The 56,341-nt window shown below is 71.9% G+C and carries 47 protein-coding genes (2 of these 47 only partly in view); 22 read left to right on the top strand and 25 right to left on the bottom strand.

Going from position 1 to position 56,341, the window contains the following annotated elements; all coding sequences use genetic code 11:
* Positions 1–990, top strand: the 3' portion of a protein-coding gene (locus ACIBVL_RS31175) for an alpha-N-acetylglucosaminidase TIM-barrel domain-containing protein (RefSeq protein WP_399102251.1). It extends 2,109 nt beyond the left edge of the window; the window shows 990 of its 3,099 coding nt (coding positions 2,110–3,099); the start codon falls outside the window, past its left edge; it ends in the stop codon at positions 988–990.
* Between the two features lie 109 nt (positions 991–1,099).
* Here the strand turns inward: ACIBVL_RS31175 and ACIBVL_RS31170 are convergent, their stop codons facing one another.
* Positions 1,100–1,963 carry a pirin family protein gene (locus ACIBVL_RS31170; RefSeq protein ID WP_399102390.1) on the bottom strand — a complete coding sequence of 288 codons (864 nt, stop codon included), beginning with the start codon at positions 1,961–1,963 and terminating at the stop codon, positions 1,100–1,102.
* Positions 1,964–2,091: 128 nt separating this feature from the next.
* Here ACIBVL_RS31170 and ACIBVL_RS31165 point away from each other — a divergent pair, with 128 nt between their 5' ends.
* Positions 2,092–2,541 (top strand): carboxymuconolactone decarboxylase family protein, encoded by a 450-nt coding sequence (locus tag ACIBVL_RS31165; protein WP_399102249.1) that lies wholly within the window; start codon positions 2,092–2,094, stop codon positions 2,539–2,541.
* Positions 2,542–2,554: 13 nt separating this feature from the next.
* Here ACIBVL_RS31165 and ACIBVL_RS31160 read toward each other — a convergent pair whose 3' ends face one another.
* Positions 2,555–3,916 carry a dihydrolipoyl dehydrogenase family protein gene (locus ACIBVL_RS31160; protein WP_399102247.1) on the bottom strand — a complete coding sequence of 454 codons (1,362 nt, stop codon included), beginning with the start codon at positions 3,914–3,916 and terminating at the stop codon, positions 2,555–2,557.
* Positions 3,917–3,961: 45 nt separating this feature from the next.
* On the opposite strand from ACIBVL_RS31160, the gene ACIBVL_RS31155 reads away from it, so the two are divergent.
* On the top strand, positions 3,962–4,369 hold the full coding sequence (locus tag ACIBVL_RS31155; protein WP_399102245.1) for a ferritin-like domain-containing protein: 408 nt from the start codon (positions 3,962–3,964) through the stop codon (positions 4,367–4,369).
* Here ACIBVL_RS31155 and ACIBVL_RS31150 read toward each other — a convergent pair.
* Positions 4,332–4,832, bottom strand: a complete 501-nt coding sequence (locus ACIBVL_RS31150; RefSeq protein WP_399102243.1) for a hypothetical protein — start codon at positions 4,830–4,832, stop codon at positions 4,332–4,334. The genes ACIBVL_RS31155 and ACIBVL_RS31150 overlap by 38 nt on opposite strands.
* Positions 4,771–7,227, bottom strand: a complete 2,457-nt coding sequence (locus ACIBVL_RS31145) for a molybdopterin oxidoreductase family protein (RefSeq protein WP_399102240.1) — start codon at positions 7,225–7,227, stop codon at positions 4,771–4,773. Before ACIBVL_RS31145 ends, ACIBVL_RS31150 begins: the two co-directional genes overlap by 62 nt.
* A 149-nt stretch (positions 7,228–7,376) precedes the next feature.
* On the opposite strand from ACIBVL_RS31145, the gene ACIBVL_RS31140 reads away from it, so the two are divergent.
* Both ACIBVL_RS31140 and ACIBVL_RS31135 read left to right on the top strand, forming a co-directional pair.
* Entirely contained in the window at positions 7,377–8,567 is a 1,191-nt protein-coding gene (locus ACIBVL_RS31140; RefSeq protein WP_399102238.1) for a bifunctional class I SAM-dependent methyltransferase/NUDIX hydrolase, read from the top strand.
* A gap of 112 nt (positions 8,568–8,679) precedes the next feature.
* On the top strand, positions 8,680–9,909 hold the full coding sequence (locus ACIBVL_RS31135; protein ID WP_399102236.1) for a phosphodiester glycosidase family protein: 1,230 nt from the start codon (positions 8,680–8,682) through the stop codon (positions 9,907–9,909).
* 33 nt (positions 9,910–9,942) lie between these two features.
* Here the strand turns inward: ACIBVL_RS31135 and ACIBVL_RS31130 are convergent, their stop codons facing one another.
* The 6 genes from ACIBVL_RS31130 to ACIBVL_RS31105 all read right to left on the bottom strand — a co-directional run bounded on the left by ACIBVL_RS31130 (position 9,943) and on the right by ACIBVL_RS31105 (position 15,184).
* Positions 9,943–10,137, bottom strand: a complete 195-nt coding sequence (locus ACIBVL_RS31130) for a hypothetical protein (RefSeq protein ID WP_399102234.1) — start codon at positions 10,135–10,137, stop codon at positions 9,943–9,945.
* 119 nt (positions 10,138–10,256) lie between these two features.
* The gene (locus ACIBVL_RS31125; protein WP_399102232.1) at positions 10,257–11,111 is read right to left on the bottom strand and encodes a phosphatidylinositol-specific phospholipase C/glycerophosphodiester phosphodiesterase family protein; all 855 of its coding nucleotides are present in this window, start codon (positions 11,109–11,111) and stop codon (positions 10,257–10,259) included.
* Positions 11,112–11,283: 172 nt separating this feature from the next.
* Positions 11,284–12,357, bottom strand: coding sequence for an acyl-CoA dehydrogenase family protein (locus ACIBVL_RS31120; RefSeq protein ID WP_399102230.1), 1,074 nt, complete (start codon positions 12,355–12,357; stop codon positions 11,284–11,286).
* The gene (locus tag ACIBVL_RS31115; protein WP_399102228.1) at positions 12,354–13,538 is read right to left on the bottom strand and encodes an acyl-CoA dehydrogenase family protein; all 1,185 of its coding nucleotides are present in this window, start codon (positions 13,536–13,538) and stop codon (positions 12,354–12,356) included. The genes ACIBVL_RS31120 and ACIBVL_RS31115 overlap by 4 nt, the downstream gene beginning before the upstream one ends.
* Entirely contained in the window at positions 13,535–14,512 is a 978-nt protein-coding gene (locus tag ACIBVL_RS31110; RefSeq protein WP_399102226.1) for an NADPH:quinone oxidoreductase family protein, read from the bottom strand. Before ACIBVL_RS31110 ends, ACIBVL_RS31115 begins: the two co-directional genes overlap by 4 nt.
* 99 nt (positions 14,513–14,611) lie before the next feature.
* Entirely contained in the window at positions 14,612–15,184 is a 573-nt protein-coding gene (locus ACIBVL_RS31105) for a helix-turn-helix domain-containing protein (RefSeq protein ID WP_399102224.1), read from the bottom strand.
* 78 nt (positions 15,185–15,262) lie between these two features.
* On the opposite strand from ACIBVL_RS31105, the gene ACIBVL_RS31100 reads away from it, so the two are divergent.
* The 5 genes from ACIBVL_RS31100 (at position 15,263) to ACIBVL_RS31080 (ending at position 19,965) form a co-directional block, all read left to right on the top strand.
* On the top strand, positions 15,263–16,219 hold the full coding sequence (locus ACIBVL_RS31100) for an NAD(P)/FAD-dependent oxidoreductase (protein WP_399102222.1): 957 nt from the start codon (positions 15,263–15,265) through the stop codon (positions 16,217–16,219).
* Between the two features lie 29 nt (positions 16,220–16,248).
* Positions 16,249–17,787, top strand: a complete 1,539-nt coding sequence (locus ACIBVL_RS31095; protein ID WP_399102220.1) for an ATP-dependent DNA ligase — start codon at positions 16,249–16,251, stop codon at positions 17,785–17,787.
* Positions 17,784–18,248, top strand: coding sequence for an NUDIX domain-containing protein (locus tag ACIBVL_RS31090; RefSeq protein WP_399102218.1), 465 nt, complete (start codon positions 17,784–17,786; stop codon positions 18,246–18,248). Before ACIBVL_RS31095 ends, ACIBVL_RS31090 begins: the two co-directional genes overlap by 4 nt.
* A gap of 69 nt (positions 18,249–18,317) precedes the next feature.
* Entirely contained in the window at positions 18,318–19,703 is a 1,386-nt protein-coding gene (locus ACIBVL_RS31085) for an NADP-dependent succinic semialdehyde dehydrogenase (protein WP_399102216.1), read from the top strand.
* 25 nt (positions 19,704–19,728) lie between these two features.
* Positions 19,729–19,965 (top strand): DUF6213 family protein, encoded by a 237-nt coding sequence (locus tag ACIBVL_RS31080; RefSeq protein ID WP_399102214.1) that lies wholly within the window; start codon positions 19,729–19,731, stop codon positions 19,963–19,965.
* A gap of 22 nt (positions 19,966–19,987) precedes the next feature.
* On the opposite strand, the gene ACIBVL_RS31075 is transcribed toward ACIBVL_RS31080, so the two are convergent.
* Positions 19,988–21,214 carry an acyl-CoA dehydrogenase family protein gene (locus tag ACIBVL_RS31075; protein WP_399102212.1) on the bottom strand — a complete coding sequence of 409 codons (1,227 nt, stop codon included), beginning with the start codon at positions 21,212–21,214 and terminating at the stop codon, positions 19,988–19,990.
* Positions 21,215–21,388: 174 nt separating this feature from the next.
* Between ACIBVL_RS31075 and ACIBVL_RS31070 the strand changes: the two genes are divergently transcribed.
* Positions 21,389–22,033 carry a TetR family transcriptional regulator gene (locus ACIBVL_RS31070; protein WP_399102210.1) on the top strand — a complete coding sequence of 215 codons (645 nt, stop codon included), beginning with the start codon at positions 21,389–21,391 and terminating at the stop codon, positions 22,031–22,033.
* An 80-nt stretch (positions 22,034–22,113) separates the two neighbouring features.
* Here ACIBVL_RS31070 and def read toward each other — a convergent pair whose 3' ends face one another.
* Entirely contained in the window at positions 22,114–22,668 is a 555-nt protein-coding gene (def, locus tag ACIBVL_RS31065; RefSeq protein ID WP_399102208.1) for a peptide deformylase, read from the bottom strand.
* Positions 22,669–22,827: 159 nt separating this feature from the next.
* Here def and ACIBVL_RS31060 point away from each other — a divergent pair, with 159 nt between their 5' ends.
* From ACIBVL_RS31060 to ACIBVL_RS31040, 5 genes are all read left to right on the top strand, one after another.
* Positions 22,828–24,066 (top strand): MurT ligase domain-containing protein, encoded by a 1,239-nt coding sequence (locus ACIBVL_RS31060; RefSeq protein ID WP_399102206.1) that lies wholly within the window; start codon positions 22,828–22,830, stop codon positions 24,064–24,066.
* 20 nt (positions 24,067–24,086) lie between these two features.
* Positions 24,087–24,815 carry a type 1 glutamine amidotransferase gene (locus ACIBVL_RS31055; RefSeq protein ID WP_399102204.1) on the top strand — a complete coding sequence of 243 codons (729 nt, stop codon included), beginning with the start codon at positions 24,087–24,089 and terminating at the stop codon, positions 24,813–24,815.
* Positions 24,816–25,006: 191 nt separating this feature from the next.
* Positions 25,007–26,032: a 6-phosphofructokinase gene (locus ACIBVL_RS31050; RefSeq protein ID WP_399102202.1), complete on the top strand. Its 1,026-nt coding sequence runs from the start codon at positions 25,007–25,009 to the stop codon at positions 26,030–26,032.
* Positions 26,033–26,134: 102 nt separating this feature from the next.
* Positions 26,135–27,085 carry a cytochrome c oxidase assembly protein gene (locus ACIBVL_RS31045; RefSeq protein WP_399102200.1) on the top strand — a complete coding sequence of 317 codons (951 nt, stop codon included), beginning with the start codon at positions 26,135–26,137 and terminating at the stop codon, positions 27,083–27,085.
* An 81-nt stretch (positions 27,086–27,166) separates the two neighbouring features.
* Positions 27,167–27,337, top strand: coding sequence for a hypothetical protein (locus tag ACIBVL_RS31040; protein WP_399102198.1), 171 nt, complete (start codon positions 27,167–27,169; stop codon positions 27,335–27,337).
* Here ACIBVL_RS31040 and ACIBVL_RS31035 read toward each other — a convergent pair whose 3' ends face one another.
* From ACIBVL_RS31035 to ACIBVL_RS31020, 4 genes are read right to left on the bottom strand one after another with little or no spacing between them, the layout of a single operon-like run.
* Complete coding sequence (locus ACIBVL_RS31035) at positions 27,338–28,543, bottom strand: sensor histidine kinase (protein ID WP_399102196.1); 1,206 nt, start codon at positions 28,541–28,543, stop codon at positions 27,338–27,340. It abuts the gene before it with no gap.
* On the bottom strand, positions 28,540–30,270 hold the full coding sequence (locus tag ACIBVL_RS31030) for a cation acetate symporter (RefSeq protein WP_399102193.1): 1,731 nt from the start codon (positions 30,268–30,270) through the stop codon (positions 28,540–28,542). The genes ACIBVL_RS31035 and ACIBVL_RS31030 overlap by 4 nt, the downstream gene beginning before the upstream one ends.
* A complete protein-coding gene (locus tag ACIBVL_RS31025) occupies positions 30,267–30,665 on the bottom strand; it encodes a hypothetical protein (RefSeq protein WP_399102191.1) in 399 nt (132 codons plus the stop codon). The genes ACIBVL_RS31030 and ACIBVL_RS31025 overlap by 4 nt, the downstream gene beginning before the upstream one ends.
* Positions 30,666–30,667: 2 nt before the next feature.
* Positions 30,668–31,417: a LytR/AlgR family response regulator transcription factor gene (locus ACIBVL_RS31020; protein ID WP_399102189.1), complete on the bottom strand. Its 750-nt coding sequence runs from the start codon at positions 31,415–31,417 to the stop codon at positions 30,668–30,670.
* A 78-nt stretch (positions 31,418–31,495) separates the two neighbouring features.
* On the opposite strand from ACIBVL_RS31020, the gene ACIBVL_RS31015 reads away from it, so the two are divergent.
* The 5 genes from ACIBVL_RS31015 to ACIBVL_RS30995 all read left to right on the top strand — a co-directional run bounded on the left by ACIBVL_RS31015 (position 31,496) and on the right by ACIBVL_RS30995 (position 38,088).
* A complete protein-coding gene (locus tag ACIBVL_RS31015) occupies positions 31,496–32,008 on the top strand; it encodes an Lrp/AsnC family transcriptional regulator (protein WP_399102187.1) in 513 nt (170 codons plus the stop codon).
* 75 nt (positions 32,009–32,083) lie between these two features.
* On the top strand, positions 32,084–32,908 hold the full coding sequence (gene ddaH / locus ACIBVL_RS31010) for a dimethylargininase (RefSeq protein ID WP_399102185.1): 825 nt from the start codon (positions 32,084–32,086) through the stop codon (positions 32,906–32,908).
* Positions 32,905–34,131 carry an ornithine--oxo-acid transaminase gene (rocD, locus tag ACIBVL_RS31005; protein WP_399102183.1) on the top strand — a complete coding sequence of 409 codons (1,227 nt, stop codon included), beginning with the start codon at positions 32,905–32,907 and terminating at the stop codon, positions 34,129–34,131. The genes ddaH and rocD overlap by 4 nt, the downstream gene beginning before the upstream one ends.
* Positions 34,132–34,233: 102 nt before the next feature.
* A complete protein-coding gene (locus ACIBVL_RS31000; protein WP_399102181.1) occupies positions 34,234–36,759 on the top strand; it encodes a SpoIIE family protein phosphatase in 2,526 nt (841 codons plus the stop codon).
* A gap of 87 nt (positions 36,760–36,846) precedes the next feature.
* Complete coding sequence (locus ACIBVL_RS30995; RefSeq protein WP_399102179.1) at positions 36,847–38,088, top strand: PP2C family protein-serine/threonine phosphatase; 1,242 nt, start codon at positions 36,847–36,849, stop codon at positions 38,086–38,088.
* Positions 38,089–38,091: 3 nt separating this feature from the next.
* Here the strand turns inward: ACIBVL_RS30995 and ACIBVL_RS30990 are convergent, their stop codons facing one another.
* From ACIBVL_RS30990 to ACIBVL_RS30980, 3 genes are all read right to left on the bottom strand, one after another.
* Positions 38,092–38,517: a hypothetical protein gene (locus tag ACIBVL_RS30990; RefSeq protein WP_399102177.1), complete on the bottom strand. Its 426-nt coding sequence runs from the start codon at positions 38,515–38,517 to the stop codon at positions 38,092–38,094.
* A 77-nt stretch (positions 38,518–38,594) separates the two neighbouring features.
* Positions 38,595–45,005 (bottom strand): RHS repeat-associated core domain-containing protein, encoded by a 6,411-nt coding sequence (locus ACIBVL_RS30985; RefSeq protein WP_399102175.1) that lies wholly within the window; start codon positions 45,003–45,005, stop codon positions 38,595–38,597.
* A 128-nt stretch (positions 45,006–45,133) separates the two neighbouring features.
* Complete coding sequence (locus ACIBVL_RS30980) at positions 45,134–49,423, bottom strand: LamG-like jellyroll fold domain-containing protein (protein ID WP_399102387.1); 4,290 nt, start codon at positions 49,421–49,423, stop codon at positions 45,134–45,136.
* A 378-nt stretch (positions 49,424–49,801) separates the two neighbouring features.
* Here ACIBVL_RS30980 and ACIBVL_RS30975 point away from each other — a divergent pair, with 378 nt between their 5' ends.
* Positions 49,802–50,527, top strand: coding sequence for a lysophospholipid acyltransferase family protein (locus tag ACIBVL_RS30975; protein WP_399102173.1), 726 nt, complete (start codon positions 49,802–49,804; stop codon positions 50,525–50,527).
* A 73-nt stretch (positions 50,528–50,600) separates the two neighbouring features.
* Here the strand turns inward: ACIBVL_RS30975 and ACIBVL_RS30970 are convergent, their stop codons facing one another.
* The 6 genes from ACIBVL_RS30970 to ACIBVL_RS30945 all read right to left on the bottom strand — a co-directional run.
* Complete coding sequence (locus ACIBVL_RS30970) at positions 50,601–52,199, bottom strand: alpha/beta hydrolase (protein ID WP_399102171.1); 1,599 nt, start codon at positions 52,197–52,199, stop codon at positions 50,601–50,603.
* Positions 52,200–52,334: 135 nt separating this feature from the next.
* Positions 52,335–53,093, bottom strand: coding sequence for an urease accessory protein UreD (locus ACIBVL_RS30965; protein WP_399102169.1), 759 nt, complete (start codon positions 53,091–53,093; stop codon positions 52,335–52,337).
* Position 53,094: 1 nt separating this feature from the next.
* Entirely contained in the window at positions 53,095–53,772 is a 678-nt protein-coding gene (gene ureG, locus ACIBVL_RS30960) for an urease accessory protein UreG (RefSeq protein WP_399102167.1), read from the bottom strand.
* Positions 53,773–53,821: 49 nt separating this feature from the next.
* Positions 53,822–54,496, bottom strand: a complete 675-nt coding sequence (locus ACIBVL_RS30955; RefSeq protein ID WP_399102165.1) for an urease accessory protein UreF — start codon at positions 54,494–54,496, stop codon at positions 53,822–53,824.
* Between the two features lie 13 nt (positions 54,497–54,509).
* Positions 54,510–56,231, bottom strand: a complete 1,722-nt coding sequence (locus tag ACIBVL_RS30950) for an urease subunit alpha (protein WP_399102163.1) — start codon at positions 56,229–56,231, stop codon at positions 54,510–54,512.
* Positions 56,224–56,341: the final stretch of an urease subunit beta gene (locus tag ACIBVL_RS30945; RefSeq protein ID WP_399102161.1), read on the bottom strand. The gene runs 194 nt beyond the window's last position; 118 of the gene's 312 nt are visible here — the last part of the coding sequence; its start codon lies off the right edge, out of view; it ends in the stop codon at positions 56,224–56,226. Before ACIBVL_RS30945 ends, ACIBVL_RS30950 begins: the two co-directional genes overlap by 8 nt.

Here is a 56,341-nt window from a genome sequence, read left to right as displayed (position 1 = left end):
CTGGAGGACCGCTGGGCGCACGCCCACGAGTCGCATCCGACCGAGCCCCACGGCTCCCCGTACGCCCTGGCCCGCCGCGTACGCGACCTGCTCGCCGCCACCCCCCATCAGGCGTCCCTCACCGCGGGGGCCGACCGGGGAGCGGTGGCCGAGGGCACCCCCGCGACGGTGACGGTCACCTTCACCAACAAGAACGGGTTCACGGCGGCACGCGGTGTGACCCTCTCCGTCACCACCCCCGAGGGCATGGCGGTGAAGCCGCTCGATCCGGTGCGCACGGCGTCGGTGGCGTCCGGCGAGACCTTCGCCGCTCGCTTCGAGGTCTCCCTGGCGGGTGAGCCGAGGGAACTGGTCGGCCAGGTCGTCGCGGCGGCGGCGTACGCGGGCGGTGGGAAGGCGGTCGCGCCGCTGCGGCTGGTGGCCGCGGCCGGGGTCGGCGACCCGTACCGCACGGTCTCCTACAACGACGCCGTGTTCGGCAGGGCCGGCGACGAGATCGCGATCGAGGGCGCCGGGGCCGACCTGTGGGGTGCCACCAACGAGTTCGGCGCGGTGTACCGGGCGGGCGCGTACGGCGACGCGACGGTGGCCGAGGTCACGGTCACCTCCCAGGACGCGACCGGGGGCTGGGCCCGGGCGGGCCTCGTCGTCCGCGACGACCTGGGCGCTCCGGGGAGCGCGGGCTATGTGAACCTGGCGGTCACGCCGTCCAACGGCTGCGCGCTGAGCTGGGACGCCGACGGCGACGGCCGTTTCGACTCGATCGAACTGTCGGGCTCCTTCACCGCGCCGGTGCGGCTGCGGCTGACCAGGTCCGGCGCCTCGTACACCGGGGAGGCCAGCACGGACGGCGTCACCTGGACGACGGTGGGCACGGCCACGCCGGGAGGCGCGGCCGCCACGCAGGACGTCGGCGTCTTCATGACGGCGGCCAACGGCTGGACCGGCACACGGGGCATCGCCACCTTCAGGGGATTCACGGTGGCCTGATCCGCCGGCACGGCACCACCGTGCCGGCATGGGGCGCGGGGTCTTGTGACCGCTGGTGGCAGGACCCCGTGCCGTCGCCGCTCAGGCGCGCGGCGACGGAGCACACGGATCAGCGCCCTCGGCCGCGCGGCTTCAGCGGCACCGACGGCAGCTCTGGAGCCGGCAGCGGATCACCGTCGTACCCCTCCACCTCACCGAAACGAGGTCCGCCGAGCCCCTCCATCCACTCCTGCCGAGCCCGCACGATGTCCCCGTGCGACCGCCCGATGAAGTTCCACCACATCACGATCTCCTCCCCGAACGGCGGTCCGCCCAGGAGGATCGTGCGGGCGGGGGCGGTGTTCGACTCGTTGGTGAGGGCCAGGTGGGTGCGGCCGGGTTCCGTGTAGGCCAGCTCGGCGGGTTTGAGGGGGGTGTCGGCGAAGCGGACCGTCCCGGTGTCGACGAGCAGGCCGTGTTCGAAGGCCGGGTCGACGGGGAGGGAGAGGTCGGCGCCCGGGTCGAGGAGGATCTCCGCCCCGAGCAGAGGGGTGAACGTGCGGACCGGGGAGGTGGAGCCGGCGAGGGCGCCGAGGAAGACCCGCAGGGATGCGCCCGGGAGGTGGACCGGCCGGGGTTCGTGGTGCTGGAAGTCCCTGGGCGCGTCGCGGTGTGCGTCGGGCAGGGCCACCCAGAGCTGGACACCGTGCAGGACCGTGGCGCTCGGGGTGGAGACCTCCGAGTGGGCGATGCCGTGGCCGCCGGTCATGAGGTTGAGCTCACCGGGGCGTACGAAGGCGTGGCTGCCCAGGCTGTCACGGTGTTCGATCTCGCCGCTGAACAGCCAGCTCACCGTCTGCAGGCCGGTGTGCGGATGCGGGGCGACGTCCATGCCGCCGCTCTCCGCGACGTCGTCGGGGCCGTAGTGGTCGGCGAAGCACCATGCCCCGATCAGGCTGCGCGTCCGCTGTGGCAGCGTACGGCGTACGGTCATGGCCCGGGGGCCGCCCAGCGGCACGTCTCGCGGGGTGAGTACCTCCACCTTGCCCGGCTCGCTCACGTTGCGGCCCTCTCGTTCCTGTCGCCCCCACTCGACTCAATCGAATGGTTTGATATTCAACTATGACTCGACGGATCTACATCGACAAGCAGAGCCCCAAGGCCTACCACGCGCTGGTGCAGACGTCCGAGGCCGTGCGGGCGACCGCCGCCGACGCCGGTCTCCAGCGCACCCTCGTGGAACTGGTCAACCTGCGCGTCTCCCAGCTCAACGGCTGCGCCTCCTGCCTCGATGTGCACACCAAGGCCGCCCTGCGGGCCGGGGAGGACACCCGGCGGCTCGGTGTCCTCGCCGCCTGGCGGGACACCGAGCTCTTCACTCCGCCGGAGCGTGCGGCCCTGGCGCTGGCGGAGGCGACCACCAGGCCGACCGACGCCGCCGCGCAGGAGGCCGCGTACGCCGACGCCCGGCAGGTCCTCACCGAGGACCAGATCTCGGCGGTGATCTGGGTGGCGGTCACCATCAACGCCTTCAACCGGGTGTCGATCCTCAGCAGGCATCCCGTGCGCTGAGGACCACGAAGGGTCAGCTCAGCGCCGCCAGCGCCGGCTCCACCGCGCGATGGAACGTCGGGTACGTGTAGATCATGTGCTGGAGCTTCGCCACCGGGACCTCCGCGTGGACGGCGACGTTCAGGCCGTACAACAGCTCGCCGCCCGCCGGGCCCGCCGAGGTCGCACCGACCAGGACGCCCCGGTCCGCGTCCTCGACCAGCTTGAGGAAGCCCTCGCCGCCCGGCCCGTGGATCCAGCCGCGGGTCGAGGCGGAGAGCGGCACCACCGACGTACGGATCCGCAGGCCCCGCTCCCGCGCCTGGCGCTCGGTGAGACCCACGGCCGCGATCTCCGGGTCGGTGAAGGTGACGCGGGGCAGGGCCCGGTAGTCGGCCTCGGGGCCCGGCCGGCCGAGGATGTCGCGGACGACGATCTGCGCCTGGTACATCGAGACATGCGTGAACGCCCCGCGTCCGGTGATGTCGCCGACCGCCCAGAGGCCGTCCGCCGCCCGCATCCACCCGTCCGTCGCGACGGCCGGGGCAGACGGGTCCAGTCCGACCGTGTCCACGCCCAGGGCGCCGAGGTCGGCGTACCGGCCGGCCGCCACCAGCAGGCGCTCCGCGCGCAACACCTCGCCGTCGACGGACACGCTGAACTCCTGTCCGTCGTAGGACACCTGCCGTGCCCGCACGCCTGTCAGCACGGTCACGCCGTCGCCGCGCAGCGCGTCCGCGGCCAGCTCCCCCGCCTCCGGCTCCTCCCGCGACAGCAGCCGCTCCTGCCCCTCCACCACGGTGACGCGGCAGGTGAACCGGGCGAAGACCTGGGCGACTTCGACGCCGATGGCGCCCCCGCCGAGGACGATCATCGACGCCGGCAGCTCCTTGGCGGCCATCGCGTCCCGGTTGGTCCAGTACGGCGTCCCGGCCAGACCGTCGACCGGGGGGATCCGGGGACGGCCGCCGGTGGCGAGGACGACACCCCGGCGGGCTTCGAAGGTGCGGTCGCCCACCGTCACCCGGCGCTCTCCCGTGAGGCGTCCGGTGCCCCGGACCAGGCGGCCGCCCCTGGACTCCAGCCGCTCCGCGGCCACCTGGTCGTTCCAGTCGTCGGTGGCCTCGCGGCGGATGCGGTCGGCGACCCTCGTCCAGTCCGGCGTCACGCCCGCCGGACCCGCCAGCGCGGGCGCCCGGCAGGCCTCAGCGACCAGGTTCGCGGCCCTGATCATCATCTTGCTGGGCACACAGCCCCAGTACGGACACTCCCCGCCCACGAGTTCCGCCTCGACGCCGACGACGTCCAGACCGGTCTCGGCCAGCGTGCCCGCGACATGCTCGCCGCCCGGTCCGAGACCGACGACGACCACGTCCACCTGTTCCTGTTCGCTCATGCCCGCACACGCTAGGGCCGGACCGGGCGGGGCCCGTGTCCGTGAGTGCACGGATCCGGGCCCCACAGCGCACGTGCGCCCACCGGCGCCACCGCGTGCGCTGCCGGTCAAGTCGCCCCGCCCGGCGCTGCCCAGCGTCGGCCCGTACGTTCGCCACGAGGCACACGCCCGCACCCCACCTCGATCCCGCGCCCGCCGGACGGCGTGGAAGAGGTCCCCGCGATGCTGTCCCGGCTGCTGGCGGCGCACGAGACGATCCTCACCGAGGCCCATGAGGCGGCGGCCCGGGCCGCCGAGCTGGGCTCCGACGGCACCAACCACCTGCTGGTCTCCCAGGTGATCCGCACCGGCGAGCTGCAGGCCTGGTTCGTCGCCGAGCACCTGGTCGACACTCCGCTCGTGCGCACCTGGGGCACTACACCGCTGACAGCAGCTGCGGCGCCTGCTCCTTGATCATCGTGTTCGTCCAGCGCATCTGGCGCAGCGTCTGCGGATGGCAGGAGCTCACCAGCGCCAGGAGCTCCTCGTCCCGCAGCGCCTGCGCGGCCTGGCCGAGCATCTCCCAGTGCAGCGAGTTGCGGGCGGCCGCCAGCTGCAGATCCCGCAGGTCGTGCAGGAGGAGCAGGCCGGGCTCGGGGCGCCGGCCGAGCGCCTCGGCGGTCTTCTCGCGGAGTCCGGCCAGCACGCCGAAGGCATGCTGCCCCGAGAGGTCCACGCCCCGGCCCCGGCCGTACTCCGCGAGCCCGGCCGTGTGCTCGTGGGACCAGCGGGCCAGGTCGGTGGCCACGTGGTGGACGCCGTGGTCGGGGCGATGGCGCTCGGCCGCGGCCAGCAGGTCCCGCTCCAGGGCGCGTTCACCGTCGTGCAGGGCGCGCAGTACGGCGGTGACCCCGGCGGTGGTGGTGGTGGTCGGCATGTGCGGCTCCCTCCTCCTGCTGCTGCTGCTGTCGGCCCGTACCCCCGCGGGCGACGAGCGTGACGCGGGCGGCACCCGACTTGAACAGCGGTTGCTTCGACACCGGGTCCCAGTCGGTGACCGTGGTCTCGTTGGCGGCCCTCCCGGCGCCGTCGTGCGGGGGCCGGTGGCCCTCGGGGGTGTCCCAGTAGCCGTAGTGGAACGGCAGGAACACCGTGCCGTCGCGCATGGCGGTGGTCCGCAGCCGGGCGCGCACCGCGCCCCGAGGGGTGCTGACCCGCACCAGGTCGCCGTCGGACAGTCCCTGCCGGGACGCCTCGGCCGGGGACATCTCGGCCCACACGTCGGGAGCGGCGGCGTTCAGTTCGGGAGCGCGGCCGGTCTTCGTACGGGTGTGGAAGTGGTACACCGTACGGCCGGTGATGAGGTGGAGGGGATGCTCGGGGGTCACGTCCTCGTGCGGGGGCAGGTACTCGGCGGCCTTGATGACCGCCTTGCCGTCCGGGTTGAGGGAACGGTACTCGACCGGCTCCACCGACGCGCCGGTCACGAGGTCCTTGCCGTAGCTCTCGCAGGTGTCGGGGTGGGCGAAGGAGATCCCGTCGGTGTAGAGGCGGGCGGTGCCGTCCGGGGCGTCGGCGGTGCAGGGCCACTGGATGCCGCCGGCGCGCAGCCGGTCGTAGTCGAGGCCGGTGTAGTCGCAGGGGCGGCCCGCGCTGCACCGCTGCCAGGCGGCGAACGCCGACTCCGCGTCCTGCCAGGTGATCAACGGGCCGTCGTCCTTGTCCCGGAAGTCCATGCGGGCGGCGTAGTCGAGGAAGATGTCGAGGTCGGCGCGGGCGTCGCCGGGCGGATCCACGGCCTGCTCGCACAGGTGGACCGTACGGTCGGCGTTGGTGAGGGTGCCGGTCTTCTCCCCCCAGGTCGCGGCGGGCAGGACGACATCGGCCAGCTGCGCGGTCTCGGTCAGGAACAGATCCTGGACGACCAGGAACAACCGCTCCTGGGCGAGGATCGAGCGGATCCGGGACAGTTCCGGAAGGGATACGGCCGGGTTCGTGCCAGTGATCCAGAGCATGCGGAGCGAGCCCTGCTCGGCGTTGCGGAAGATCTGCATCGCGTGGGTGGGTGGGGCGTAGTGCGGGATGCGCTCGGGGGTGACGTTCCAGATCCGGGCCAGTTCGGCGACGTGCTCGTCGTTCTGCCAGTTGCGGAAGCCCGGCAGGTCGCCGTCGGCGCCGGTCTCCCGGGTGTTCTGGGCGCTGGGCTGGCCGTTCATCTGGAGCAGCCCGCAGCCGGGGCGGCCCAGCATGCCGCGGATCAGGTGCAGGTTGTTGACCTGGACGGCGGCCGCGGTCGCCTGGTGGGACTGGTAGACGCCCTGCAGCACCGTCGACAGCAGCCGCTCGGCGCCGCCGAGGAGCTCCGCCGCACGCTCGATGTCGGAGGCGGGCACATCGCAGATGCCGGCGGCCCAGCGCGGGGTGCAGCGCTCCGTGGCGGCGACGAGTTCCTCGTAGCCGACCGTATGGGCCTCGATGAAGGAGGAGTCGATGCGCCCGGTGCGGATGATCTCGTGGAGCAGGGCGTTGAGCAGTGGCACGTTGGTGCCGGGGCAGGGGGCCAGGTGCAGGTGGGCGTGATGGGCCACGGGGGTGCGGCGCGGGTCGACGCAGAGCAGCGTGGGCGGTTCGGGGCCGGCCAGCCGGTCCAGGACGCGCATCCACAGCACCGTCTGGGTCTCGGCCATGTTGTGCCCGAACAGGGCGAGGGTGTCGGCGTGGTCGATGTCGTCGTAGGAGGAGGGCTGGCCGTCGCAGCCGAACGTCTCCTTCAGCGCCTCGGCGGCCGTGGCCGTGCACAGCCGGGTGTTGCCGTCGAGGTGGTGGGTGCCGATGCCGGCGCGGGCGAGTACGGCCAGCGTGTAGTACTCCTCCAGGAACAGCTGCCCGGTGGTGTGGAAGCCGATCGAGCCCGGCCCCCGCTCGTCCAGCAGCTCCCGGGAGCGGGAGACGATCCGGTCCATCGCGGTGTCCCAGTCGCACTCCACCAGCCCTCCGCCGTCCCGGTCCCGTACCAGGGGCCTGGTCAGCCGGTCGGGTGAGCTGTTCGCCTGCCAGCCGTACAGGTCCTTGGGTCCCAGCCGGCCCCGGTTGACCCGGTCCTGGGCGCGGCCCCGTACGCCGACGATGCGTCCGTCGCGTACGGCGATGTCCATGGCGTCGCCGTTGGAGTGCAGCAGCGACGCGGAGGCCGCCCAGCGCTCCACGTCCTCCTCGGCCACGCCGTCCGCCAGCCGTACGTCGACACGCCGGGGCCAGGGGGCGCCCGGCGCGTACGGCGTGCGCGCTCCCCAGGGGTCCTCGATGCGCTCGGGGCGTCGTCCTGCGGCCATGCTCTCGCCTCCGTCGAACCGGGCATCCTTCGCTCCCGGCGAGTACCCCCGTCCCGCGTGTCCTTGCGCCCCACCCGCCGGGTGATTGCCGGCCCGCGGGTCCGGTAAGAATCGCCTGGCCAGCCGACCGACCCCCTGGAGGCCCGCCGATGCCCGAACCTGTCGTCCCGGACGGACCGGAGTCCGTGAACGCCGTCGCCTGGCAGGCGTACGCCGACCACCATCTGCGGCGCGGCACGGTTCTGGCGGAGGCGGAGCGGATCGACTGGGGGTTCCCTGACGCGGGGCCGGGGGTCGCGTTCCTCGGGGAGCTGAAGGGACGGCGCGTCCTGGACCTCGGCTGCGGCACGGCCCGGCACGCCGCCCACCTCGTGCGGGCCTACGGCGCCGAGGTGGACGCGGTCGACTCCGCGGCGGGGCAGATCGAGCGGGCCCGCGCCCGGTACGGTTCGCTGCCCGGCCTGCGCCTGATCCACGCGGACGCCGTGGCCCATCTGCGCGCGTCGGAACCGTACGACGTGATCTGTTCCGTCAACGCCGTCCCGTACGTCGACCCCCGCCGGCTGCTGCCCGCCCTGGCGACCGCGCTGAAGCCCGGCGGGACGCTGTGCTTCTCGGTGCTGCACACCAACTCCAGGGGCGAGGGCCCGACTTCGGATCTCATCGACCGTCCGGAGGTCCTGCGGTTCGCGGGCGGTGGCGAGGCCACGGTCCGGATGTGGGTGCTCACCCCCGACCGGTGGGAGCAACTCCTCACCGACCACGGCCTGTTCCTCGACCGTGTGGAGACGGTGACCGCGCCCGATCCCGCCAACCGCGCCTCCTACCGCGTCCTGCGCGTCCGCCGCCCGCCGCGGATCTCCGCCCGCCCGCGCACCGCGCTCCCGCCCGTGGCGCACGCGGCCCTCGGTGTCGGCGCCATCGTGTACGGCCCCCGTGGACTGCTCCTGGGCCGCCACCGCCGGGGCACCTGGGAGCTGCCCGGCGGCACGGTGGAACCCGGGGAGTCGCTGCGGGAGACGGTCGTGCGGGAGCTGCGCGAGGAGACCGGGCTACGGACGGACCCCTCGGAGGTACGGCTCCTGGGCACACTCCTGGACCGGGTCGAGGGGGTGGTGCGGGTGACGGTCGGCGCCGTCGTCACCGGATGGCGCGGCGAGCCGGCCGACCAGCCCGGTGAGAGCGTCGGCGACTGGCGCTGGTACCCCCTGGACCGCCTGCCGCCGTCCCTCTTCGTGTGCAGCGCCCAGTCCCTGACGGCCTGGGATCCGGACCTCCCCATCGACCACGCCCCGGCCCACTTCACGCCGTACGCGGACTACGACGCCGTACGACGGTGATCCGTACGCCATCCGCTCTCCGTCACCCGTTCTCGTGATCCGCCCCTCGACCTGTGGTGGTCGGGCCCGCGACCCGTGAGAAAGTTGCGGCTCGATCCACCCAGGGGGGTCTGTGACACGACATCAGAAACGGTCCGGGGCAGGCAGAACGTCGTCGGCGCTGCTCACTGCGCTCGGGACGCTGGCGGGCGCGGCCCTCGCGGGGGCCGCGCCCGCCGGGGCCGCGACCTGGACCACGGTGGTGGCTGGGGTGGCCTACCAGCACTACGACCTGTCGGCCGCCGCCGGGGTCACGCATGTGCACGTCCTCAGCGTGGACCTCGGCCACGCCCATGTGCGGCTCGGGTTGTTGTACCCGGGGAAGGTCGCCTCCCGCGCGGCTCTCTCCACCCTGGCCGACGGCCAGAAGGCCGTCGCCGGCGTCAACGGCGACTTCTTCGACATCTCCGAGGCCCAGCACCCGGGCGTCACCGCGACCGGGGCGAGCGTGGGTCCGGCGATCGCGAGCGGCAAGGTGCTCAAGGCGGCGGTGCCGGACGCCCAGCGGTTCGGGCCGGAGCTGCCGCCGGGCACCTCCACCCGCGCGGTGGTCGGTGTCGGCGCCAACGGCAGGGCCCGGCTGGACACACTGGCCCTGAAGGGCACGGTCACCGCCTTGCGGCGGCGGCTGCCGCTGGGCGGGCTCAACCAGTACGCGCTGCCCCTCGACTCCATCGGCGCGTTCACGGCGGACTGGGGCGGCGTCTCGCGCAAGCGGGCCACCTGCGGCACGGACCTCAGCCGGGCGGCGGCGTGCAGTACGAGCACCTATGAGGTGACGGTCGAGAGGGGCCGGGTCGTGTCGGCCTCGGCCACGCCGGGCAGCGGCACCATCGCGGCGGGCACCACGGTGCTCGTCGGACGGGAGGCGGGTGCGCGGCGCCTGAAGGCGTTCACGGTGGGCGACCGCGTGACGGTCCGTCATCGACTCATGTCCGGGTCGGGGACGGCGTACCGCTTCGCCGTCGGCGGCTATCCGCTGCTGACGGGCGGGCGGGCGCTGCCCGGCCTCGACGCGAGCGTCTCCGCCGTACGGACGGCGGTGGGCATCGGCGACGGCGGCCGGCGCGTGTTCCTGTTCGCGCTGGACGGCGCGACCGCGTACCGCAAGGGCCTGACGATCGCCGAGGTCGCCGCCGCCCTGAAGAGCCTCGGCGCGACCGAGGGCTTCAGCCTGGACGGCGGCGGCTCGTCGACCCTGGTGGCCCGCCCGGCGGGCTCGACCAGGGTGACGGTCCGCAACCATCCGTCGGACGGCACGGAGCGCCCGGTGCCGAACGGCATCGGCGTCTTCACGCGGTAGTCGTCCCGACACCGGGGCGAGCCCGCAGCGGCTTCACGGTCGAAGACTGCCGACGAGGTCGGCCGTCGCCGTGAGGCCGTTGTGGATGGTGGGGGCCATGCTCGTGCCGGCCAGGAAGAATCCGAGCAGGAGACAGACCAGCGCGTGCGAGACCTTCAGCCCGCTGTTGCGGATGAAGATCACCGCCAGGATCAGCAGCAACAGCACCACGGAAATGGAAACGGCCATCGTCAACCTCCTCCGCCACGTCCGCTTTCGCGGCGTTCGGCCGCAAGTGTGGCGTAACGGAGGGTTCGTCCGTGCGGCTGGCATGTCCGCCGAAAGGGTGGTGTCCGACGGCCCCGCGCCTACCGGTGTGCGTCGAGGAAGGCCTCCAGGCCGGCCAGGTCGTCGGTGTTGAGGTAGTCGACGCCGGCGGCGAGGAGTTCGCCCCACAGCGCGTCGCGGGCGGGGCCGGCGAGGTCCGGGGTGGCCCAGAACCGCACCTTCTGCCCGCGTTCGTGGGCCGCCGCGACGATCCCGCGCAGCTTCTGCCGCTCCGCCTCGGGGAAGGCGCCGACGCCGAGCCAGGTGAAGTTGAGCGTCCAGTTGTCGCTGATCAGGGAGGCGAAGGAGGCCTCGGTGCTGCCGAGATCGGCGAGGCGTCCGTCGTAGAAGGCACGGCGGACGGTCTGCGCCTCCATGGGCGTACGGGCCGCGCGGTCGCCGGAGATGACGGCGGTGACCGGGCCGGCGTGGATCCGGCCGTGGGTGTACGTCGTGAAGAGGTGCCGGTAGCGCGCGAGCAGCTCGTCCAGGGCGCGGTAGGTGCTGGAGCCCTCGGTCTTGATGTCGATGAGCAGCTGCAGCGGCTGCCGGTAACCCCGGTACACCGAGCCGCGGTTGGCCTTGACGCGGGCGGCGAGCGGGGCGAGGTAGAGGGACTCCAGGGTGCGGGTGGGGTCGAGTTGGTCCGCCGAGTGGGCGATGAGGAGTTCGCCGTCGACGAGGAAGATGTCGGCCTCGACGCTGCCGAAGCGGTGGTCGAGCGCGTCGAAGAGAGGACGGGGATGCTCGTAGTCGTTGTGGGCGTGGGCGCGCCACAACGGGCGGGGGCCGTGCCCGCGTCCGTCGGCGAACGCGCTGCCGGCGGGCGGGGCGAGCACGGCGGCGAGGGTGGCGCCGAAGCCGGTGAGAACTCTGCGGCGGGTGACGTGGGCCATGTTGTTCCTCCCTGTGGGGCGGGTCGGGACCACAGGGAGTATGAGGCCGTCCGTGCTCCAACGAACCTGTACATGCCAGGAGTTGGCCGGACCGCCGCCGCTTGTTCACTCCTTCCGCGCGGGCGCACGGAAAAGCCCGCCCCAGGTGGGGCGGGCTTCACCGGGGGACCTGTCAGGGGGCCCGCAGGTCGACGAGTTCGGCCACGGTGGCCCGGTGCGCGCCGGCGGTGCCGTAGGCGATCGAGTCGGACTTGGCCCGCTTGAGGTACAGGTGGATCGGGTGCTCCCAGGTCATGCCGATGCCGGCGTGCAGTTGCAGCGCCTCCTCGGCGGCGTGCACGGCGACCCCCGCCGCGTAGGCCTGGGCGACGGCCACCGCGATGTCGACGTCCTCACCGGTGGCGAGCGCGTCGGCGGCGCTCCGGGCGGCGGCCCGGAGGTTGACGACCTCCAGCCAGAGCTGGGCGAGCCGGTGCTTGAGCGCCTGGAAGCCGCCGACGGGCCGGTTGAACTGCTTGCGCTCCTTCAGGTAGCGCACGGTTTCCGTCAACGTCCAGTCCGCCAGTCCGAGTTGCTCGGAGGCGAGCAGCCCGGCTCCGGCGCGCAGGGCGCGGCGCACGGCGGGTTCGGCGTCGCCGAGGCGGCGGCCGGTGGCTCCGGCGAGGGTGACCGTCGCGAGCGGGCGGGTCAGGTCGAAGGACACCTGCGGGGTGACGGTCACGGCGGAGGCGTCGACCTCGTACAGCCCTCCGTCGTCCGCGGGCACCAGCAGCAGGTCGGCGACGGCCGCGTCGGCGATGCCCGTCAGCTCCCCGTGCAGCAATCCGTCTTCGAGGCGTACGGCCTCGAACGCGGCGCCCGGCGCGGTGTGCAGCCCGACGGCCAGCGCGCCGACCGTCGTCGCGGACGCCAGCCGGGAGAGCAGGTCCTCGGCACCGCACTCCAGCAGCGCCTCCGTCGCCACGACGGCGCTGGTCAGATAGGGAACGGGCGCGACCGCCCGCCCGAGTTCCTCCAGGACGACCGCGGCCTCCCGGTGCGTGGCGCCCTGGCCGTCGAGCTCTTCCGGAATCAGCAGACCCGCGAGGCCCATGCCGTCGGCGAGCGCCTTCCAGGCCGCGAGGTCGTGCGGTGCCTCGGACTCGGTGCGCGCTATCACACCGGGCGCGTCGCAGTGGTCGGCGAGCAGGTCCCGTACGGCGGCGCGGAGCGCCTCTTCCTCCTCCGAGTACAGCAGATCGGTCATCGGGCGAGGTCCTTCCAGGCGACGTCCTTGTCGGTGCGCGGCTCCGAGGGCAGGCCCAGGACGCGTTCGGCGACGATGTTCAGCAGGACCTCGCTGGTCCCGCCCTCGATGCTGTTGCCCTTGGAGCGCAGGTAGCGGTAGCCGGCGTCCCGGCCGGTGAAGTCCACCAGCTCCGGGCGGCGCATGGTCCAGTCGTCGTACAACAGCCCCTCAGAGCCGCGGAGTTCGACCTCCAGGCCGCTGATCTCCTGGTTGAGGCGGGCGAAGGCGAGCTTCATGCCGGCGCCCTCGGGGCCGGGCTGGCCGGCGACGAGCTGCTGGCGCAGGCGCTCGGCGGTCAGACGGGCGACCTCGGCCTCCACCCACAGCCCGAGCAGCCGCTGGTGCAGGTCGTGGGTCCGCAGCTCGGGCCGCTCGCGCCAGGTCTTCGAGACCGGTCCGATCATGCCGCCCTCGCGGGGCAGCCGCATGCCGCCGATGGCGACACGTTCGTTGTTGAGCGTGGTCTGCGCGACCCGCCAGCCGTCGCCGACCTCGCCCAGGCGGCGGGAGTCGGGGATGCGGACGTCGGTGAGGAACACCTCGTTGAACTCGGCCTCGCCGGTGATCTGGCGCAGCGGCCGGACCTCGACACCCGGGTCGGTCATGTCGCAGAGGAAGTAGGTGATGCCGGCGTGCTTGGGCACGTCCGGGTCGGTACGGGCGATGAGGATGGCCCAGCGGGCGAGGTGGGCGCTGGACGTCCACACCTTCTGCCCGTTGACCACCCAGTCTCCCCCGCTCTCACGCGCGGCCCGCGTGCCGAGCGCCGCCAGGTCGGATCCGGCGCCGGGCTCGCTGAACAGCTGGCACCAGACCTCCTCCCCCGTCCACAGGGGCCGCAGGTACCGCTGCTTCTGCTCCTCGGTGCCGTACTTCAGGATCGTGGGCGCGGCCATGCCGAGGCCGATGCCGATGCGGCGGGGGTCATTGTCGGGGGCGCCCGCGGCCTCCAGCTCGGCGTCCACGACGATCTGCAGGGAACGGGGTGCGCCGAGCCCGCCGAGGCCCTCCGGGTAGTGCACCCAGGCGAGCCCCGCGTCGAAGCGGGCCCTGAGGAAGTCGAGGCGGTCGGTGGAGGCGGGGGGATGCGCGGCCAGCAGCTCCCCGGTACGGCTGCGCAGTTCCTCGGCGGTGGTCATGCGGCGGCTCCGTCCTCGAGCGACGGGACGACGGCGACCCGGCCGGTGGTGACACCGTCGGCGACCCGCTGCACGGCCGCCGCCGCACCGGCGAGCGGCACCCTCTCGCTCACCAGCGGCTTGATCGCGCCCCGGGCGGCCAGCTCGGTGAGCTGTTCGTGGCAGTGCTGGACCAGCTTCGGGTTCTTGGTGTTGTACAGGCCCCAGTGCAGACCGAGGATCGAGTAGTTCTTCACCAGGGCGTGGTTGAGCCCGGGGCTGGGGATGCTCCCGCTGGCGAAGCCGACGACCACGATCCGGCCCTCGAAGGCGACGACCTTGGTGGACTGGGTGTAGGCCTCGCCGCCGACCGGGTCGTAGACGACGTCCGCGCCCCGGCCTCCGGTGGCCTCCTTCACGGCGGCGACGACGTCCTCGGCCCGCCGGTCGACGACCACGTCACAGCCCAGCTCCCTGGCCACGGCGGCTTTGTCGGCCCCGCCGACGACACCGATGACGGTCGCGCCGGCCGCCTTCCCGAGCTGCACCGCCGCGCTGCCGACCCCTCCAGCGGCAGCGTGGACGAGCAGCGTCTCGCCGGCCTCCAGCCCGGCCCGGCGGTGCAGGCCGAACCAGCCCGTCTGGTAGCCGATGTGCAGCCCGGCGGCCTCGGCGTCGTCCAGGGAGTCCGGGGCGGGCAGCACAGCGGCGGCGTCCGCGACGGCGTGCTCGGCGAAACCGCCGTACGGCAGCGCCGGGTTGGCGATCACGCGGCGGCCGTCCTCGGTCTCGCCGCAGATCTCCACGCCCGGGGTGAACGGCAGCGGGGGCCGTACCTGGTAGTGGCCGCGGCACATCAGCACGTCCGGGAAGTTGATGTTCGCGGCGCGCACCCTGAGCAGGACCTGGCCGTCACCGGGCGTGGGCCGCTCCACCTCCTGGAGCCGCATCACCTCGCCCGGCTCGCCGTTCTCGTGCACCTGCCATGCCTGCATGCGGAGCCTCCACGGGACTACGTCGTCCGACCGGTGTACTGACCGGGATCCATCGCATACTAAGCGGTTGCTTGCCAATCGGGGAACAGTCGGGGTGCGTCACTTCCGCGAAGGCCGCGCGCGTACGTGCATCCGCTCGCCCTGCGGTCCGAAGAGGCTGAGGAACTCGGCCGGCCCCTCCCCCGTCGATCCGAACCAGTGCGGCACGCGCGTGTCGAACTCGGCGGCCTCTCCCGCCGCCATCACCACGTCGTGCCCCGCCAGCACCACCCGCAGCTTCCCGGACAGCACGTACAGCCATTCGTAGCCCTCGTGGGTGCGCAGTTCCGGCTCCTCCTTGCGCTGGGGTACCAGCACCTTGAAGGCCTGCAGCCCGCCGGGCTGCCGGGTCAGCGGCCAGAACGTGCGCCCGTGCCGCACCAGCGGCTTGGCCCGCACCCGGGGGTCGCCCACCGGCGGGGCGCCGACCAGCTCGTCCAGGGGCACCTGGTGGGCCTGCGCGATCGGCAGCAGCAGTTCCAGGCTGGGCTTGCGCAGACCCGACTCCAGCCGGGAGAGGGTGCTGACCGAGATGCCCGTCGCCTCGGACAGCGCCGTCAGGGTCACCTCCCGCTCCTTCCGGATCCGGCGCAGCCGGGGGCCCACTTCCGCGAGAACGTCTTCGGCACTCATACCCCGTATTGCAGAATCAGCAAAGATGTTTGTCAATCCGGGGCCGTTCGGGTGACCTTCTCCGTGGAGGTGGTCACCATGACCGATGTGTACGAGGTGGTTGTCGTCGGCGGTGGAGCGGCGGGTCTGTCCGCCGCACTCGTCCTGGGCCGGGCCAGGCGCCGCACGCTGGTGGTCGACGCGGGCGAGCCGCGCAACGCGCCCGCCGCCCATATGCAGGGCTATCTGACCCGGGACGGCATGCCGCCCGCCGAGTTCCTCGCCGCCGGCCGCGAGGAGGTCGCCCGGTACGGCGTGGAGCTGGTCCGGGACCGGGCGGTGGACGTCCGCAAGGGCGAGGACTTCGCCGTGGTCCTCGCGGGCGGGCGTACCGTGCGCGCCCGGCAGCTCGTCGTCGCCACCGGCCTCAGGGACGAGCTGCCCCCGGTGCCGGGCCTCGCCGAGCGCTTCGGCCGGGATGTGCTGCACTGCCCGTACTGCCACGGCTGGGAGGTCCGCGACCAGGCCTTCGGCGTGCTCGCGACCAGTCCGCTCAGCGTGCACCAGGCGCTGATGGTGACCCAGTGGTCCAAGGACGTGACCCTCTTCCTGCACACGGTCGCCGAGGAGGAACTGACCGACGAGGATCTGCGCCGGCTGGCGGCGGCCGGGGTGCGGGTCGTCCCCGGCGAGGTGGCCGGGCTGGTGGTCGAGGACGACCGGCTCACCGGGGTGCGGGTCACCGGGGGCACCCCCTCCGCGGGAGGGACGGTCCACGACCGTGAGGTGCTGTTCGTCGCGCCGCGCCCGGTCCCGCAGACCGACCTCGTGGCCCGTCTGGGCGCCGAGATGAGCGAGACCCCCTTCGGCACCTACCCCGTGGTCGACGGCCGGGGCCAGACCGGCGTCCCGGGCCTGTGGGCGGTGGGCAATGCCTCCGGTTTCGCCGAGCAGGTCGTGAACGCGGCCAGCCGGGGCTACCGGGCCGGGGCCGCGATCAACGGGGAGCTGCTGATGGCGGACCTGGACGCGGCCGCTGCCGCCGTGCGGGTGTAGGGGAGGCGGAGGCGTAGCACCATGGCTGCATGCTGCTGACCCGGCTCGCCGACGTGTCCCGGGAGGTCGCCGCCACCTCGGCGCGCTCCCGCAAGATCGCGCTGCTCGCCGAACTCTTCCGGGACGCCGAGGCGGACGACGTACCGATCGTCATCCCCTACCTGGCCGGACGGCTCCCGCAGGGCCGGCTCGGCGTGGGCTGGAAGGTGCTGAGCCGCCCGGTGGCCCCCGCCGGGTCGCCGACGCTGACCGTACGCGAGGTGGACACCCTCCTCACCGCGCTGGGCAAGGTGTCCGGCCCCGGTTCCCAGGCGGAACGGGTCCGGCTCGTGGGCGAGTTGATGGCGGCGGCCACGGCGGAGGAACAGCGGTTCCTGCTCGGGCTCATCACCGGCGAGGTCCGCCAGGGGGCCCTGGACGCCCTGGCCGGGGAGGGACTGGCGCAGGCGACCGGGGCGCCGCCGGCCGACGTACGGCGGGCGGTGATGCTGGCGGGCTCCCTCCAGCGGGTCGCCGAGGCGCTGCTCAGGGACGGGCCCTCGGCGCTGGAGGCGTTCCGGCTGACCGTGGGCCGCCCGGTCCTGCCCATGCTGGCGCACACCGCGTCCTCGGTCACCGAGGCGGTCGGCAAGCTCGGGGCCTGCGCGGTGGAGGAGAAGCTGGACGGCATCCGCGTCCAGGTGCACCGGGACGGCGACGACATCCGCCTCTACACCCGCACGCTGGACGACATCACCGACCGCCTGCCCGAAGTGACGGCGGCTGCCAGGGAGTTGCGGGGCGAGCGGTTCATCCTGGACGGGGAGGTCATCGCGTTCGACGACAGCGGCCGCCCCCGCTCCTTCCAGGAGACGGCCGGCCGGGTCGGCTCCCGGGTGGACGTGGCGGCGGCCGCCGAGGCGGTCCCGGTCTCCCCCGTCTTCTTCGACGCGCTGTCGGTCGACGGCCACGACCTCCTCGACCTGCCGCTCGCCGAGCGGCACGCGGAGCTGGCCCGTCTGGTGCCCGGTCCGCTGCGGGTGCGGCGGACGCAGGTGCACGGACCGGAGGATCTCCCGGCCGCCGAGGAGTTCCTCGCACAGACGCTGCGGCGCGGCCACGAGGGCGTGGTCGTGAAGTCCCTCGACGCCCCCTACAGCGCGGGCCGGCGCGGCGCGTCCTGGCTGAAGGTCAAACCCGTGCACACCCTGGACCTGGTGGTCCTGGCCGCCGAGTGGGGTCACGGCCGCCGCACGGGCAAGCTCTCCAACCTCCACCTCGGCGCCCGCACCGCCGACGGCGGCTTCGCCATGCTCGGCAAGACCTTCAAGGGCATGACCGACGCGATGCTCGGCTGGCAGACGGAACGTTTGCGGGAGCTGGCCGTCGGGGACGACGGCTGGGTGGTGACCGTACGCCCCGAACTCGTCGTCGAGATCGCCTACGACGGCCTGCAGAAGTCCACCCGCTACCCGGCCGGCGTCACCCTCCGCTTCGCCCGCGTGGTCCGCTACCGCGAGGACAAGCGGCCGGAGGAGGCCGACACGGTGGAGACCCTGCTGGCCGCCCACCCGGAGGTGCGACCGTGACTCCCAAGCGCAGCGCCGGTCTGCTGTTGTTCCGGCACACCGAGGACGGCACGGAGGTGCTGCTGGGCCATATGGGCGGCCCGTACTTCGAGAAGAAGGACGCCGGGGCGTGGACCGTGCCGAAGGGCGAGTACCAGCCCGACGAGCCCGCCTGGGACGCGGCCCGACGTGAGTTCCAGGAGGAGCTGGGCCTGCCACCGCCCGACGGCGAGGCGATCGACCTCGGCGAGGTCCGCCAGACGAACGGCAAGATCGTGACCGCGTGGGCGATCGAGGCCGATCTCGACCCGGCCGCGATCGATCCCGGCACGTTCACGATGGAGTGGCCGCCGAGGTCGGGGCGGACGCAGGAGTTCCCGGAACTGGACCGGGTGGCCTGGTACGGACTGGACCGTGCCCGCGAGGTGATCGTCCCGGCCCAGTCCGCGTTTCTCGACCGCCTCACGGAGCACTCGGTCTGACGCGCACGCGTTGCGGTGGCCGATGCGGCGCGGGAAGGTCGAAGCAGGCAGCTCTCCAGGAGGTCGGTCATGCCCATCGCGACGGTGAACCCGGCGAACGGCGAGACGCTCAAAACGTACGAGGCCATGGGCGAGGAGGAGCTGGAACGGCGGCTCCAGCTCGCCATGGCCACGTTCCGCACGTACCGGACATCGGCGTTCGCCGAACGGGCCCGTCTGCTGAACCGGGCGGCGGACCTCCTCGACGAGGACCAGCGGGACATCGCCCGGGTGATGACCACCGAGATGGGCAAGCCGGTCAAGCAGGCGCGCGCGGAGGCCGCGAAGTGCGCCAAGGCGATGCGCTGGTACGCCGAGCGGGCGGAGGAACTGCTCGCCGACGAGCGGCCCGCCGAGGCCGATGTGAAGGACTCCGGGGCGTCCCGGGCCCTGGTGCGCTACCGGCCGATGGGCCCGGTGCTCGCGGTGATGCCGTGGAACTTCCCGCTGTGGCAGGTCGTCCGGTTCGCGGCGCCCGCGCTGATGGCCGGCAACGTGGGCCTGCTCAAGCACGCCTCCAACGTCCCGCAGACGGCCCTCTACCTGGAGGACCTCTTCCATCGCGCCGGCTTCCCCGAGGGCTGCTTCCAGACCCTGCTCATCGGCTCGGGGGCGGTGGACGAGATCCTGCGCGACGAGCGGGTGAAGGCGGCGACCCTGACCGGCAGCGAGCCGGCCGGGCGGTCCGTGGCCGCCACCTCCGGCGAGATGATCAAGAAGACGGTCCTGGAGCTGGGCGGCAGCGACCCGTTCGTCGTCATGCCGTCCGCGGACATCGACCGCGCCGCGCGGGTCGCCGTCACCGCGCGGGTGCAGAACAACGGCCAGTCGTGCATCGCCGCCAAGCGGTTCGTCGTCCACTCGGACGTGTACGACGAGTTCGCCGAGCGCTTCACCGAAGGGATGAAGGCGCTGAAGGTCGGCGACCCCTCCGAGGAGGACACCGAGGTGGGTCCGCTGGCGAGCGAACAGGGGCGGGCCGACCTGGAGGAGCTGGTCGACGACGCCAAGCGCAGCGGCGCCACCGTGCTGTGCGGAGGCGAACGGCCCGACTGGCCCGGCTGGTACTACCCGCCGACCGTCCTCGCCGGGGTGAGCCGCGAGATGCGCATCCATCGCGAGGAGGCGTTCGGGCCGGTCGCGACCCTGTACCGGGCCGCCGACCTGGACGAGGCGGTGCTCATCGCCAACGACTCCCCCTTCGGCCTGAGTTCCAACGTCTGGACGCGGGACGAGGCCGAGGTAGACCGTTTCGTACGGGATCTGGAGGCCGGCGGGGTGTTCGTGAACGGGATGACCGCCTCCCATCCGGCGCTGCCGTTCGGCGGGGTGAAGCGGTCGGGGTACGGGCGGGAGCTGTCCGGGCACGGAATCCGCGAGTTCTGCAACATCACCACGGTTTGGCACGGCGCGTGAGCGCGGCGCGGTTACGATCCCGGGTGTGAACCGCGAAGTGACCCTGCCTCTGATCGTCGACGACCGCGGGACCCTGCAGGTGGCTGCCGTCGAGGTGAGCAAGCTGCTCCGCACGCTGGGCGGGAGGTGGCTGCACCTCGTCGAGGCGGGGGCGGAGGATCTCGACGAGGACACGGTGGCCGCGCTGACCATCGAGTTGGCCAAACTGGCCGACCGCATCGACGTGGCCTGCATCGCGCACAGCAGTGGGGGCACGCCGTAGGTCGTGCCCCCTCCCGCCCGCGCTACCGGATGGACATCCCCGAGAGCGTCCTCGCGATCACCAGCCGCTGGATCTCGCTCGTCCCCTCGAAGATGGTGTAGATCGCGGCATCCCGGTGCATCCGCTCCACCGGGTACTCCCGGGTGTATCCGTTGCCACCGAGAATCTGGATCGCCTGGGCGGTGACCTTCTTCGCCGTCTCACTCGCGTACAGCTTGGACATCGACCCCTCGGCCGCCGTGAACGGCTTCCCGCTGATCGCCATCCAGGAGGCGCGCCAGACGAGCAGCCGGGCCGCGTCGATCTGCGTGCGCATGTCCGCCAGCTGGAAGGCCACGCCCTGGTTGTCGATGATGGGCCGGCCGAACTGCTCGCGGGTCTTGGCGTAGTCGAGGGCCACCTCGTACGCGGCGCGGGCCGTTCCCACGGCCATCGCGCCGACCGCCGGCCGCGAGGCCTCGAAGGTCGCCATCGCCGCGTTCTTCACCCGCTCGCCGCCCGACTTCGCCCGCTCCCGGGCCCGGGCGAGCCGCTCGTCCAGCTTCTCCTTGCCGCCGAGCAGGCAGGAGCCGGGGACGCGCACGTTGTCGAGGATGACCTCGGCGGTGTGCGAGGCGCGGATGCCGTGCTTCTTGAACTTCTGGCCCTGGGCGAGGCCCGGGGTGCCCGGCGGGACGATGAAGGAGGCGTGACCCTTGGAGCCCAGCTCCGGGTCCACGACGGCCACGACGACATGGACGTTGGCGATACCGCCGTTGGTCGCCCAGGTCTTCGTGCCGTTGATCACCCACTCGTCCTTGGCCTCGTCGTACACGGCACGCGTACGCATGGAGGCGACGTCGGAGCCGGCGTCGGGCTCGGAGGAGCAGAAGGCGGCGACCTTGACATCGTCGGCGTCGCCGTACATCTGGGGGATCCAGGTGCCGATCTGTTCCTCGGTTCCGTTGGCGAGAACGCCCACGGCGGCCAGTCCCGTGCCTACGATCGACAGGGCGATGCCCGCATCGCCCCAGAACAGCTCCTCCATGGCCATCGGGATACCGAGGCCGGTGGGGTCGAAGTACTGCTGCGCGTAGAAGTCGAGGGAGTAGATGCCGACCTTCGCCGCCTCCTGGATGACCGGCCAGGGAGTCTCCTCACGCTCGTCCCATTCGGCGGCCGCGGGGCGGATGACGTCGGCGGCGAAGCCGTGCAGCCAGTCCCGGACCTCCTTCTGTTCGTCGTTGAGCTCCATGGTGAACTCGGCCATGTCCCCTCCAGCGGCGGTGCGTGTTACTAGCGGTAACTCGAGTCTGTTACCGACGGGTAGGAAAAGTCAACTCCCGACGACTGCCCCGGAGCCCTCGGGCCCGTTCGATGTCAGGCTGCTGTCAGGTGTTAGTTTGCGCAGGCGTCACCGAAACACCACGGGTGGGGAGAGCACATGGACACCACGCAGCGGACCGAGCAACAGCGGTCCGCCGACCGCCGACGGCGCGAGTTGCTGGAGGCCGCGGACCGGGTGGTGCTGCGCGACGGCCCCCAGGCTTCCATGAACGCGATCGCGGCGGAAGCGGGCATCACCAAGCCGATCCTCTATCGCCACTTCGGCGACAAGGGGGGACTGTACGCGGCTCTCGCCAAACGGCACACGGACGCGCTGCTGGATTCCCTGCGGGCCGCGCTCGACGCGCCCGCGGAGCGGCGCGAGCGGGTCGAGGCGACGCTGGACACCTACCTCGCCGCCATTGAGGCCCGGCCGCAGGTGTACCGGTTCCTCATGCATCCCTCCGAGGGAGGTCAGGGAGTCGACCAGGGGTTCGACGTCGGCAAGCACAGCGCGCCTCTGCTCCGCAGGATGGGCGAGGAACTGGCTCAGGTGATCGAGGACCGGCTGGATCTCGGTCCCGGGAGTCAGCAACTGGCCCGTGTGTGGGGGCATGGGATCGTCGGGATGATGCACGCGGCCGGGGACTGGTGGCTCGGCGAGCGGCCTTGTTCCCGTTCCGAGCTGGTGCGGAGTCTGGCCGATCTGCTGTGGGGTCGTCTCGCGGCGGCCGGGGACAAGATCGGAGGTCCGGGGTTCTGACGGTCGCGTGCCGACCGCGGGCCGGTGGGCCCGCTCTCGCCCCCGCGGCGGAGCCCCGGAGCAGGGAAAGCCCCGCGCCCCTAAGGAACCTCCACTCGCCTGCGCCAGGGGGCTCGCTTCACCTGGCGCATCAGCCTGCTCCTGCGCCAGCCCTCCACCCGGTCCGCGTACACCGTCCCCTCCAGGTGGTCGCACTCGTGTTGCAAGCATCTGGCAAAGAATCCCGTGCCGTGGACGGTGACGGGGTCGCCCGTCATCGTGCGGCCCTCGACCACCGCGTGGTCGTGGCGTTCCGTCCCGGCCTCGAGGCCCGGCAGGGAAAGGCAGCCCTCCGGGCCCCTCAGGACGATGCCGTCGGCCTGCACCAGCCTCGGGTTCACGACATGGCCCAGGTGGCGGACGTCCTCGTCGTCGGGGCAGTCGTAGACGAAGACGCGCAGGGGCTCGCCGACCTGGTTGGCGGCCAGGCCCACGCCCTGGGCCGCGTACATCGTGGCGAACATGTCCTCGACGAGGCGGGCGAGTTCGGGGCCGAAGTCGGTGACCTCCCGGCAGGGTTCCCCCAGGACCGGATCACCGAGGAGAGCAAGGGGTCTGACGCGCCCGTGCGCGCCCGGGATGGAGCCGTGTCGCATGGCGGCAAGGGTACGGTCACTTCTGACACGCGCATGCCGTACCGGCGTGGGAGGTGGTGCCGCGATTCGGGGCTGCGAATGGATCTCGATAGGCTGACCACCTACCACGGTGCCGTCAGGCCATAGGCACGGCGGGTACGCAAGGAGGATCGAGAACTGATGGCAGGCAACTCGGACCCGCTCACGCCGCGGGCCAAGCTGGCCGTGACCGCCGGCAAGGCGGTCGCTGCGGCATCCCGCGCCGCCGGACGCGGCAGCGGTTCGGTGATCGGTGGCCGGGTGGCACTGAAACTCGACCCCGACCTGCTGGCCCGGCTCGCCCAGAACCTGGACGTCGTCCTCGTCTCGGCCACCAACGGCAAGACGACCACGACCCGGCTCATCGCGGAGGCGCTGCGAGCCGCCGGACCCGTGGTGTCCAACGCGCTCGGCGCCAACATGCCGGCGGGTATCACCTCCGCGCTCGCGGGCGGTTCGGACTCCAGATACGGCGTCATCGAGGTCGACGAGAAGTACCTCGCGGGCGTGGCCCGGGACACCGCGCCCAAGTGCATCGCCCTGCTCAACCTCTCCCGCGACCAGCTGGACCGCGCCGCCGAGACCCGGATGCTCGCGGAGAACTGGCGTGAGGGGCTGGCCGGTTCCAAGGCCGTCGTCGTCGCCAACGCGGACGACCCGCTGGTGGTGTGGGCCGCGTCCTCGTCCCCCAACGTGGTGTGGGTCGCCGCGGGGCAGATGTGGAAGGACGACGCCTGGTCGTGCCCGGCCTGCGGTGGCGTCATGCAGCGCCCCGGCGACGACTGGTTCTGCGGTGAGTGCGGGTTCCGGCGGCCGCAGCCGAGCTGGGCGCTCTCCGGGGACCACGTCATCGATCCGCACGGGTCCGCCTGGCCCATCCATCTGCAGCTGCCGGGACGTGCCAACAAGGCCAACGCCGCCTCCTCCGCCGCCGTCGCCGCCGTGTTCGGCGTGCCGCCGCAGGTCGCGCTGGAGCGGATGTACCAGGTGCAGGCCGTCGCCGGGCGGTACGACGTCGTCCAGTTCCAGGGCCGTGACCTGCGGCTGCTCCTCGCGAAGAACCCGGCCGGCTGGCTCGAGACGTTCAGCCTGATCGATCCTGCACCGGCACCGGTGATCCTCTCGGTCAACGCGCGCGGCGCCGACGGCACCGACACCTCCTGGCTGTGGGACGTGGACTACACGCGGCTGACCGGCCATCCGATCTTCGTCATCGGCGACCGCAAGCTGGACCTCGCGGTCCGGCTCGAGGTGGCGAACCAGCACTTCCAGGTGTGCGACAGCGTCGACCAGGCCGTCCAGCAGTGCCCGCCCGGCCGGATCGAGGTCATCGCGAACTACACCGCGTTCCAGGACCTGCGCCGCCGCGTCGGCAACTGACCACGAAGGACGACCACTTCATGAGCGACAACCAGCTGCGGATCGTCTGGGTCTACCCGGACCTGCTCAGCACCTACGGCGACCAGGGCAACGTCCTGGTCGTGGAGCGCCGGGCGCGGCAGCGCGGCCTCGACGTGGCCCGGCTCGACGTGCGCAGCGACCAGCCGATCCCGACCTCCGGCGACATCTATTTCATCGGCGGCGGCGAGGACCGGCCCCAGCGGCTCGCGGCGGAGCGGCTGCGCCGTGACGCGCATCTGTACCAGGCGGTGCAGAACGGTGCGATCGTGTTCGCGGTCTGTGCCGGCTACCAGATCCTGGGCCACGAGTTCGTCAACGACCTCGGTCAGCGCGAGCCGGGCCTCGGTCTGCTCGACGTCACCACGGTGCGCGGCGAGGGCGAGCGGTGCGTCGGCGACGTCCTCGCGGACATCGACCCCCGGCTCGGCCTGCCGCCCCTGACCGGCTTCGAGAACCACCAGGGCGTCACCCATCTCGGCCCGACCGCCCGCCCGCTGGCCCGCGTCCAGCTCGGCAAGGGCAACGGCACCGGCGACGGGACGGAAGGGGCGTACAACGACACCGTGTTCGGCACGTACATGCACGGTCCCGTGCTCGCCCGCAACCCTCTCATCGCGGACCTGCTGCTGAAGCTGGCGCTCGATGTGAACGCGCTCCCGCCGATCGACGACCGCTGGTACGAGGCGCTGCGCAACGAGCGGATCGCCTCGGCTCAGCAGCCCGCCTGAGCCGGGCCGTTCACCTGAATTTCAGACCACCGTCAGCAGCCCGTCTGACGGTGCGTCCGCGCAGGTGAGCGGGCACGTCCAGCAGGCGGACGCGCGCTACGGCCCCGCCCCCTCCTGCCGCTAGGGTGGCGGGGATCGAGCCGGACAATGTGGTCCGGATCCGGCCCTCGTGAAGAAGGTTGTTTCGGGCTATGCGCATTGGTGTCCTCACGTCCGGCGGCGACTGCCCCGGCCTGAACGCCGTCATCCGGTCCGTCGTGCACCGTGCCGTCGCCGACCACGGCGACGAGGTCATCGGCTTCCGGGACGGCTGGAAGGGCCTCCTGGAGTGCGACTACCTCAAGCTCGACCTCGACGCGGTGGGCGGCATCCTCGCCCGCGGCGGCACCATCCTCGGCTCCTCCCGGGTCCAGCCCTCGCAGCTGCGGGACGGCGTGCAGCGGGCCAGGGGCCATGTCGAGGAGCTCGGCCTCGACGCGATCATCCCGATCGGCGGTGAGGGCACCCTCAAGGCCGCCCGGCTGATGTCCGACGCCGGGCTGCCCATCGTGGGCGTGCCGAAGACCATCGACAACGACATCGCCGTCACCGACGTCACCTTCGGCTTCGACACGGCGGTGGGGGTCGCGACCGAGGCCCTCGACCGGCTGAAGACCACCGCCGAGTCGCACCAGCGGGTCCTCGTCGTCGAGGTCATGGGGCGGCACACCGGCTGGATAGCGCTGCAGTCCGGGATGGCGGCGGGCGCCCACGCCATCGTCGTACCGGAACGCCCCTTCGACATCGAGGAGCTGGCCCGGCGGGTCGGCGAGCGGTTCGAGGCGGGGAAGCGGTTCGCCATCGTCGTCGCCGCGGAGGGGGCGAAGCCTCGCCCCGGCACCATGGCCTTCGACGAGGGCGCCAAGGACATCTACGGGCACGAGCGGTTCGCCGGGATCGCGCGGCAGCTCTCCATCGAACTGGAGGATCGGCTGGGCAAGGAGGCTCGTCCGGTGATTCTCGGGCATGTGCAGCGGGGTGGTACGCCGACGGCCTACGACCGGGTGCTGGCGACTCGGTTCGGGTGGCATGCGGTGGAGGCCGTGCACCGGGGGGAGTTCGGGAAGATGACGGCTCTGCGCGGGACGGACATCGTGATGGTGCCGCTGGCGGAGGCCGTGGAGACGTTGAAGACGGTTCCGGCCGAGCGGTACGCCGAAGCGGAGTGCGTGCTGTAGCCGTCCGGCGGGAGCCCCCGGTGACAAGAGTCGCCGGGGGCTTCTCTACTCTTGTGGGCGGCAGGAAACGTACATCCCCCCACGAATCAGGAGCCGCCCACCATGGAGCACAGCGGGCACGGCGTGCCTATGGATCTGTTGCCGTTCACGCTGGGGCGGGGGCTTCAGTGGTCGGCGGATCCGTTCTTCCTCGTCGCCTGTCTGGTGGGGCTCGGGTTGTACGGCTGGGGGGTCGTGCGCCTGCGGCGGCGGGGTGACGCGTGGCCGGTCGGGCGGACCGTGTCGTACGTCGTCGGCGTGCTGACCGTGATGCTCATGATGTGCACCGCGCTGAACGACTACGGGATGGTCATGTTCAGCGTGCACATGGTGCAGCACATGGTCATCAGCATGCTGTCGCCGATCCTCGTCCTGCTCGGCGCGCCCGTCACGCTCGCGCTGCGCGCGCTGCCGGCCGCCGGCAGGGGGCGCAAGGGGCCCCGTGAGCTGCTGCTCATGCTGCTGCACAGTCGGTACATGCGGATCATCACGCATCCCGTGTTCACCATTCCGCTGTTCATCGCCTCTCTGTACGCGCTGTACTTCACCCCCCTCTTCGACTTCCTGATGGGCTCCAGGACCGGGCACATCGCGATGATGGTGCACTTCTTCGCCGTCGGTGTGGTGTTCTTCTGGCCGATCATCGGCGTGGACCCGGGGCCGCACCGGCCGGGGTATCTGCTGCGGATGCTGGAGCTGTTCGCCGGAATGCCGTTCCACGCGTTCTTCGGCATCGCGCTGATGATGGGGTCGGCGCCGATGGTGGAGACGTTCGAGAAGCCGCCCGCCTCGCTCGGCATCGACGCGCTCTCCGACCAGAACGCGGCCGGCGGCATCGCCTGGGCGTTCAGCGAGATCCCCTCGGTGCTGGTGCTGATCGCGCTGCTGTTCCAGTGGTACGGCTCCGAGCAGCGGCAGGCCAAGCGCAAGGACCGGGCCGCGGACCGGGACGGCGACAAGGAACTGGAGGCGTACAACGCCTATCTCGCGTCGCTCGACGCACGCGGGCGCTGAAACCGGGGCGCGAGGGACGAAGCCAGGGCACCATGGAGGTGGACCCGCCCGGCGGAGGGCGGCCCTGAGGAGGGTGTCGCGATGGCAGGTTCCACGGACAGTTCCACGAAGACCATGGGGGTGCTCACCATCGGCGGGCTGGTCGTGGTGACCGCCTACACGGTGGCGCTCGGCAGCAACGGCTGGCTCTGGTTCGGCTGGGTCGTGCTCGGGCTGATCACCCTCGCGATGGTCGTACTGAAGACCGGCTGATCAGCCGGGGGTGAGGCGGGCCGCCGAGTGGACACCCGGCTGGTACTTCGGGAGCCTCGCGGTGATCTTCATGCCCGCGCCCACGGCCGTCTCGATGACCAGACCGTAGTCGTCGCCGTACACCTGGCGGAGCCGGTCGTCGACGTTGGACAGGCCGATGCCGCCGGAGGGGCTGACCTCGCCGGCCAGGATGCGGCGCAGCAGTACCGGGTCCATGCCGGCGCCGTCGTCCTCGATGACGACCAGAGCCTCGGCGCCCGCGTCCTGGGCGGTGATCTGGATATGGCATTTGTCCGTCTTGCCTTCCAGTCCGTGCTTCACGGCGTTCTCGACCAGGGGCTGGAGGCAGAGGAAGGGCAGAGCCACCGGAAGGACCTCCGGGGCGATCTGCAGCGTCACGGCGAGCCGGTCGCCGAAGCGGGCCCGGACCAGGGCCAGGTAGTGGTCGATGGCGTGGAGCTCGTCGGCCAGGGTGGTGAAGTCGCCGTGCCGGCGGAACGAGTAGCGGGTGAAGTCGGCGAACTCCAGCAGCAGCTCGCGGGCGCGTTCGGGGTCGGTGCGGACGAAGGACGCGATCACGGCGAGCGAGTTGAACACGAAGTGCGGGGAGATCTGGGCGCGCAACGCCTTGATCTCCGCCTCGATCAGTTTCGTACGGGACTGGTCGAGATCCGCCAGCTCCAGCTGGACGCTGACCCAGCGGGCCACCTCCCCCGCCGCCCGGACCAGCACGGCGGACTCGCGGGGCGCGCAGGCGACGAGCGTGCCGTGCACCCGGTCGTCGACGGTGAGCGGGGCGACCACCGCCCAGCGGACCGGGCAGTCGGCGTGGCCGCAGCCGAGGCGGAAGGCCTCGCCGCGGCCGCTCTCCACAGGCCCGGCCAGGCGTTCCATGATCTCGGCGCGGTGGTGTGAGCCCACTCCGTCCCAGGCCAGCACCTCCTTGTGGTCGGTCAGGCAGAGCGCCTCCGTGCCGAGCAGGGTGCGCAGTCGGCGGGCGGACTTGCGGGCGGTCTCCTCGGTGAGGCCCGCGCGCAGAGGGGGTGCGGCCAGGGAGGCGGTGTGGAGGGTCTGGAAGGTGGCGTGCTCGACGGGCGTGCCGAGGCCGCCCAGGTTCTCGGGGCGTGCGGTGCGCCGGCCCAGCCAGAAGCCGACCGCGAGGAAGGGGAGGATCGCTATGCACAGGCCCGCCAGGAAACCGCTCATGCCTTCGCCTCCGTCGCCCTCAGTTCCTCCGTGCGCAGTTCCTCCGGCAGGTGGAAGCGGGCCAGGATCGCCGCCGTACCGGCCGGGACGCGGTGCGGGGTGGCCAGGGACACCAGGATCATGGTGAGGAAGCCCAGCGGTACGGACCACAGCGCGGGCCAGGCGAGCAGCGCGTGCAGCCGGCCCGTGCCCGGCAGGCCCGCCATCGTCGCGGCGACGGCCACGAACGCCGAGCCGCCGCCCACCACCATCCCGGCGGCCGCCCCGGGCGGGGTCAGCCGGCGCCACCAGATGCCGAGGACGAGCAGTGGGCAGAAGGAGGAGGCCGACACCGCGAAGGCGAGGCCCACCGCGTCGGCCACCGGCAGCCCTCCTACCAACAGGCTCGCGGCCAGCGGTACGGCCATGGCGAGGCCGGTGCCCAGCCGGAAGTGCCGCACGCCCCGGGTCGGCAGGACGTCCTGGGTGAGGACGCCCGCCACGGCCATCGTCAGTCCGGACGCCGTGGACAGGAACGCGGCGAAGGCACCTCCGGCGACCAGCGCGCCCAGCAGGTCGCCGCCGAGGCCGCCGATCATCCGCTCGGGCAGCAGCAGGACGGCCGCGTCGGCGTCTGCGGTGAGGGCGAGCTCGGGTGCGTACAGGCGGCCGAGGGCACCGTAGACGGGCGGCAGGAGGTAGAAGGCGCCGATCATGGCGAGGACGGCGACCGTGGTGCGGCGGGCGGCGACTCCGTGCGGGCTGGTGTAGAAGCGGACGACGACGTGCGGCAGGCCCATGGTGCCGAGGAAGGTGGCGAGGATCAGGCCGTACGTGGCGTACAGCGGGCGCTCCTCGCGGCCGGCGGCGAGAGAGCTCGACATACCGCCGTTGCTGCCGCGCTCGACGGTGGGGACGGGCGTGCCCCGGGCGAAGGTGAGGCGGGTGCCCTGGCCGATGTGGTGGGTGCCGGCGGGAAGGCGGAGAACGGTGTCCTCGTGCCGGCGGCCGTCGACCGTGCCGTCCACGGTAACCGTCAGGGGGCGGTCCAGCCTGAGGTCGAGGGTGTCGTCCACGCGGACCGTCCGCTGCTCGCGGAAGGCGGCCGGCTCGTCGAAGGCGTGCCGGGGGGCTCCGTCGCCCTGCCAGGCCAGGACCAGGAAGAGGGCGGGGACGAGGAGAGCGGTCAGCTTGAGCCAGTACTGGAAGGCCTGGACGAAGGTGATGCTGCGCATGCCGCCCGCCGCGACGGTCGCGGTGACGACGACGGCGACGATCACCCCGCCGAGGGAGTCCGGCGCGCCGGTGAGGACCGCCAGCGTCAGCCCGGCGCCCTGGAGTTGGGGCAGCAGGTACAGCCAGCCGACGCCGACGACAAGGGCGCCCGCGAGCCGTCGTACCGCGTGGGAGGCGAGGCGGGCCTCGGCGAAGTCGGGCAGGGTGTAGGCGCCGGAGCGGCGCAGAGGGGCGGCGACGAAGACGAGCAGGACCAGGTAACCGGCGGTGTAGCCGACCGGGTACCAGAGCATGTCGGGGCCCTGGATCAGAACCAGGCCGGCGATGCCCAGGAAGGAGGCACCGGAGAGGTACTCGCCGCTGATGGCGGCCGCGTTGAGGCGGGGGCCGACGGTGCGGGAGGCGACGTAGAAGTCGGAGGTGGTGCGGGAGACGCGCAGACCGAAGGCGCCGACGAGGACGGTCGCCACGACCACGAGGGCGACGGCGGGGACGGCGTAGGCCGAGTTCATCGGTCCTCTACGAGGCGCACGAAGTCCCGTTCGTTGCGTTCCGCGCGGCGCACGTACCAGCGGGCGAGCAGGACGAGCGGGAGGTAGAGGCAGAAGCCGAGGACCGCCCACTCCAGGCGGTGGGCGTCGGGCATCGCGGCGAAGAGGAGGGGCAGAGGGCCGACGAGCAGGGCCAGGACGGCGAACACCGCGAGTCCCGCCCGGAGTTGCGAGCGCATGAGGGAGCGCACATAGGTGTGGCCGAGGGTGGTCTGCTCGTCGATCTCGGTGCGCGGGCGGTAGTGGCCCGAGCCATGGGGGTACCGCCCGCGCGAGCGAAGCCGGGCGTGGGGGAGGGTGCGGCGGGGCGGGCCGGTGACGACGACCCGCCGTTCGGCGGGGTCCTGGTTCGGCACGGTCAGGGCCTCCTCATCAGCAGGTCCCGCAGTTCCCGCGCGTGGCGGCGGCTCACCTGGAGTTCCTCGCCGCCGACCAGGACGCTCACCGTCCCGGCGTCGAGACGGAGCTCTCCTATGTGGCGCAGGGCGACGAGGTGGCGGCGGTGGATGCGGACGAAGCCCCGGGCACGCCAGCGCTCCTCCAGGGTGGAGAGCGGGATGCGGACGAGGTGGCTGCCGCGGTCGGTGTGCAGGCGGGCGTAGTCGCCCCGGGCTTCGACGTGGGTGATGTCGTCGACGGCGACGAACCGGGTCACGCCGCCGAGTTCGACGGCTATGTGGTCGGGGTCGGGCTCGTGCACGGGGATGCGGGGCGCGGTGCCGCGCAGTTCGGCGGCGCGGCGGACGGCCTCGGCGAGGCGTTCCTTGCGGACGGGCTTGAGGACGTAGTCCACGGCCTTGAGGTCGAAGGCCTGGACGGCGAAGTCCTCGTGGGCGGTGACGAACACGACGAGCGGCGGCCTGGCGAAGCCGGTGAGGAGGCGGGCCAGGTCGAGGCCGTCGAGGCCCGGCATCTGGATGTCGAGGAAGACGACGTCGATGGCCTCCGGCCCGTCGGGGCCGGATTCCAGGGCCCGGTTGATGCGGCGCAGCGCCTCGGTCGCGTCCCCGGCGCCCTCCACGGTGCCGATGCGTGGATCGGCGCTCAGCAGGTACAACAGTTCCTCGAGCGAGGGGCGTTCGTCGTCGACGGCGAGGGCGCGCAGCATGAAGGTGGAGTGTAGGGGCGATCGGCACGGCTGGACATGTGCCGGGGTGCGGACGTATCCGCTGGATACAGTGCCCGCATGAACAGCGGCACTGCCTCTTTCGACGAGCTCGACCGGAAGATCGTCACCGCTTTGATGGCGAACGCCAGGACCAGCTTCGCGGAGATCGGGACGGCGATCGGCCTGTCGGCGACGGCGGTCAAGCGCCGGGTGGACCGGCTGCGGGACACCGGGGTGATCACGGGGTTCACGGCGACGGTGAAGCCGTCGGCGCTGGGCTGGCGTACCGAGGCGTATGTGGAGGTGTACTGCGAGGGGGCCGCTCCGCCGCGGCGGCTGGCGGAGGTGGTGCGCAACCATCCGGAGATCACCGCGGCGATGACCGTGACGGGCGGGGCCGACGCGCTGCTGCATGTGCGGGCGCGGGACGTGGAGCACTTCGAGGAGGTGCTGGAGCGGATCAGGGTCGAGCCGTTCATCCGGAAGACGATCAGCGTGATGGTGCTGTCGCATCTGCTGCCGGAGAGCCCGGAGGCGGGTGCCACACATGCGGCGCCCGATGACGCAGCGAACGTGCGTCGGGAAGCCTGACTACGCAACAACCCTGCGTGAACACGCAGCGTTCGTTCCTTGTAGCGCTCCGCTGTCGCTTCTTACCGTGGAGGCATGCCCGAGAGTGTGACCACCGGCCGTGCCCCGCGCGCCCGGCGCTTCCTCGTCTGTGAACCCAGACACTTCGCTGTGCGGTACGCGATCAATCCCTGGATGCATCCCGACACCCGGGTGGACGTCGATCTGGCCCGGGAGCAGTGGCGGTCACTGATCCAGGCCTACCGCGCCCACGGCCACGCGGTGGACACCGTCGATCCGGTGCCCGGCCTCCCCGACATGGTCTTCGCCGCGAACTCGGCGGTCGTCGTCGGCGGCCGCGTCTTCGGCTCCCTCTTCCACGCGCCCGAGCGGCGCCCCGAGTCCGGCCACTACGACACCTGGTTCAAGGCGGCGGGCTACGACGTCCACCGGCCCGAGTCGGTGTGCGAGGGCGAGGGCGACCTCGTCTGGACGGGGCGGTACGTGCTGGCCGGCACCGGCTTCCGCACCACCCGTGAGGCACACCGCGAGGTGCAGGAGTTCTTCGGCCATCCGGTGGTCAGCCTGACGCTGGTGGACCCGTACTTCTACCACCTGGACACCGCGCTGTTCGTCCTGGACGACGACAACGTCTGCTACTACCCGGAGGCGTTCTCGCCCGGCAGCCGCGAGGTGCTCGCCCGGCTGTATCCGGACGCCGTGCGGGCCACCCGCGACGACGCGCTGGCGTTCGGTCTGAACTCCGTCTCCGACGGCAGGCATGTCTTCATCGCGCCGCAGGCCGAGGCGCTCGCCGCCCGGCTCGGCGAGCACGGCTACCTCCCCGTCCCCGTCGACCTGTCCGAGCTGCACAAGGCCGGCGGTGGCATCAAGTGCTGCACTCAGGAGATCCGCTCATGACCGCGCCCGCACGCACACGTACCTCCACCGACCTGATCCGCGCCGAGGAGCTGGTCCTCGCGCACAACTACCACCCGCTGCCCGTGGTCGTCGCGCGCGCCGAGGGCACCTGGGTGGAGGACGTCGAGGGCCGCCGCTATCTCGACATGCTGGCCGGCTACTCGGCCCTCAACTTCGGGCACCGCCATCCGCTGCTGATCGAGGCGGCGCACCGCCAGCTCGACCGGCTCACGCTCACCTCCCGCGCCTTCCACAACGACCGGCTCGCCGAGTTCGCCGAGCGGCTCGCGGGGTTGACGGGGCTGGACATGGTGCTGCCGATGAACACGGGCGCGGAGGCGGTCGAGAGCGGCATCAAGGTGGCCCGGAAATGGGCCTACGAGGTGAAGGGCGTTCCCACCGACCGGGCGACGATCGTGGTCGCGGCGGACAACTTCCACGGCCGTACGACGACGATCGTGAGCTTCTCCACGGACGAGACGGCGCGCTCGGGCTTCGGCCCCTTCACGCCGGGCTTCCGGATCGTCCCGTACAACGACCTGGCGGCGCTGGAGGCGGCGGTCGACGAGACCACGGCCGCGGTGCTGATCGAGCCGATCCAGGGGGAGGCGGGGGTCGTCATCCCCGACGACGGCTATCTGGCCGGGGTGCGCGAGCTGACCCGCCGGGCGAACTGCCTGTTCATCGCCGACGAGATCCAGTCCGGCCTGGGGCGGACCGGCCGGACGCTGGCCGTGGAGCACGAGGGCGTCGTCCCCGACGTCCTGCTGCTCGGCAAGGCGCTCGGCGGGGGGATCGTGCCGGTCTCGGCGGTGGTGGCGCGGCGCGAGGTGCTGTCCGTGCTCAGGCCGGGTGAGCACGGGTCGACGTTCGGCGGCAATCCGCTGGCGGCGGCCGTCGGCACGGCGGTGGTGGAACTGCTGGAGACGGGCGAGTTCCAGCAGCGGGCGGCGGAGCTGGGAAGTGTCCTGCGGGACGGTCTGGCCGGACTGGTCGGCAAGGGCGTCGTCGGTTTCCGCGCCCGGGGCCTGTGGGCGGGCGTCGACATCGACCCGGCCCTCGGCACCGGCCGGGAGGTGAGCGAGCGCCTCATGCGGGAGGGCGTCCTGGTCAAGGACACCCACGGCTCCACCATTCGGCTGGCACCACCGCTGACGATCACCGGCGAGGAACTGCGCTCGGCGCTGGCCGTGTTGGAGACGGTGCTGGGGCAGGGGGCCTGAGGAGGGACGGGCTCCCGGCTGGCTCGGTCGCTGTCGTGCAGGCAGGGTGATGATTGAGTCAGGAGGTGGTAGACCACTCTCAGCGCGACAGAGAGGTCGACCGTGGGCACATACGACGTGGACGACGTTGCCCGCCGGCGCTTCGACGTGGCGGACGCCGCGCCCCTGCTGCTCGACGGCCGGGGGGTGGTGACGAGCTGGACCAGGGACGCCGAGCGGCTGCTGGGGTATGCGGCGGCCGAGGCGGTGGGCAAGGACCTGGCCGGGCTGGTGACCCACGGGGACGCCGGCCGGCTGCCGGACATCCTGGAGCGGTGCCGCCGTGACGGCGGCTGGAGCGGGCTGCTGTCCGCCCGGCGCCAGGACGGCCGGCCCGTCCCGGTCATGGCCCGGATGACCTCCGCCGACGAGCCGGGCGGCACCGCCCGCTGGCTGGTGCTGCTGAACGAGATGGGCGACGCGCCGGGCTGGACCATGAGCCGCTCCTCGCTGGAGCAGATCGTGACCGGCTCCCCGATCGGCATCGCGATCGTGGACACCGACCTGCGGTACGTGTGGTCCAACGAGGCCCTCGCCCGGTTCGGCGGCGGCCGGCCCGAGGAACGGCTGGGGCTGCGGATGGCGGACGTCCAGCCGGGCCTGGACGCCGAGGCCGCCGAGGCGCAGATGCGGTGGGTGCTGGAGAGCGGCGAAACCGTGGTCGGCTACGAGCACCTGGGACGGGTACGGGCCGCTCCGCACCGGGAGACGGCGCACATGCTGTCGTTCACCCGGCTCGACGACGACCACGGCAATCCGATGGGCGTCTACTACACGGTCGTCGACATCACCGACCGCCACCGCGCCCGCCAGCGGCTCGCCCTGCTGGACCGGGCCGGCCGGCGGATCGGCCGCAGCCTGGACATCGCCCGCACCGCCCAGGAACTGGCCGACGTGGCCGCCCCCGGCTTCGCCGACGCGGTCGCCGTGGACCTTCTGGAGCCGGTCCTGCGAGGCGCGGAGCCCACCGTGGGCGCGGAGCCGGGGAGCCCGCGCGACTCGGTGCCGCTGCGGCGGGCGGGGCTGAGGATCACCGGGAGCCCGTACCGCGCGGGCCACGCCCAAGGTGCCGAGGACGCCGGCCAGGCCGAGGATGGCGACGAGGTCGGCGCCGCCGGTCCGCCCGGCGGCGCCCCCGCCGTCGTCCACCCGGCCGGTTCGCCCCCCGTCACCTGTCTGCTCACCGGGCGTCCCTGGCGGGCCGAGCGGCTCGACCCGGTGGCCGAGGAGTGGCTGCGGGGCATGCCGACGGAGCCGGAACCCGTCCCGGCACCCGCGTCCGTCTCCGCCCCCGATCCGGTCAGTGTGCTGATCGTGCCCGTGCGGGCGCGGGGCGTCACGCTGGGGATCGCCACGTTTGTGCGACGGCGCCGGCGGGAGGCGTTCGACGGCGACGACCTGGCGCTCGCCGAGGACCTCGTCTCGCGGGCGGCCGTCTGTGTGGACAACGCCCGCCGCTACACCCGTGAGCGGGACGCGGCGCTGGTGCTCCAGCGCAACCTGCTCCCCCGCAGGCTGCCCGAGCAGGACGCCGTCGAGGTGGCCGCCTGCTACCGCCCGGCCGACGAGCTGACCGGCCTCGGCGGCGACTGGTACGACCTGATCCCGCTGTCGGCGGCCCGGGTGGCGCTCGTGGTGGGCGAGGTGCCCGGGCACGGCATCGACGCCGCCGCGGCCATGGGGCGCGTACGGACCGCGGTGCGCACCCTCGCCGCCCTGGACCTGCGGCCCGACGAGGTCCTCGCCCACCTCGACGACCTGGTCGCCCGGATGTCCCGCGAGGAAGAGGACCTGGAGGCCGGCAGGCAGGCGGGGGCCGGATGCGTGTACGTCGTCTACGACCCCGTCGACGGCCGGTGTGCCATGGCCGCCGCCGGACACCCGGCCCCGGCGATCGTGCTGCCCGACGGGAACGTCAGGTTCGTGGACCTCCCGCAGGGGCCGCCGCTCGGCGCCGGCGGGCCGCCGTTCGAGTCGGCGGAGGTGGTGCTGCCGGAGGGCAGCACGCTGGCGCTGCACACCGACGGTCTGCTGGCCCATGGCGAGGAGTGGGCGCTGGACACCGACCGGACCCGGCTGCGGCAGGCCCTGGAGCGGCGGGCGGACAGCCTGGACCTGCGCTGCCAGGCCGTGATCGACGCGCTCGTGCCGGCCCGCCCGCACGACGACGTGGCCCTGCTGATGGCTCGCACCCGCCGGCTGTCCCCGGACCGGGTCGCCGAGTGGGAGCTGCCCGCCGACCCGGCCGCGGTCGCCGAGGCACGCAAGACGGCGAGCCGCCGACTGGCGCAGTGGGGTCTCGCGGAGCTGTCGTTCACCACCGAGCTGGTGGTCAGCGAGCTGGTCACCAACGCCATCCGGTACGCCACCGGTCCCATCCGGCTACGGCTCGTCCTTGAGCGCACCCTGGTCTGCGAGGTCTTCGACGGCGGCGCCACCGCACCCCATCTGCGCCACCCGCGCACCACGGACGAGGGCGGCCGCGGCCTGCTGCTGGTCTCCCAGGTCACACAGCGCTGGGGTACCCGCTTCCTCCCCGAGGGGAAGATCATCTGGGCCGAGCAGCCCCTCGCCGCCCCCAGGGTCTGACACCCGGACCGGCATATCTCGCCTCACGTGAGAAAATTACGCAAAACCGGTGGATGTGGTGCGGTACCGGCGGATGGGGCAGGAGCCATGAACGACACGGCGATCGACTACGCGGCGGTGTTCCAGGCCCTGCCCGGCATGGTGGCGCTCCTGACGCCCGGACTGGTGTACGCGGACGCCAACGAGGAGTTCCTCCGCGTCGCCCAGCGGGGGCGGGAGCAGATCATCGGCCGGCATCTCTTCGACGTCTTCCCGGACAACCCCAACGACCCGGGCGCGAGCGGGGCCCGCAACCTGGAGGCGTCGCTGCGCCGGGTACTGGCCACCGGTGAACGCGACACGATGGCCCTGCAGCGCTACGACGTCGAGGACTCCGAGCACCCCGGGGAGTGGGAGGAGCGCTACTGGAGCCCGGTCAACGCCCCCGTGTTCGGGCCGGACGGGTCGGTGGTGCTCCTGGCTCACCGCGTCGAGGAGGTCACCGAGCTGATCCGGGCCCGCGGCGGCCGGAGCACGGACCGCCACGGGAGCCGGTCCAGGGTGCTGGAGGCCGAGCTGTACACACGCGCCCGTGAGCTGCAGGAACTCAATGAGCGCCTGCGTCTGGCGCACGCCCGTGAGCGCGAGGTGGCCCTCGCCCTGCAGAAGGCGATGCTGCCCGCCCGCCGCCAGGTCGGCCACTACCAGGCGGCCGTGCGCTACCGGCCGGCGGTCGGATCGCTGAACGTCTGCGGGGACTGGTACGACCTGGTCGACCTGGTCGGCGGCAACCGCATCGGCGTGTCGGTCGGCGACGTCGTGGGGCACGGACTGGAGGCCGCCGGGGTGATGGGCCAGCTGCGCAGCGCGCTGAGCGCCGCCTCACGGGTGGCGGAGGGCCCCGCCGAGGCCCTGAACGTCCTCGGGCGGTACGCGCATGTCGTGGACGGCGCCGAGTCGGCGACCGCGGTCACCACGTTCATCGACTGCGACCGCCACACCATCACCTACAGCAGCGCCGGCCACCCCCCGCCGATGCTCGTGCACCCGCACGGCCACGTGGAGTTCCTGGACCGGGCCACCGATCCGCCGCTCGACGCCCGCCCCGACCCGTCGCCCCGGCCTCAGGCGTGCACCACCTACGGCGACGGCGCCACCCTCGCCCTGTACACCGACGGCCTGGTGGAACGGCGGCAGGAGGACATCGACAAGGGCCTGACGCGTCTCGCCGAGGCCCTCGCCCGGCACCGGGACGCCGATCCGGAGACCCTGGCCGACTCCGTCCTGCTGGAACTGCTGCCGCCCGGGGGTGCGACCGACGACACGGCGCTGGTGGTGGTGCGGCTGTGAGGGCTACCGCCGGTTGATGCCGGGCAGAAAGACGCCGTAGAAGTCCAGCATCCGGAGGGTGCGCGCCCTCGTCCGCTCCTTCATGTAGGGCCAGGAGTCCTCGACCAGGGTGCCGGGGTTCAGGAGCTGTTCCAGTACTTCGAAGTAGACGGCTCCCCGGACGTGTTCCGAGGAGTGGTCCACCACCTTTTCGACGAAGTCCCAGCAGTGTGTCAGGAGTTGCCGGTCGGGGGCGGAACTCTCCAGCTGCGGCAGCAGTACCGGTGTCATGAAGCACTCGGTCAGCAGCCCGTACAGGTCCAGGACCGCGTCCCGGGTCAGGACGGCCCGCTCGGCCGGCATGTCGTACTTGTCGGCGATGAACGGCGCGGTCTCCGGGACCGTGCGCAGCAGGAGGGCGGGAACGTCGTCGACGGGGATCTCAGTCATGTCTTTCCGGGGGTCGGCAGGGTGCGGGGTACGGGCACGGGGCCCGCCGGAACGACGGGCCCCGCGCACGGTGGACGTCAGGCGCAGTTACCGCTCGACGGGTCGCAGACCGATGATCCCCCGGTGTCGGGGTAGAACGGGTCCACGGTCGCGTCGGAGACCTCCAGCGGGTCGAAGATGTCCTTGAACATCTCCCAGGCGCCTCGCTTCGCGCCGTACTCCTCCACGTAGGCCGGAGCCTGGGCCACCTGCAGTACGCCGCCCGCGATGCCGAGAGTCTTGGCGAAGCCGCGCAGGCGGGTGGGCTGGCCGACCGGCTGGGGGCCCTTGTGCTGGGTCGGTTTGAAGTCCTGCCCCGTCAGGTCCTTGACGGCCGGCGTCTTCATCACGGCGTCGAACTTCTCCTTGACGACCTTCTTCATGTTGGCGTCGCCGTCCACCATCTTCTTGACGTTCCCCGTGACGTCGCGCGAGTTCAGGGCGTCCCACAGTTCCTTCGCCTCGGCCTTGGCGATCGCCAGGTCCCTGTCGGACAGGAGCTTGTCCATGCCCTTCCCCGTCTCCCTGGCCGCGCGGTCGTTGTCGAGGACGTCCGAGAGGCCCTTCATCGTCTCCCAGCCCTTCTGGACGTGCAGTTGGTCCTTGCCGGGAAGCCGCTCCCCCGTGTTGAACTCGTGGATGAGGGCCGTCGACATCTTCCCGTTGCCGAAGACCTGCTTGGCACGTGCCTTGGGATAGATCTGCTGCAGCATCCCGCGCAGCTTGCCGTTGCTCACCGCCGGTGCGGAAGCCCGCCGCTGCATGAAGCCCGGGTTCTTGTTGGGCACCCGGTTGAGCAGCTTGTGGATCGCCTTCTTCAGCGACTTGAACAGGCCGAGGAACCCGAAGAACTTGCCGTCCGGGTCGGCGTACACCAGCGGGTTGTTGTTGCCGTAGGTGTAGCCGTGCATCTGCTGCGGGTCGGACAGGTCCATCACCGGGTCGACGGACAGGAACCGGCCGGTCTGCGCGTCGTACTCGCGCGCCCCGAGGTGGGTGAGGCCGGTGTCCTTGGTGTCGTCGACGCCGCCGACGAAGGACCTCGTGCCGGGCCAGGACGCCGGCGCGGTGCCGCGGGGACCACCGAAGGGCATCACCCGGCGCTGGGTCAGGGTCAGGTCCGCCGCGGCGACGGCCAGCAGACCGGTGCCGTGGTGGTCGGCGAGGGTGAAGGAGAACGTGCCGTCGTCGGCGCGGACCGCCTGGTGGCCGCTGCCCAGGTCGATGTACCGGGTCGCCTTCGCCTTGGTCGCGCCCTTGTCCAGGGTGACGTCGGTGTGCCCGAGGTGCAGCGTGGTCCGGGTGCCGGTACGGGAGATGAGCCGGTTGCCGTTGGCGTCGTACAGGTACTCGGTGACCTTGTCCGGCATGCCGTCGACGGGTTCGGTCACCTTGGCGAGGAGCCCCTCGGCGTCCCAGTCGAGGTGCTGCCTGCCGCGGTCGGTGGTGTTGCCGGTCAGGTCGTACTTGTAGTCCGTCCTGGTCTTCGCCCCGGCCGGGCCCTCGGAGGTGACCGAGGTCAGGGTGTGGGCCTGGGCGGTACCCGGGGTCGGGTACTCGTAGGTGCGCCTGACGTCCTTGGTGGTGTCGCCTCCGGGGTTGTGCAGGGTGTCGGTCAGCCGGTTGCCGGCCGTGTCGTAGGTGTACGACTGCCAGTACGGGGCCGGGCCGCCGATCTTCGCGGCGGACGGGGTCGCGGCACAGGTCTGGTCGCCCTGCGTCCAGGCCTCGGTCAGCCGGCGCAGGTGGTCGTAGCCGAAGCACTGGTTGTCGGTACCGGTGCGGGAGACGTCGCTGAGGGAGAGGACGTTGCCGGCCTCGTCGTAGCGGAAGGTGACGTTCTGGTCGACGCCCGCCTGCTCCTCACGGTCGACGCGGGTGGTCGCCAGACGCTGGGTGCCGTACTCGTAGGTGTTGGTGACCTGCGTCTTCCTGCCGCCGCTGGTCAGGCCGAAGGTGTACACCAGCGGCTTGCCGGTCTGGCTGTAGGTGGCGGAGGAGGTCATGCCCTGGCCGAACACGGAGACCGGCCGCAGGGTCCGGTCCTCGTAGGTGTAGTTGACCGAGCCGCCCGGCAGGGAGCCGGCCGCCGAGTAGCTGAGCGAGGCGATCAGGCCGGAGGGCTTGTAGGCGGTGCCGGACTGGTAGGTGCCGGCCAGCGCGCCCTCGGAGGCGGGGATCACGGTCGCCGTCTTCGTCGCCCGGTACAGCTTGTCGTACGCGGTGACCGAGGTCGTGTAGGCCTCACCGTTCACGTACCGGGTGGACTCGGCCAGCTGGCCCTTGGCTCCAGCGACGGTGTCGTAGGTCCACTTGACCCGCAGCTTGCCGGTCGCGGAGCCCTCGCGCAGCTCGGTCTTGCGGCCGAGGCCGTCGTAGGAGTTGAACAGGGCCGTGCGGGCGTCGGTGCTGGACAGGACCAGGTTCCGGTCGTCGTACCTGGTGTCGGTGCGCCCCTTGTCGGGGTCGGTGAAGGAGAGCTGGTTGCCGCGCTGGTCGTAGGTGTAGCTCCACTTGTTGCCGGCCGGGTCGGTGACCTTCAGCAGCTCACCCGACGGGGTGTGGTCGTAGGTGGTCGTGTCGTACGCCGACTCGGGCGCCCGGGTGTGGTGCTGGCGCAGTTCGGTGACGTTGCCGCGGGCGTCGGTCAGCGTGGTGACGGTGGTGGCGCCGACCGGCGGGATCACCGTGGTGCGGTCGCCGCCGTAGAGCGTCTTCGTGGTGCTCAGGACCTTGCCGCCGTCGCCGTTGCCGGCGATCTGCTTCTCCTCGACCGGGCGGTCCAGACCGTCGTAGGCGGTGCGGGTCTGGCTCTCCACGCCGAGGGCGTCGGCCGGCTTGAACAGCTCGGTGACCGGCGCGTCCGTGGCGTAGTAGGGAGCGAACGTCTTGGTGGTGAGGCCGCGTTCGTCGTAGAAGACGTCGGAGATGATCCGGCCGCCGTCCGGGCCCGGCGCCTGGGACTGCCGCTCGCGCAGGAAGCCGTCGTAGAGCTTGTACGACGTGATCTGGCCGCCCTCGTTGTCGAGCAGCTTGGTGGCGACGGCGACCGGCTTGCCCTCGGTGACCGTGTAGGCGTACTCGTACGTCGGCACGCCGCTGGTGGCGCGGTCGGCGAGCCACACCTTGGTGAGGCGGCCGAGCGCGTCGTAGGCGGACGTGGTCGTGTTGCCGTTGGTGTCGGTCTGCTTCGTGATCAGACCGCGCAGCGGGTCGAGGTCCTTGGTGGTGGTCTGCGCCGTGGCCGGGACGGCCGGGTCGGCGGGCGGGGTCGTGGTCTTCGACTGCGTGGGCAGCCCGGTGGTGGGCGTGTACACGGTCGTCGTGGTGCGGCCGTCGGTGCGCTCGGTGCGCACGGGGGCGGCGTCGCCGGTGACGGTGAGGTCGGCGGTGAGGTCGGTGGCCGCCAGCTCACGGCCGTAGTCGTCGTAGGTGGCGCCGGCCTCCAGGTAGGTCGCCTTGGTGCCGTTGTGGCTCTTCAGCGGCGCGGTGGCCGTCGCGTCGCCCTTGGTGGGCGCCGCGCCGTAGGCGCCGCCGTCGTAGGCGGTGCGCACGTCGTCGATGACGTCCTTCGAGCGGTCGACCGCGGCGTCACAGGCCTTGGCGACGGTCTCCTCGCGGGACGGCAGCAGGAGGATGTTCTTCTCGGTGTTGGTGGCGTACGTGGTGCGCACGCAGCGGTTGTCGGCGGCCGTGGAGGTGTCGCCGCGGTCGTCGACCTGGGTGACCCGGCCGGCGACGGTGTCGTGGGTCGTCGAGCTGGACGTGGTGCGCCACTTGGTGCCGGCGCCGTTGTCCAGGGAGGTCCACTCCTGGGTGTCGGAGACGCCGGTGAAGTCGGCGGTGACGGTGCCCCAGTCACGGGTCTTCCTCGCCGTCTCGTGGTGCCAGGGCCGGCTGACCGTCTTGCCCATCACCTTGCCGCCGGGCTGGTCGAAGGCGATCTGCTTGTACTCGAAGCCGGCGGCCGACGCGTGGTCGGTGATCGGGTCGCCCTCGCCCGCGTCCAGGGAGACGGTCACGGACTTGGTGCCGCCCGAGGGTTCCTTGCGGTCGCCGTCCATGCCGCGCAGGAAGTAGTGGTCCTGCTGCGACTTCATGGCGGCGGCGCCGCCCTGGCCGCCCTTCTTGACGCGGACGTGGCCGTAACCGCGCCACTGCGACCAGGTCTTGTACTTCTCCTTGGTGAGGCCGTCGTCGTCGTCGAAGTGCCAGGCGGCGCCGTCGAGGTACTCGTAGGAGGTCACCTGGTCGGGGGCGCCGCCCGTGCGGTCGGTGCCGACGACGGAGGTGACGACGTACTTGTTGAACCACTCGCGGTCGGGGGCGTCGGTGCTGTCGCCGCCGATGTACTGCGGGAAGCAGCGGGTGGTGTTGGTCTGCGGGGTGGGCAGGGCGTCGGCGTCACAGGCGGGTGCCGAGTAGTTGGCGTCGATCTGGCCGCCCGACTCGTCCGCCACGGAGGACAGCCGCGCCTTGATGAACGGGGCGTAGCCGTCGCCGATCTTGTCCAGTCGGTTGGCCAGCTGGGTGTAGGCGAAAGTGGTCTTCGGCAGCGTGATCGGCGTGGTCGCGGTGTGGCCGGTGTGCTGGACGCTGTCGAGCAGCAGCTGGTAGTCGGTGTCGGCCATGCCCCAGCGGTGGCCGAGCTTCCAGGAGTCGACCTTGCCGTAGCCGCCGTCGGACTTCAGGACCTGCGTGGTGACCTCGGTCAGCCGCTTGCGCGTCCAGAAGGACGGCGAGAGGCGGCCGTTGTCGCACTTGGTGTCGGCCTTGCAGTTGAGGTCCCACGGCGTGTCGTACCAGTAGAACGACTTGTCGCCGATGGTGTCCGGGGCGCAGGTGACGCCGTCCTGGGGCAGGCAGCGTTCGGCGTTGTCGAGGACGACCTGGGCGAGCGGCTTGTCCGCGAACATCCGGGAGGAGCGCAGACCGTAGTCGATCCGCTGGAGGTAGCCGCCGCGGGTGTACGGGGTGTCGTCCTCGGCCTTGAGGTTGCGGCCGTAGTTGTTGGTCTCCTTGACGTAGTGGTAGCCCATCGCGTTGCCGTGGGTGTCCACGACGTAGTCGAGGTTCCACCGCCAGGCCTGCTGGCACCAGGAGCCGGCGAAGTCGGAGGCGTGGCAGGGCTCGCCGCTGTTGTTGCCGTAGACCGGGACGGTCCAGGTGGAGTCGGTGGTCTCCTTGCCGTCGGTCCAGCCGGGCAGACGGTGGTAGCCGAAGTAGTAGCGGGTGCCGTCGGGGGTGGTGACCCGCCAGTACTCGCCGTTGTCGTCGCCGTTGCCGCGGTCGGTGCTGTCGAGGTGGGCGACGCGGGTGCCGTCGTCCTGCTGCAGCTTGAACTCTCCGTCGCCGGCGGGGACCAGTTCACCGCCCTTGCCGTTGAAGGAGATGAACGCGTTGTCGTAGGACCAGCACAGGTCGCCCGGCTTGTTGCCGTCGGCCCTCTTCTCGCCGTCCTCGGCGCAGGGCTTGTAGCGGCGCTCGATGTAGCCGGGCCACAGGTCGAAGCCGTCGCCCACCCAGGAGCCCTGGTTGTTGGTGGTGCCGGTGCGGCCGTCGATCGAGCCCGAGGAGTAGTCCAGGCCCACCTCCGGCGCGAGGTCTCCGGGCACGTCGGGCACCGGCATGTCGTACGACCAGGTGAAGTCACCGGTGTTGAGGTTGGTGCTCCAGGTGGCCGACGGTGAGAGCGAGGTGGCCTTGTAGTCGCCCTTCTCGCCGCCCGTCTCCGCGGCCGCGGCCAGGACGGTCATACCGCTGGAGCGCAGGCTCACCGCGCTCGCGGTCAGCGTCCTCGCGTCGGTGTCGTTGCGGGTGGCCAGGGGGGTGCTCTTGCGGCACACGTCCTTGGCGGGAGTGGTCAGCGCACACGCGGGCAGCTGCACGAGGTGCAGCCGGGAGGCGTAAGCGCCGCCGTAGGCCCCGGCGAAGTCCGCGTAGTCGAGGGTGAGGGAGACCTTGCCTGCACCGGCCGCCCCGATGGCGGTCGTCCTCTTCGGGTGGTCCTTCGCCTCGAGGGTGAACAGCAGGCCGTCGACTCCGGCGCGTCGGGCCTGGTCACGGCTGTGGACGCGGGCCTCTACCGCTCCCTCGGCCGCGTCCTCGGCCTTCTTCGCGGGCGCGATGCTCAGGGGCAGCCGGCCTGCCCGGGCCGCGCCGTGCTCCGGCAGCTTCACCGTGGCGGCGGCGGCCTTGGGCCAGGTGCGCTTCGGCGCCTTCGCGGGGGTCTTCGGGCCCTTCGTCAGCGTGCGGGGCCTGGCCTTGATGCCGTCGGTGCCGGAAACCGCCTTGTCGGCCTTGGGCACACCGGGCAGGGGATGGCCGCCGGCGGCCGTGGCCGGGCTCGCCGCGGCCTGGATCAGTCCGCCGACCATGAGCGCCGACACGGCCAGGGCTATCGGCCGGTGCAGGGCTGTCGGGGAGAGGCGTGGGGGTTTGGATCTCATGCGTATGCCGTCCATCGCTGCGTGGCGCCGGTCCGCGGATGCCGCGGTGCACCGGCGCTGTCGAAAGAGGTGTGGTGGGGGCGGCGCGCCCCGGCCGCTGGGCCGGGGCGCACCACCCGTGCCGGGCGTCAGCTGCCGGCGGGGACCTCGGTGGGCACGTCGAACCAGGAGCCGGAGAGCTCCTCGACCTGGCTGTCGTCGAGGGCGCCCTGGAAGATCCAGACGTCGTCGATCGCGCCGGGGAAGTACTCGGCGCCCGTGGCTCCGGTCTTCGTGCGGCCGACCTGGAGCGACTTGGCGGCCTTGGTGGTCAGCACGTTCTCGCCCCAGGCGATCAGGTCCTGGCAGGAGGTGTCGTCCGGCGTGCCGTCACCGTCGGTGTCGTCGCACGGGACCTCCTGGAGGACGCCGTTGACGTAGAGGCGGGCCTGCCTGGCGAAGCCGTCGTAGACCAGGGCCAGATGGTTCCAGTCGGTCACGCTGCTGAACTCGGTGTTGCTCAGGCGGGCCGTCGTCGCGTCCGTGCCGTCCTTGTTCGGCAGGGCGATCTCCCAGCTGCCCAGACCCTCGGGGTTCGTGGCGTCGGGGACGAAGCGCACCGCGAAGGGGCTCTGGCTGGTGCCCTCGGCGCTGACCACCGCCGCGTTCTGGGCGGGCGTCGAGGCCGCCTGGGCCCAGGCGGTGACGGTGAAACTGGCACTGGTGTCGACCGGGACCGCCGGTGCGGTGGCGTAGCCGGTGGTGCCGTTCAGCTCCAGGCCGCCGTCCATGAAGCCGCTGCCGATCTTCGCCCCGCCCTGCAGCGACAGGGCCGCCGCCTGCGCCGCGTCGTCCGGCGAGGAGGAGCTCGTGGCGGTGTCCAGCTTCCAGCGGGCGCCCAGCAGGGGACGCTGCCTGAACAGCTGACGTACCTCGTCGGCCGAGACCGGCCGGTCGAAGAGACGTACGTCGTCGATCTGGCCGGGGAAGAACGAAGTGGGCTTGGACTCGAAGGCGCTGGCGCCGATCTGCAGCGCGCCCCCGGCGTACCAGGTCGAGGGCAGGGCGGTGGAGCCGGCCAGGGTGCCGTTGACGTACAGCGAGAGCGTGTCGGTCACGGTGTCCTGTACGCCGACCAGATGCGTCCACTCACCGCCGTGCGCCGTGGTGCCCTCGGGCTGCATGGCCCGCACCACCGTGGAGTCGGCGGTGTCGGCACTGTGCTGGTTGAACACCCAGCGGTCGAAGGAATTGGAGTAGTACAGCTCCGGGCCGGTCACCTTGTTCCCGAGCTGCGAGGCGATGCTCGCGGCGTGGGCCGGTTTGGTCTTCGGCAGTTTCGCCCAGGCGGACACGGCGAAGCTGCGCCCGGTGTCCAGCAGCGGCCGGCCGGTGCTCGCGTGGTCGTCGGTGCCGTCGAGGGTGAGCGCCTTGCCCGCGATGCCCGGGGCGCCCGGGGTCAGGCCGCCGGCGTAGGTGGCGTCCGGGACCTCCGCGTGGCCGGTGATCCGGGTGGCGTCGGCGGGCTCGTCCATCGGGAACACCGCCCGCGCGGGACGGCCCGCGTTGAGCGACTCCTTGCCGTACAGACGGGTCACCTCGGCCGCGGAGAGCGGCTTGTCGAAGATCTGCACGTCGTCGATGGCACCGGGGAAGAACGAGACGGGCTGTCCGTTGAGGGAGCCCGCGCCGATCTGCAGGCCGCGTCGCGCGTCCCACGGCGCGTCGTAGGCGGTGGTGCCCGCGAGCGTACCGTTGACGTAAAGGCTGAGCTGGTCGGAGCCGGTGCTCAAGGTCCCCACCAGGTGGGTCCACTCGCCGGCCTTGGCACCGCCCGCGGCGGACTGCATGGCCCGGACGATGCCCGAGCCCGTGGTGTCGGACTTGTACTGGTTGAAGACCCAACGGTCATAGCCGCTGGAGTAGTACAGCTCGAAGCCCGGGGCGTGGTTGCCCGGCTGCGCGGCGATGACCGCCGCGTGGTCCGGCAGCGACGAGAGCTTCGCCCACGCCGAGACGGAGAAACTGGCCGACGTGTCCACGGTGGGGATGTCGGTGGCGGCGTAGTCGTCGACGCCGTCGAAGGAAACCGCGGTGCCCTTGGCCCCCTCCACGTGCGGGGTGGCACCGCCGCGGAGCTCGGCCGAGCGCTCCGGTGCCTCGCCCTTGGCCGCGCCGGCGCCGGCGGGCTCGTCGAGCTGCCATGCCGCTCGCTCCGGCTGGCCGGACCTGACGCGGAACTGGTAGGTGCGGATCTCGCTGCCGTTGCCGGCCGCGTCGAACGCCCTCGCGGTGACGAAGTTCAGGCCCGGCTTGGCCGGGAGCATCCTCGCGACCTTGGCCGCGCCCGCGGCGGTGGTGATGGTGTTCTTCGAGGTGGGGTCGCCGTTGACGCCGAACCAGTACTTGGTGACGTCGGTGTCGGCGGCCTTGATGTCGAACGAGCCGTATTTGCCCACACCGTCGAACCAGGGGTCGTCCGGGTTCTCCGGGTCGGACGCCGGGTATTCGTCGGACGTCACGGAGGGGGCCTTGGGCACCTTGGTGTCGTAGGTGAAGTAGCAGGCCGTCGGGTCGCCCGCGTGGGACCAGGGCGAGTACTGCGCGCCGTCATAGCTGCGCAGGTACCAGCTGACCTGCTTGCCGTCGGGTATCGAGGACGGCAGGGTGATCGCGAAGTCGGAGCCGGACTTCTTGTACCCCGTGCGGGCCGGCTTCCAGCGCGGGACCACGCCCTTGCCGTCGCCGGTGTCCCAGGAGGCCTCGAACTGCACGGCGATGTTGTCGCCGTCCGGGTCCGTGACGTTGTTGGCGTAGATCTTGCCGAGGGTGCGCACCCGCGGCGCGTCGGCGGGCTTCTTGCAGGTGCCGCCGTACTCCATGGTCAGCTGCGACATCTTGACCTGCGTCGGCGGGCGGTTGTACTTCACCCGCAGGTACCCCTTGTCGGAGAACCGCTTCCAGCCGTAGCCGTCGGTCTCGCTCGCGGCCTGCATGCCGAAGGTCATGGTCGCCGACTTGGCGTTGGCCGCCGACTGCACGGCCGACTTCACGTCGAACTCGGCGTCCTTGGCGGCGCAGCCCTCGTAGCCGTAGGCGAAGGAGTCCGTCTTCAGCTTGTCGATCCAGAAGCCGCTCGCCGTCTGGGAGTTCCAGGTGGTCGACGAGGAGATGTCCTTGGTCCGCCACAGCTCCACGCTGCGCGCGCTGCAGGACGCGGACCACACGTTCCGTACGACGAACTCGGCCGACAGGATGGTCTTGCCGGCGAACTTCGAGACCGGGACGCGGTAGAAGAGCCGCTTGGTGTCGTTGGGCTGGCAGTAGGACCAGTTGCAGTAGCCGAGGCCGGCGTTGTTCTCGCCGTTGAACTTCCACTGGGGCGACGAGGCCCAGTACTTCGACACCATCGTCCACGCGGAGGCGCGCGGCGAGTACCACTGGGGGTCGATGAAGACCGGGTAGGTGGTGTCCTTGCCCTTCAGGACGTTCGTGTCCGGGGTGAGGACGAGCTCCCTGCCTCCGGAGGCGACGTCGACGCCGACCGGGGCGAGCTTGGCCGACTCGCCGGCCGCGGGCTCACCGGCCTCGGGTCCGGCGGCCTCGGGTCCGGCGGCCTTGGACGCACCGGCCTGGGGCTCGGTGGCCTTGGGCCGGTCGGCCGAGGTGGCGGCCGCGAGGGACTTCGGCTTCGCCGACGCGGTCTGCTTCGACGCCGTGGACGCCGCGCTCGCGCCGGTGCCGTCGCCGGAGTCCCACATCACGGGCTTCGGCGCCTCGAAGACCGGGCTTGCGGCGCCCTCGTCGACGGCCTCCAGGCCCCCCTCCGAGGTCTCGCGGACGTCCATGCCGTCCGCGGACATCCTCAGCCGCAGCTCCGCCAGGTCCGTGCCGGCCGCGGCCTCGGCGGACTTGACGACGAGCAGTTGGGTGAAGCCGTCCTCCTGCGCGCCCATCCGCAGGTCGACGTCCGGCAGCACGTTCCGATAGGTCGCCGTGGCGCCGTCGAGGACCGGAGCGGGCAACTCGTCCGGCCAGGACAGGGCGAGCTCACGGCCCGCCTTCGTCATCCGCACCAGCGGCGCGTCGCCGCCGCCGGAGAACTCGAGGCCGACGGTGGTCACCGCCGGTGCCACCGTCCCTTCCGAGGTCTTCACCAGGTCGGTGTCGACCGACTTCCACTCTCCGTCCACCCGGGCCCGCACGGGGCGCAGGTATTCACGCGCCTCCAGGTTCCCGTCGGGCGTGGCGTAGACGTCACTGCTCTCGCTCCGCAGCGATCCGACCTCGACACTCCTGCCGGTGCTCTTCGCCTCGGCCAGCGCCTGGTCCGTGGTCGCCGCCGCGCCCGGACCGGTCCCGTCCCCCGCCGTCGTGCCCGCCCCGGCCGGTGCCGTGGGGGTGGCCGCGACCGCGACGGTCGCCGGCATCACCCCCATCGCGGTCACCAGCGCCAGCGTCCAGGCCGTCGTTCTGCCCCGTCTCCGCGTATACACGCGCCCCCGCATTCACACTCCGCAACATGGTTCTTGGCGAACCATGAGAAAAATCTAAAAAAGATGGTCAACAACGGAGGCTAGGTAAGAGTCAGATGAAGATCTACTCTCACCATTCGGACAAGCGCGACGAGACGCCCTTTGCAGATGTGACACCTGACACGGTTGTAGGAACTTGTGCAAAGGTTTGACCCAGGGCAGCGGACGAGTCGCCCCGCCCGGCCGACCGGCACCTCCTACCGCTTGCTGCGCACCGACCTGCGGCAGGACCCTGGTGCGGCGGCCATTGCCTGCCGATCCGCCGGAGTGAGGAGCGACCCCTTGTTCTACTACCTGCTCAAGTACGTGTTGCTGGGCCCCCTGCTGAGACTGGTCTTCCGGCCACGCATCGAGGGCCTGGAGCATGTACCGGAGTCGGGGGCGGCCATCGTCGCCGGCAACCATCTGTCGTTCTCGGACCACTTCCTGATGCCCGCGGTCCTCAAGCGGCGCATCACCTTCCTGGCCAAGGCCGAGTACTTCACCGGCCCCGGAATCAAGGGCCGGCTGACGGCGGCCTTCTTCCGCAGCGCCGGACAGATCCCGGTGGACCGCTCCGGCAAGGAGGCGGGTCAGGCCGCGATCCGCGAGGGCCTCAGTGTGCTGAGCAAGGACGAGTTGCTGGGCATCTACCCGGAGGGCACCCGCTCGCACGACGGCCGCCTCTACAAGGGCAAGGTGGGCGTCGCGGTGATGGCCCTGAGAGCCGGGGTGCCGGTGATCCCCTGCGCGATGATCGGCACCTTCGAGGCGCAGCCGCCCGGCAAGGTCGTCCCCACCCTCCACCCGGTGGTCATCCGCTTCGGCAAGCCCCTCGACTTCTCCCGCTATGCCGGCATGGAGCACGAGAAGGCGATCCTGCGCGCCATCACGGACGAGATCATGTACGCGATCCTGACGCTGTCCGAGCAGGAGTACGTCGACCAGTACGCGGCGGTGGTGAAGGCGGAGGAGGCCGCGGCGAAGGCGGAGAAGCAGCGCAGGTTCCCGAAGATGCCGCTCAGTTGAGGCGACGTAGACACGGCGGGGGGCGGCCGGAGTTGATCCGGCCGCCCCCCGCCTGCTCTGCGGGTAAAGCCCGTTACGGCTGCGGCGTGGCGTGCGGGGCGCAGGTCACGTCGGCGGTGTCCAGCTTGCCGGTGAGGAGGTAGGCGTCCACCCGGGTGTTGATGCAGGAGTTGGCGAGGCTCGTCACACCGTGGGAGCCGGCGTCCTTCTCGGTGATCAGACGGGAGCCCTTGAACCGCTTGTGCAGTTCGACGGCGCCCTCGTACGGGGTGGCCGCGTCACGCGTGGACTGCACGATCAGCGTGCCCGGCAGACCCTTGTGGGTCTTGACCTCCACCGGGGTCTGCTGCTTGACCGGCCAGTAGGCGCACGGCAGGTTCATCCATGCGTTGGCCCAGGTCATGAACGGGTAGTCCTTGTTGAGCCGGGTGTTGTCGCTGTTCCACTTCCGCCAGCTGGTGGGCCACTTGGCGTCGGTGCACTCGACGGCCGTGTAGACGGCGTTGCCGTTCTCCGCGGTGATGTTGCCGGCCGTGTCGGTCAGGTCCGGGGCGGCCGCGTCGACGAGCGCCTGGGTGTCGCCGGCGACGTACTTGCTGAAGACCGTCGCCACCGGGATCCACGACGAGTCGTAGTACGGGGCGCTCTGGAAGAAGGAGATCAGCTCGGCCGGGCCGACGAGGCCGCCGATGGGGCTCTTCTTCGCGGTGGCGCGCAGGTCGAGCCACTTGGCCTGGACGGCGGCGCGGGTGGTGCCCAGGTGGAAGGTGGCGTCGTTCTTGGCGACCCAGTCCTCCCAGTCCTTCCAGCGGCCCTCGAAGGCGACGTCCTGGTCGAGGTTGGCCTCGTACCAGATCTTCTCCCGGGACGGGTTGACCACGCTGTCGACGACCATACGGCGGACGTGGCCGGGGAAGAGGGTGCCGTAGACGGCGCCGATGTAGGTGCCGTAGGAGACGCCCAGGTAGTTGAGCTTCTTCTCACCGAGGGCGGCGCGGATGACGTCCAGGTCGCGCACGGTGTTGGGCGTGGTCATGTACGGCAGCATCTCGCCGCTGCGCTCGTAGCAGCCGTCGGCGTACTCGCGGGCGAGCTTGATCTGGGCGAGCTTGTCGGCCTCGCTGTCCGGGACCGGGTCGGCCTTGGGCGCCTTGACGAACTCCTGCGGGTCGATGCAGGAGATGGGCGCGGAGTGGCCGACACCGCGCGGGTCGAAGCCCACGAAGTCGTAGGCCTTCGCGGCGTTCGCCCAGATGGCGTTCTTGGTGGTCACCCGGCGCGGGAAGCGCATTCCGGAGCCGCCGGGGCCGCCCGGGTTGTAGACGAGCGCGCCCTGGCGCTCCTGCTTGGTGCCCGTGTTGCCGATGCGGTCCACGGCGATCTTGATCTGCTTGCCGTTGGGCCGGGCGTAGTCCAGCGGCACGGTGACCCAGCCGCACTGGATCGGCTTCTCCAGGCCCCAGTCGGCCGGGCAGTCCTGCCAGTCGATACCGGCCTTGGCGGCGCGCTCCGCGGCGATCGCCGCGCCCCGCTGCTCCCTGTCCTGCCCCGAACGGCCGCTGGTCGCACTCGCCGTCGGCGCCGCGACGGCACCGGCCAGCAGCGTGGCGGCGACGAGCGCGCCGGCCGAGCCGAGCGCCGCGGTCCTTGTGTTCGGACGTATGTCCCTCAAGTGGGCTTCTCCCCTACCTTGTTATGGCGGTACAGCGTTACGGCGGTATGGGGGATCCTTGCGGCTGTGAGGTGCCTGAGAACAGGGTTCGTTGACCTTCTTTGCCAATCCGATAACCGGAGAGGAAAGCCCCGCTCACCGGAGGTCGAACACGGCCAGGGCCTCGTCCAGCACCCGCCGCAGCCGCAGCCCGTCCGGCGCGACGGCGGTCACCAGCGCGGCGGGCCCGGCGAGCGGCACGAGGGAGGCGTGCTCGCCGAGAACGCGAGCGGCCGCCGGGCTGTCATTGAAGTCAGGTCGTACGACGACGAGTTGGCCGAGGGCCCGATGTCCCGCGAGCACGGCGGGCCCGTCCCAGCCGCCCGGTGCGCCGGGGCCGCAGGCCAGCTCCTGATCGAGGACGACCCGTCCCCCCACCCGGACGACGAACCGGCTGGTGAGCCGCCCGGGCTCCTCCCCCACCCGCCCGAGGACCTGCTCCTCGCGCAGCACGAGCCGGGCGTCGGGGGCGAGGTCGGCACGGGTGGTGACGTAGAGGTCGCTCCCGTTCGCCGAGATCAACGGCTCCGGCAGCCAGTGGAGTTCACCACGGTCGGCGACCCTGAGCCGTACGTCGTAGTGGGCGGCGTCCTTGACCTGTCCGGGCAGTGCGATGGTGGCGGCGGCCGAGCCGACGTGCAGCCGGGCGCCGCTCTCGACGTCCGCCTCGACACCGAAGCGGTCCCCGCCGAGGGGCCCGCTCATCGCCCCCACCAGCACGACGCGCGCCTCGCTCCCCCTGCCCCGGGTGCGCCGCAGCGCCAACGGCCCGTCGCTCTCCAGGACGGGCAGGGCGGTTCCCCCGCGCCCGTCCCCGGTCGCCCGGATCCGGGCGACGGCCCGCACACCGCTCATCTCACGCCGTCCAGCCGGCGAGCTGCGCCCGCACCCAGGCGGCGACGTCGGTGACGCCCGCCTCGCTCCGCAACGACTGGAACACCACGGGGAGTTCGGCGCGCTGCGCCTTGGCGTCGGCGGCCATCCGGGCGAGGTCGGAGCCGACGTACGGGGCGAGGTCGGTCTTGTTGACGACGAGCAGGTCCGCGGTGGTGACACCGGGACCGCCCTTGCGCGGGATGTCGTCCCCGCCCGCGACGTCGATCACGAAGATCTGCGCGTCGACGAGCCCCTTGGAGAAGGTGGCGGTGAGGTTGTCCCCACCGGACTCGACGAGCACGAGATCCAGCGGCCCCACGGCCTCCTCCAGGTCCTCCACCGCTTCCAGGTTGGCGGAGATGTCGTCCCGGATCGCGGTGTGCGGGCAGGCCCCGGTCTCGACGGCCGTGATCCGCTCGGGCGGCAGCACGGCCTCCCGCAGCAGGAACTCGGCGTCCTCACGGGTGTAGATGTCATTGGTGACGACGGCGAGGGACAACTCGTCCCGCAGGGCCCGGCAGAGCGCGGCCACCGTGGCGGTCTTGCCCGAGCCGACCGGACCGCCGAGCCCGATCCGCAACGCCCGCCGCGAACCGTCGGCACGACGAGCGTCGGCACTGACCGCGGCGGGGCCGTCGTGGGAGTGGTCGAGATGCATGGGGCGGCTCCTTGTTCAGCGGTATGTCAGCGGGTTCGTTCGGTGAGCTTCAGGAAGCGAACAGGCGGACCGGCCATGCCGCGTGCGCCTCCGCGCCGATCTCCAGCAGCGGTGCCGAGGCCGACGGCAGGGCGTCGGCGCCGGTGGACGGTATCGAGGCGGCCGCCGACACCGCCCGGTCGACCACCCGGTCCAGTTCGGGAGCCAGCCGGGCCAGGACCGCCGTCGCCTGGAAGGGGTCGAGGCCGAGCAGGCGCACCACGGCCGTCGCGGGGCCGCTCACGCTCTCGTAGGCCGCGCAGTACGCCGCGTCCTCGGGCCCGAGTCCGGCCGAGCGCGCCGTGAGGCCCAACACCACCGGCTGGTGGGAGCCCTTGGGGAACTCCCTTGCCAGGGCGTCCAGTTCGGGACTCGGCCAGGTCGCGCGGGCGGCCCGCATCAGCTGCCGGCCCAGTTTCCGCGCGGTCAGCCGCAGCGCCGGGGACGGGGTGCGGGCGTCCGCCGCCGCGTCCAGTTCCACCGGGTCCGCCCCGGCCGCCGCCGCGGCGGCGAGCGCCGCCGCCACCAGGCCGGCCGTGTGCAACCGGCCGCGGCAGAAGGCCTCCAGGCTCGCCGCGCCGGTGATCCGCCCCGCCTTGACCGCCTCCTCCGCCCCGCCGGAGTGCGCGTGCCCCCCGGCGGGAAAGCGGCCGTCGGCGAGGACCAGGAGTGCCGCCCTGCCCATCACAACCCGCCCATCAGAACAGGAAGTAGCGCTGGGCCATGGGCAGTTCGGCCGCCGGAGTCGCCTCGACCAGTTCACCGTCGATGTGCACGGCGAAGCTGTCGGGGTCGACCTGGACGCGCGGCCGGGCGTCGTTCTCCCGCATGTCCGCCTTGGTCACCCCGCGGGTGGACTCGATGGCGACGAACTTCTTGCCCAGCTGCAGCCGCTCCGGCAGCCCGTCCTCGATCGCGAGCGGTGCCACGAAGTTGAACGAGTTGGAGGCCGGCGCCCGCCCGGTCGCGCCGTACATCGGGCGCGGCAGGATCGGCTGCGGGGTCGGGATCGAGGCGTTCGCATCACCCATCTGGGCGTATGCGATCTGGCCGCCCTTGATGACGAGGTGCGGCTTGACACCGAAGAACGCCGGCTCCCACAGGACGAGGTCGGCGAGCTTGCCCGTCTCGACGGAGCCGATCTCGCGGGCCAGGCCCTGCGCCACCGCCGGGTTGATCGTGTACTTGGCGACATAGCGCCGTACGCGGTGGTTGTCCGCGCGGCCGTCCCCGGGCAGGGCACCCCGCCGCCGCTTCATGACATGTGCCGTCTGCCAGGTCCGCAGGACGACCTCGCCGACCCGGCCCATGGCCTGCGCGTCGGAGGAGATGATCGAGATGGCGCCGAGGTCGTGGAGGATGTCCTCCGCGCCGATCGTGGACGGCCGGATCCGGGACTCCGCGAAGGCGAGGTCCTCCGGGACGGCCGGGTTGAGGTGGTGGCACACCATGAGCATGTCGAGGTGTTCCTCGGCGGTGTTCACCGTGTACGGACGGGTCGGGTTGGTCGAGCTCGGCAGCACGTGCGGCTCGGAGACCACGGTCATGATGTCCGGCGCGTGTCCGCCGCCCGCGCCCTCGGTGTGGTACGCGTGGATGCCCCGCCCAGCGATCGCGGCGAGCGTGTCCCCCACGAAGCCGGCCTCGTTCAGGGTGTCCGTGTGGATGGCGACCTGGATGCCCGTACGGTCCGCGACCGTCAGGGACGCGTCGATGACGGCCGGGGTCGAGCCCCAGTCCTCGTGCAGCTTCAGGCCCAGCGCCCCGCCCCGGATCTGGGAGAGCATCGCCTCGTGGGAGACGGTGTTGCCCTTGCCGAGGAAGCCGATGTTCAGCGGGTACTGCTCCATCGCCTCCAGCATGCGGGCGAGGTGCCAGGGGCCCGGCGTCACCGTGGTGGCCTTGGAGCCCTCGGCGGGACCCGTACCGCCGCCGACCAGGGTCGTGACCCCGGAGGACAGCGCCTCGTCGGCGATCTGCGGACAGATGAAGTGGACGTGCGCGTCCACGGCGCCGGCGGTGAGGATCCGCCCGTTGCCCGCGATGACCTCGGTCTCGGGGCCGAGGACCAGGTCCGGGTGGACGCCGTCCATGGTGTCGGGGTTGCCCGCCTTGCCGATCCCGGTGATCCGCCCGTCGCGGATGCCGACGTCGGCCTTGACGATCCCCCAGTGGTCGACGATCACAGCACCGGTGATGACGGTGTCCGGCGTGCCGTCTGCGCGCGTAGCGCGCGCCTGGCCCATGGACTCCCGGATGACCTTGCCACCGCCGAAGACCGCCTCGTCACCGGCGAGCCCGGGACCGCCGGAACGATCCTCCTCGATCTCGATCAGCAGATCGGTGTCGGCCAGCCGGATCCGGTCGCCGGTGGTCGGGCCGAACAGGTCGGCGTACGCGGCACGAGAGATCTCAGGCATCGAGGGCACCTCCGGTCTCCCCGCGCAGGCCGGGCACGATCCGCGCGCCGGTGAGCGGGACGAGTTCCACGTCGACGGGGAGCCCGGGCTCGAAGCGCACGGCGGTGCCG

It is taken from the genome of Streptomyces sp. NPDC049687, from assembly GCF_044465285.1.
Taxonomy (GTDB): domain Bacteria; phylum Actinomycetota; class Actinomycetes; order Streptomycetales; family Streptomycetaceae; genus Streptomyces.
Note: the sequence above shows the minus strand (reverse complement) of the source record. Positions and strands in the feature narration are given on the sequence as shown.

Excerpts from the sequence above, each read along its gene's own strand:
- ACIBVL_RS31170 (WP_399102390.1), bottom strand. The coding sequence starts at position 1,963 with ATGACCGTACGCCGTACGCTGCCACAGCGGACGCGCAGCCTGATCGGG.
- ACIBVL_RS31165 (WP_399102249.1), top strand. The coding sequence starts at position 2,092 with ATGACTCGACGGATCTACATCGACAAGCAGAGCCCCAAGGCCTACCAC.
- ACIBVL_RS31160 (WP_399102247.1), bottom strand. The coding sequence starts at position 3,916 with ATGAGCGAACAGGAACAGGTGGACGTGGTCGTCGTCGGTCTCGGACCG.
- ACIBVL_RS31150 (WP_399102243.1), bottom strand. The coding sequence starts at position 4,832 with ATGCCGACCACCACCACCACCGCCGGGGTCACCGCCGTACTGCGCGCC.
- ACIBVL_RS31145 (WP_399102240.1), bottom strand. The coding sequence starts at position 7,227 with ATGGCCGCAGGACGACGCCCCGAGCGCATCGAGGACCCCTGGGGAGCG.
- ACIBVL_RS31140 (WP_399102238.1), top strand. The coding sequence starts at position 7,377 with ATGCCCGAACCTGTCGTCCCGGACGGACCGGAGTCCGTGAACGCCGTC.
- ACIBVL_RS31130 (WP_399102234.1), bottom strand. The coding sequence starts at position 10,137 with ATGGCCGTTTCCATTTCCGTGGTGCTGTTGCTGCTGATCCTGGCGGTG.
- ACIBVL_RS31125 (WP_399102232.1), bottom strand. The coding sequence starts at position 11,111 with ATGGCCCACGTCACCCGCCGCAGAGTTCTCACCGGCTTCGGCGCCACC.
- ACIBVL_RS31120 (WP_399102230.1), bottom strand. The coding sequence starts at position 12,357 with ATGACCGATCTGCTGTACTCGGAGGAGGAAGAGGCGCTCCGCGCCGCC.
- ACIBVL_RS31115 (WP_399102228.1), bottom strand. The coding sequence starts at position 13,538 with ATGACCACCGCCGAGGAACTGCGCAGCCGTACCGGGGAGCTGCTGGCC.
- ACIBVL_RS31110 (WP_399102226.1), bottom strand. The coding sequence starts at position 14,512 with ATGCAGGCATGGCAGGTGCACGAGAACGGCGAGCCGGGCGAGGTGATG.
- ACIBVL_RS31105 (WP_399102224.1), bottom strand. The coding sequence starts at position 15,184 with ATGAGTGCCGAAGACGTTCTCGCGGAAGTGGGCCCCCGGCTGCGCCGG.
- ACIBVL_RS31100 (WP_399102222.1), top strand. The coding sequence starts at position 15,263 with ATGACCGATGTGTACGAGGTGGTTGTCGTCGGCGGTGGAGCGGCGGGT.
- ACIBVL_RS31095 (WP_399102220.1), top strand. The coding sequence starts at position 16,249 with ATGCTGCTGACCCGGCTCGCCGACGTGTCCCGGGAGGTCGCCGCCACC.
- ACIBVL_RS31085 (WP_399102216.1), top strand. The coding sequence starts at position 18,318 with ATGCCCATCGCGACGGTGAACCCGGCGAACGGCGAGACGCTCAAAACG.
- ACIBVL_RS31075 (WP_399102212.1), bottom strand. The coding sequence starts at position 21,214 with ATGGCCGAGTTCACCATGGAGCTCAACGACGAACAGAAGGAGGTCCGG.
- ACIBVL_RS31070 (WP_399102210.1), top strand. The coding sequence starts at position 21,389 with ATGGACACCACGCAGCGGACCGAGCAACAGCGGTCCGCCGACCGCCGA.
- def (WP_399102208.1), bottom strand. The coding sequence starts at position 22,668 with ATGCGACACGGCTCCATCCCGGGCGCGCACGGGCGCGTCAGACCCCTT.
- ACIBVL_RS31060 (WP_399102206.1), top strand. The coding sequence starts at position 22,828 with ATGGCAGGCAACTCGGACCCGCTCACGCCGCGGGCCAAGCTGGCCGTG.
- ACIBVL_RS31055 (WP_399102204.1), top strand. The coding sequence starts at position 24,087 with ATGAGCGACAACCAGCTGCGGATCGTCTGGGTCTACCCGGACCTGCTC.
- ACIBVL_RS31050 (WP_399102202.1), top strand. The coding sequence starts at position 25,007 with ATGCGCATTGGTGTCCTCACGTCCGGCGGCGACTGCCCCGGCCTGAAC.
- ACIBVL_RS31045 (WP_399102200.1), top strand. The coding sequence starts at position 26,135 with ATGGAGCACAGCGGGCACGGCGTGCCTATGGATCTGTTGCCGTTCACG.
- ACIBVL_RS31040 (WP_399102198.1), top strand. The coding sequence starts at position 27,167 with ATGGCAGGTTCCACGGACAGTTCCACGAAGACCATGGGGGTGCTCACC.
- ACIBVL_RS31035 (WP_399102196.1), bottom strand. The coding sequence starts at position 28,543 with ATGAGCGGTTTCCTGGCGGGCCTGTGCATAGCGATCCTCCCCTTCCTC.
- ACIBVL_RS31030 (WP_399102193.1), bottom strand. The coding sequence starts at position 30,270 with ATGAACTCGGCCTACGCCGTCCCCGCCGTCGCCCTCGTGGTCGTGGCG.
- ACIBVL_RS31020 (WP_399102189.1), bottom strand. The coding sequence starts at position 31,417 with ATGCTGCGCGCCCTCGCCGTCGACGACGAACGCCCCTCGCTCGAGGAA.
- ACIBVL_RS31015 (WP_399102187.1), top strand. The coding sequence starts at position 31,496 with ATGAACAGCGGCACTGCCTCTTTCGACGAGCTCGACCGGAAGATCGTC.
- ddaH (WP_399102185.1), top strand. The coding sequence starts at position 32,084 with ATGCCCGAGAGTGTGACCACCGGCCGTGCCCCGCGCGCCCGGCGCTTC.
- rocD (WP_399102183.1), top strand. The coding sequence starts at position 32,905 with ATGACCGCGCCCGCACGCACACGTACCTCCACCGACCTGATCCGCGCC.
- ACIBVL_RS30995 (WP_399102179.1), top strand. The coding sequence starts at position 36,847 with ATGAACGACACGGCGATCGACTACGCGGCGGTGTTCCAGGCCCTGCCC.
- ACIBVL_RS30990 (WP_399102177.1), bottom strand. The coding sequence starts at position 38,517 with ATGACTGAGATCCCCGTCGACGACGTTCCCGCCCTCCTGCTGCGCACG.
- ACIBVL_RS30985 (WP_399102175.1), bottom strand. The coding sequence starts at position 45,005 with ATGAGATCCAAACCCCCACGCCTCTCCCCGACAGCCCTGCACCGGCCG.
- ACIBVL_RS30980 (WP_399102387.1), bottom strand. The coding sequence starts at position 49,423 with ATGGGGGTGATGCCGGCGACCGTCGCGGTCGCGGCCACCCCCACGGCA.
- ACIBVL_RS30965 (WP_399102169.1), bottom strand. The coding sequence starts at position 53,093 with ATGAGCGGTGTGCGGGCCGTCGCCCGGATCCGGGCGACCGGGGACGGG.
- ureG (WP_399102167.1), bottom strand. The coding sequence starts at position 53,772 with ATGCATCTCGACCACTCCCACGACGGCCCCGCCGCGGTCAGTGCCGAC.
- ACIBVL_RS30955 (WP_399102165.1), bottom strand. The coding sequence starts at position 54,496 with ATGGGCAGGGCGGCACTCCTGGTCCTCGCCGACGGCCGCTTTCCCGCC.
- ACIBVL_RS30950 (WP_399102163.1), bottom strand. The coding sequence starts at position 56,231 with ATGCCTGAGATCTCTCGTGCCGCGTACGCCGACCTGTTCGGCCCGACC.